This window comes from Pedobacter kyonggii, from assembly GCF_004310665.1.
In the GTDB taxonomy this organism is placed as follows: domain Bacteria; phylum Bacteroidota; class Bacteroidia; order Sphingobacteriales; family Sphingobacteriaceae; genus Pedobacter; species Pedobacter kyonggii.
Genome location: NZ_SIXF01000003.1, coordinates 114821 through 172491 on the forward strand (window position 1 = coordinate 114821; position 57671 = coordinate 172491).

A 57671-nucleotide genomic window follows, 5' to 3' on the forward strand; every position below is an offset into this window, starting at 1 on the left:
AGGAATAAACAAGGGAATTGCAAAACTGGAAATGCGGTAATTACCACGGCAGGCAATTTACCGGCAAAATATGTGATCCATACGGTTGGACCTGTATGGAATGGTGATAGCGAAGAAAAAAATGCTTTGCTTGCAGATTGTTACCGTAACAGTTTAACCTTAGCAGTTGAAAATGATGTTAAGATTATTGCTTTTCCAAACATCAGCACAGGAATTTATCATTTCCCTAAAGATAAAGCAGCAGATATTGCCATTGCCACGGTAAATAATTTTGCTGAAAAAGAAAAGATAGAAAAGCTAATTTTCATTTGTTTCGACGATGATAATTACCGGCTCTATGAAGAAAAACTTAATCGCATTAAACAATGAGATGAGTTGTTAACAGAATTACAAAATGAAAATAACAGTAAAAAAATATAAAGAACAAGTAATAGAATGGCCAAAGTCAGGATGTCATATTATGGGCCAATATGATGATGAAAAAATAATTGTTTATCAAGCTTACCGAAAAGAAATCGGAGAATTTGCAGTCGAGAATCAGTTTTTTGGAGGTGAATTCAGCTTAAACCGAATGACGTGGATTAAGCCTAATTTTTTATGGATGATGTACAGAAGCGGCTGGGGAACAAAAGAAGGACAGGAAATTACTTTAGCCATACACCTTAAAATATCTGCATTCCGTAAGTACCTTGAAAATGCGGTTTATACATCATATGATCAAACTGAGGGTATTTCGCATGACGAATGGAGAGATGAACTGGAAAATTCCAATATCAGGTTGCAATGGGATCCGGATCACGACCCTTATGGGGCAAAACAAGAAAGAAGAGCAATCCAGATTGGGTTAAGGGATAATTTCATCCATTCTTTCGCTAAAAATGATATTTTGTTAATTGAAGATATCAGCGCATTTGTGAAGGAACAACATGAGTTTGTTCAACATCATCAACTGGAAAACTTAATCATACCTGCTGAAAAACCTTTCCTTTTTAACGATGAAACATTGAACAAAAAACTGAAAATCATAAATCAATACGCTCATGGACAATAAAATAACAAAAGGCATAAGTAAGCTGCTAAGTTATATTTTGAGACATTCGCCAGAAACCATAGGCTTAGAACTTGACGAGAACGGATGGGCAGATGTAAATGAATTAATTGCCAAGTTTGACCTTTACGACAGAAGAATAGATTTTGAACAGCTTGACTACATTGTTGAAAATAACGACAAAAAGAGATTTGCCTTCAACGATGATAAAACTAAAATAAGGGCAAGCCAGGGGCATTCTATTGCTGTTGAATTAAACTTAAATCAAGTCGAACCATTAGCATACCTGTATCATGGTACAGTTGAAAAGTTCCTGTCGGATATTAAATTGCAGGGACTGCAAAAAATGGGCAGACAGCATGTGCATTTAAGTGCCGATAGAGAAACGGCCAATAAAGTAGGTGGCAGGAGGGGGAAACCAGTTATCCTTACCATTAATAGTGGAGAGATGCACAGAGCAGGCTATAAATTTTATTTATCAGCTAACAATGTGTGGCTTACAGATGTTGTGCCCGCCGAATATATAACGTTTTAACATGGGCAGAACATTAGTAATAGGTGATATCCACGGGGGATTAAAAGGTTTAGTTCAGTTATTCGAGCGTGCAGAAGTAACAAAAGATGACAAACTTATTTTCCTTGGCGATTATGTGGATGGATGGAGTGAATCGGCACAGGTGATTAATTACCTGATGCAATTGGAAGAAAACCAGCAATGTATTTTTATCAAAGGAAATCACGACGCCTGGTGTATCGATTGGTTAGAAAAAGGCATTGTAGATGATGTTTGGTTTGTACATGGTGGGAAATTAACAATCGAAAGTTATAAAAACATGCCTGATCCAGTGAAGCAAAAACATCTAAATTTCTTTGAGCGCATGAAAGATTACTACGTGGATGAGCATAACAACCTCTTTATTCACGCCGGTTTTTCTTCCATGCACGGTCCTGCAAAAGAACGTTATTCTTCCAACTATTCGTGGGATAGAACGCTTTGGGAAATGGCCCTAGCTATGGATCAAAGGATCAAAAAAGATTCGGTACTTTATCCTAAACGTTTATTGCTCTATCATGAAATCTACATTGGCCATACCCCAACGCTCTATTATAACATGAACGTGCCCATGCACGGTTGTAATGTTTGGAATATCGATACTGGTGCTGCATTTACCGGAAAATTAACCTGTTTGAATATCGAAACAAAAGAATTTTGGCAAAGCGATATTTTACAAAGCCTATATCCAAGCGAAAAAGGAAGAAATAACATTTAACTAGAAATATAAAAACGATGAACCCTTTACTATTAACCGACGGATACAAAGTAGATCACCGCAGGCAATACCCAGAAAATACCACATTGGTTTATTCTAACTGGACGCCAAGAAAAAGCAGGTTAGAAAACGTAAATCATGTGGTGCTTTTTGGCTTGCAGTATTTTATCAAAAAATACATCATTGAAGATTTTAACCAGAATTTCTTTAACCAGCCAAAAGAAGAAATTTTAAAGAAATATACACGCAGGATCAATAATTACCTGGGAGAAAATTTGGTAGGCATACAGCATATAGCTGACTTACACGATCTAGGTTATATTCCAATGGTTTTTAAATCATTACCAGAAGGTGCCGAAGTGCCTTTGCGTGTACCCATGTTTACCATGTACAATACAAAGTCTGAATTTTTCTGGTTGACCAATTATTTCGAAACCTTATTATCAGCAGTGGTGTGGCTGCCTTGCAATTCTGCTACCATAGCGAAACAATACCGCGCCATTTTGGATCAGTATGCCGCAGAAACCTCTTCAGTTCCAGAATTTGTAGATTGGCAGGGGCACGATTTCTCTATGCGGGGCATGGGTGGAATAGAAGCTGCGGTAACTTCGGCAGCCGGACATTTATTAAGTTTTACTGGAACAGATACCATTCCAGCCATCGATTTCTTAGAAGAATATTATAACGCAGATTCAGATAAAGAGTTAATCGGTGGATCAGTAGCTGCTACAGAACACTCTGTAATGTGTATGGGAACCAGTACCGGAGAACTCGAAACCTTTAAACGTTTGATTTTAGAAGTTTACCCCAAAGGAATTGTATCTATCGTTTCTGATACCTGGGATTTATGGAAAGTGCTGACGGAGTATCTACCTGTTTTAAAAGATCATATTATCGCCCGTCCAGGTAAAGTGGTAATCAGGCCAGATTCGGGAGATCCGGTTGATATTATCAGCGGAAATCCAAAGGGCAAAAACGAAAATGAGAAAAAGGGTGTAATCGAGCTGCTTTGGGAGGTTTTCGGTGGAAAAACCAACGACAAGGGATTTAAAGAACTGGTACCGCAGATTGGTGCTATTTATGGAGATAGCATCACTACCGAAAGAGCTACACAGATCTGCGAGCGGCTAAAAGCTAAAGGTTTTGCCTCTACCAATGTTGTTTTTGGCATCGGTTCATTCACCTATCAATTTAATACACGCGATACTTTTGGTTTTGCGATGAAAGCCACTTATGGAGAAGTAGACGGCATCGGCCGCGAGATATTTAAAGATCCGATTACTGACGATGGCACAAAGAAATCGGCAAAAGGTTTATTGAAGATTTTTAAAAATGCAGAAGGCGACTACGAACTGAAAGATCAATGCAGCTGGGAAGAAGAAGCACAGGGCGAATTGAAAGAAGTTTTCAGAGATGGAAAGTTATTGATCGATTATTCTCTTGCTGAAATTAGAGAAAGGCTAAAGAATAGTTAACTTCGCCAAGTTTTTAATCGACTGGCTTTTGGCTGGTCGATTAACTTTTTGAAAGATACAATGCAGAACAACCCCACATTTAACCATCAGGCTGATATCGTAAATAGTGCCATTAGATTTATAAACGCCTGGTTTAAACAATCGAAGGCTATTACCAACGAACTGAATGATTTTTTCATTCTCCCAGGTAATAAAATTATTGGTAAGGATGTTATTATTAGTCGGTTAAAAGGTATTTTCGGACGGTCTGATGAATATGTTGGCGGCAGATACGATATTATTGATGTTAATTTTGAATTAATGGAAGACGGTAAGGGGATGGGCTTTGTTGAGGGGGTTGCAGGTTATAGAGATGTTATTCAAAAACAATCAAAAATTGTAAGCGGACCTTTTAAATTGTATTTTGCATTGCATAACGGTGGCTGGAAAATTGTAAATATCGAATTTCCTGGCTTTAGTTATTAAAACGACTTTATTACAATAGTAATTCGCCACTTTCCATAATTTTTCTATCTTTGGTTTTTAATGAATTTCCTTTATCCGGGCTTTCTTTTTGCACTAATATCGGTTGCCATCCCGGTTATCATCCATTTATTCAATTTCAGGAAATTTAAAAAGGTTTATTTCTCTAATGTTCAGCTTTTAAAAGAAGTAGAACAACAAAATTCTTCCAAAGAAAAACTTAAAAACCTGCTTATTCTGTTGTCACGGATTTTGGCAATCATCTTTTTGGTCCTGGCATTTGCCCAGCCTTATATTCCAGCGCACAATCAAAAAACTACTGCTTTAAACAACGTAGTAAGCATTTATATCGATAATTCTTACAGCATGGAAGCCATTAATAAAGATGGCAACCTGCTCGATGAAGCCAAGCGGAGGGCAAAAGAACTGGTAAAAGGTTTTGGAATAAACGATCGTTTTCAACTCCTGACCAATAATTTTGAAGGAAAACACCAACGATTGTTAAACGAAGAAGCATTTTTAAAGGCATTGGATGATGTTAAAATCTCGGCAGCAAACCGTAATCTCCAACAGATATTAAACCGACAGGGGAATGTTTTAACAGGTTCTGCAAATAAGTATAGCTTTCTGATTTCCGATTTTCAAAAAAATATCTCTACCACCAATAAACTCGATACAAAAGCAGATATTCAATATTCATTTTTGAAACTGAATGCCAATACGCTTCCGAATGTTGCAATAGATAGCGTTTGGGCACTTTCGCCAAATCATCAGCCGGGAGTAAATGAGCGTTTGGTTGTACAGTTGAAAAATTACTCCGAAGAGGAAGCAAAAAATATCCCTTTAAAACTCAGTATCAATAACCAGCAAAAAGGATTGGGTGCAGTAAGCATCCCTGCAGGTAAAACAGTTAAAGATACCCTGAATTTCTCCGGACTGAACGCAGGATGGCAAAAAGGTTTAATCAGCATTAAAGATTTTCCGGTAACCTTTGATGATACACTTTCCTTCAGTTTTAAGGTAGATGAGAGTTTTCCTGTTCTGAGTATTAACGGAGCCAATGCAGGCAATTACATTAAAGCACTGTTTGCTGCCGATCGTTATTATAAACTCACCGAGAATGCCGAAAGCAATGTGAATTATAGCAATTTTGCCAGTTACGGCCTGATTGTGTTGAACGGTTTGAAAAATCCATCAACGGGATTGGCACAACAGCTAAAAACCTATCTGAATGCAGGCGGTACGGTGGTGCTTTTTCCTGATTTAGATGCCAATATTCAAACTTATAACTCATTTTTAAGTGGATTATCGCTTCCTAACATTCAAACGTTAAATACTACCGCTACTAAAGTTGACCAGATTGATCTGCAAAACCCCATTTTTAAGACTGTTTTTGAGGAAATTCCCAAAAATCTTGATCTTCCAACAGTTTCCCGTTATTATTCTTTTGCAGAAAAAAATACTTCTAACAAGGAAGATATCATGTTATTGCCTGGCAGAAAACCGTTTTTCTCTAAGTATGGCATAGGTAACGGGCAGGTGTATTTATCTGCTTCAGGGCTTAATACAAGTGATGGGAATTTAGCACGCCATCCGGTTTTTGTACCGCTGATTTATCGTTTGGCATTGAGTGGAGGAAATGAAATGCACTTATACTACAACCTCGGCAACGATAATACATTGGCGGGTAAAAAGATTACCATGGGTAAAAACCAAAGCTTAAAAATTACTGCGGATGGTTTCGAAGCGATTCCTGAAATTCGTCAGGCAGATGGCAAAACGCTGATTTACATTGCCGATCAGATAAAAAATGCAGGCTTTTATAACCTGAAACTTGCAGATTCGCTACTTGCTGTTTATAGTTTCAATAATGGCAGAACAGAATCTGATATGCATTATTTAGACAAAGCAGAACTCAATCAGTTGGCTGATAAAGGCAATCTGAAAATATTCGATACCGATAAAGATGCCGTTAAATTAATTGCCGGTGCCAATAAAATCGGGCAGACTTTATGGAAACTTTGTCTAATTTTGTCGCTGATTTTTATTGCAGCAGAAATTTTGCTCATCCGATTTTTTAACAACACAAAAAAAACAATATGAATCTCCTGGTTAAAAATGTAACCGTTGCCGATCCGCAAAGTAAATTCAATAATCAACAATGCGATGTTCGGGTAGAAAATGGTAAAATTAAAAACATAGGTAAATTAACTGCCGATAAAAACGAGACTGTTTTTGATGCTCAGGGTGCTTTCTTAACGCCAGGTTTTTTCGATCTAAACTGTGTAGCAGGCGATCCGGGTTTCGAAACCAAGGAAGATATTCAAACATTAACCGCAACTGCAAAAGCTGGAGGTTTTACTGGCTTGGCTTTATTGCCGCAAACCAGTCCGGTTGTGCAGTCAAAATCTCAGGTAGAATACATTGTCAATAAGGCAAAAAACAACTTGGTTGATGTTTTACCTGTTGGTGCCATAAGTCAAAATCGTGAAGCAAAAGAGCTTGCCGAACTGTTCGATATGCAACAGGCGGGTGCGGTAGCTTTTTCAGATGGCGATAAGGCCTTGCAAGATGATGGGTTTATGAGCCGTGCATTACAATATGCAAAAGGTTTCAATGCATTATTAATGGTTTATCCCGAAAATAAATCCATAGCTGGCAAATCGCAGATTAACGAGAGCAAAAACTCTGTGCTGTTGGGCATGAAAGGTTTACCCGCATTGGCTGAAGAAATGCATATTGCCCGCGATATTTTTCTGGCATCTTATAATGAAACTAAAATCCACATTAGCAATATTTCAACTGCCGGGGCCGTGGCTTTGATTCGTAAGGCAAAGAAAGATGGCGTTCGGGTTTCGTGCGATGTAACCGCGCATCACTTGGTGTTTACAGAAGAACTTTTAAGCGATTTTGATAGCAACTACAAGGTTAAACCACCACTTCGCGGAAAAGCAGATGTGAAGGCGCTAATTGCCGGTTTAAAAGACGGAACCATTGATGCTATTACTTCTCAGCACCGTCCGGAAGAGATCGAATTTAAAAATGTAGAGTTCGAAATTGCCCATTATGGCATTATTGCTTTGCAAACCGTACTGCCATTGTTATTAAAGGCCGGATTGGATATCACTTTAATTGCAGAGAAATTGGCCATTAATCCACGTAAATTATTAAATTTAGCTATTCCGGTAATTGAAGAAAATGCTGATGCCAACTTTACTGTTTTCAATACAACAGAAAAGTGGTTGTATAATGCCACAAGCAATTATTCAAAATCGACAAACAGTCCGTTATTGGGTGCCGAACTTACCGGGAAGGTAACTTTGGTTTATAATAATAATCAGTACTGGGAGAATTAAGGTTGAAGGTTAGAAGGTTGAGGGCATGAGGTTCTTAACCATGTCTCAAAAGATATTAGTTCAAAAAAAATATTGATAAATTAACAGGTTATAGGAACTTAAAGACTAAAGCAAGAAATTACGATTTTGTTGTTCAGGTCATACAATCTTATCATCCTAAAATCCTAAAAATCTTAATCATGGATAATAGAGTAAAAAAAGCACTAAGTGCAGCCATTAACAAGTATGCTGAGGTTTCAGCTACCAATGTAGACGGTTTTGAAACAGAGTTATTAGCTGCTTTTGAGCTTGATGTTAACTTTTTAGATAAAGCTACCGCTTTTGATGCGGTTTTCGATTCTCACCCTAAATTTGAAGAATTACGCGAAGTATTTTTCGATTTATTAATGGTGAATTTCTTCAGCAGTGATGTACAGAAACTGGAAGACGACTATTTAGAAAGTGATGAGTGGGCAAATATCGAAGAAGAAACCATTGACAGAGGAACCGAACTCTTAAATCTTTTGCTTTACATTAAAGAGTGTAAGGATGAAGATTTGGATCCAGAATTGGGCGATTTCTTAAAAGAATTTTTGTTGGTAGAAGACGATGAATTTCAGGATGAATTCGAAATTTATGAAGAATTGATCAGCAACCAGCAGTTGGCAGAAACGAGCGTAGAAGAAATCTGCAAAACAGCAGCCAAGCTAAATATCAGTGAAGAAATGCAAGAATTATTTGTACCTTTTATGGTATTTTTCCTTGACGTTGAGGGAAGTGCCGAAACAACGAAAGAAATAATTCAGTTTAGCAGTAACAAATCGTTCGATTCTGCTACTTATATATTAATCACAACAATTAATAATTAAACTAAAATTTAAAATTATGGACAAAAGTGCTCTTATTTCCAAATTAGCTATTAAAAATGGATTAATGCTTGCTGCGGTTTCGATAATTATATCGTTAACCTTGCATTTTATAGACCCGGTATTAATTTACACCAGTTTTGCGACCCAGATAGGTATATTTGTTTTATTCATCGTACTGTTAGTAGTGGTGGGAATAAACATCCGTAAAGAAATAGGTGGGTTTTGGACATTTGGAGAGGCCTTTAAAGCTTATTTAATCATCTCCCTTATTTTAGCCTTAACTGCAACTCTTTATAATGTGATACTAGTGAAATTTATTGATCCAGATCTTCCACAAAGAGCTGCTGCTGCTATCGAGGAGGCACAGAGAGCTATGATGGAAAAATTCGGAATGGCTAGCGAGCAAATTGATGAGGCGATAGCTAAAGGTGGCAATATGCAAGAGAAGCTTGAACCTACTTTTAAAAACATCTTTACAAGCTTTGGAGTTTCACTTGCACTGTATGGGGTACTTTCTTTAATCCTTTCAGCTATCTTAAAGAAAAAACAACCAGTTACATTCGATTCGTTTCCAAAGGAAGGTTAATTTCTTTTATAAAATTTTGAACGTGCAGGTTTTATCATTTAATTTGATGAAATTTGCACGTTTTTAATAATGCGTCATTGCGAAAGAAGCGTTGGAAATACGTAGGGGTGTGGCAATCTTTCAAATAGATTGCTTCGTCGTTCCTTCTCGCAATGACGATAATACTCAAAAATGGATATATCAGTTGTAGTGCCCTTATTTAATGAAGACGAATCTTTGCCAGAATTAACGGCATGGATTGATAAAGTGATGATCGATAATAACTTCAGCTATGAAATTATTTTGGTTGATGATGGTAGTACCGATAGATCGTGGGAGGTGATTGAAGAATTAAGATTTCAAAACCCTGCCATTAAAGGCATTAAGTTTAGAAGAAACTACGGTAAATCTGCAGCCTTAAATGTTGGTTTCGAAGCTACTCAGGGCGATGTGGTCATTACCATGGATGCCGATCTGCAGGATAGTCCTGACGAAATTCCTGAATTATACCGCCGCATTAAAGAAGAAAAACTCGATATTATTTCGGGCTGGAAGAAGAAACGTTACGATCCGATTACTAAAACTATCCCTACAAAATTATTCAATGCCGCTACCCGTAAAATGAGCGGTATAGAGCTGAACGATTTTAACTGTGGCTTAAAAGCTTACCGTAGCGATGTGATCAAAACCATCGAAGTTTACGGCGAAATGCACCGTTATATCCCGGTAATTGCCAAATGGGCCGGATTTAGTAAAATAGCCGAGCAGGTGGTAGAACACCGTGCCCGTAAATATGGAACGACAAAATTTGGTTTCAGCAGGTTTATAAACGGCTTTTTAGATTTACTCTCTATTTTCTTTGTGGGTAAATTCGGTAAACGCCCAATGCACTTTTTTGGTTCGTTAGGTGTTTTAAGCTTCTTTATTGGTATAATCATGGCACTCTACATATTATTCGAAAAGAAATATTTGATATGGCAGGGCTTAGCCTATCGCGATGTAACCGATCAACCATTGTTTTATTTATCACTGGTTGCCATTGTTGTTGGTTCTCAGATGTTCCTGGCAGGTTTTATTGCAGAACTCTTATCGCGTAACGCACCAGAAAGAAACCAATATTTGATAGAAAAGGAATTAAGGTAGAAGGTTAGAAGGCGGAAGGTTTTATCCGCCTAATCCCTCAACCTTTAACCCCCTCAACCCTCAACCTCAAAAAATGTTTTTCTCCATCATCATTCCACTTTACAATCGTCCTCAAGAAATTGACGAACTTTTAAACACCCTAACCAAGCAGACTTATTTGCAGTTTGAAGTTTTGGTTATTGAAGATGGTTCGAAAAACGATGCAAAGGCAATTGTTGCTTCTTATGCAGATAAACTGGACATTAAATATTACTTTAAAGAAAATGCCGGACAGGGTTTTGCCCGTAATTTTGGTTTCGAAAAGGCCACAGGCGATTACTTTGTTGTTTTCGATTCAGATTGTTTAATTCCTGCAAACTACCTCGAAACGGTTAAAAACTATTTGTATGAGCATCATTTAGATGCCTATGGCGGTCCGGATGCCGCACATGATAGTTTCACGCCTGTGCAAAAAGCAATTAGTTATGCCATGACATCGCCTTTCACCACTGGTGGCATCCGCGGAAACAAGCAGCACGTAGGCCAATTTCACCCACGCAGTTTTAACATGGGTGTTTCCCGTCAGGCCTGGGAGAAGGTAGGTGGTTTTATCCTGACCCGATTGGGCGAAGATATCGAATATAGTATCCGTATCCACGAAAACGGTTTTAAAATCGGATTGATTCCAGATGCAAAGGTTTACCATAAACGCCGGACGAGCTTTGGTCAGTTTTACAAACAGTTACACTTTTTTGGCAGGGCAAGGATTAATATTTACAAACATTTCCCAAAAGAATTAAAACTTGTACATTTTTTTCCAGCGTTGTTTACATTGGGTTTTGGTTTCACCATTTTGTGTAACTTTATATATCCTCCATTGGCATATGTTTGTAACTTCTTCTTATTGATTTACTTTATGTTGATATTTTTTCATTCATGGTCTGTAAATAAATCGTTAAAAGTTGCATTTTTGAGCATTATATCTTCATTTATCCAATTAACTGCTTATGGTTTAGGATTTATACAGGATTTATTTAAACGAGTGGTATTCAAACAACAATGATAAATTATCTAAAAGAAAGTACGTTCGCCGTTAATGATGTAATTCAAAAGGCATGGAGCATTACCAAGAAACACTATTTCTCGATTGCTACGCTATGTTTTTTGATGTTTATCACCGCAAGCGCATCAAGCTTAATGGCCTTTTTTATTAAAGATGTAAGCAAGGCCTTGAGTGTAATCATGGTGATTATTTTTGTGCTGCTTTATTTTACCATTAATCTTTCGCTGTTTAAATACATTTTTCATTTAATGGACGATGAAGAAAACGATGTGAAAATTGTAGATACCCTTCCAACCAGGCAACAGATTATCCGGTTCTTGGTAGCTACCCTTTATTTTGTGGGTTGTATTCTTGGTGTTTATCTGGTCGTAATTTTGGTTGCCTTTCCTTTTATTTATACTGGGATTAATGTGACAATTGTTAAAAATGTGGCCATTTCAGTTGGCATTATTGCTATTTTTATCACTTGGTTAAGAATTTCGTTTTTCCCGTTTTTTATTATTGATAAAGGTGTAACGCCATTTGATTCGATTAAATTGAGTTTAGCTACCACTAAAGGAAATTTCACTAAGATTTTATTGTTATTGGTGGTTTTAGGAGGTGGGTACCTAATCTACCTGTTGCTAAACTACCTGCAATGGCCATTGGTGGCTTTTATTGTAAATATTTTAAGTTCATTTATCATCGTTCCACTTTCGAGTGTAGCACTAACTGTTGCATACCGCAAAATTTCAAGCGAGTATAAAGGCGATGAGCATCCAGATATTTTGCATAATATCGTTTAACCCCCCAGCCCCTGAAGGGGAGTTAAAAATCAGATTAAAATTTATGGAAAAAGAAAAGAACGGTAGAAAGGAAAAGTCCCCTTCAGGGGGTTGGGGGCTTAAAGCAGCATTAAGTAAACCATTTGCGGCATTTGCAGTTTGGCAGATTAACAAATGGAAAAATAATGCCGTAAATGCTCAGCATAATATCCTGAAAAAGCTGATTGATGAGGCTAAAAATACTGCATTTGGAAAAGATCATCATTTCGCTGAGATTAAAACCTATGCTGATTTTAAAAAACATGTTCCCGTTCAGGATTACGAAGGATTAAAACCCTATATAGATCGTGTAGTAGCAGGTGAAGCCGATGTACTTTGGAAAGGTAAACCACTTTATTTCGCCAAAACATCGGGTACCACTTCAGGCGTAAAATATATTCCACTATCGAAAGAATCGATGCCTGAGCACATCAAAGCTGCCCGTAATGCCATTTTAACTTATATTAATGAAACAGGCAAAGCTGATTTTGTAAATGGAAAAATGATCTTTTTACAGGGGAGTCCAGTTTTAAGTGTAAAACATGGAATCAATGTAGGCCGTTTATCAGGTATTGTGGCGCACCATGTTCCTGCTTACCTGCAAAAGAACCGATTGCCTTCTTACGAAACCAATATTATAGAAGATTGGGAAGAAAAAGTTGATGCCATTGTTGAGGAAACCATTAATGAAAATATGACCTTGATTTCTGGTATTCCACCTTGGGTACAAATGTATTTCGATAAACTTTCCGAGAAATCGGGAGGTATGAAAATCGCTGAAATATTCAGGAATTTTAGCTTGTTTATTTATGGCGGTGTAAATTTTGAGCCTTATCGGGCAAAAATTGAACAAAGCATCGGGAAGAAAATTGATGCTATAGAAACTTACCCAGCTTCGGAGGGGTTTATTGCCTATCAGGATTCGCAGAAAGATAAAGGACTATTGTTACTGGCCGATGCAGGGATTTTTTACGAATTTGTTCCAGCTGATGAATATTACAACGATAATCCAACAAGGTTGTCGCTTGGGGAGGTTGAATTAGATACCAACTATGCGTTAATTTTGAATACCAATGCAGGTTTATGGGGTTACAGCATTGGCGATACGGTGAAGTTTGTTACCAAGAATCCTTACAAAATTGTAGTAACAGGACGAATAAAACATTTCATTTCTGCTTTTGGCGAACATGTAATAGGAGAAGAGGTAGAACAGGCAATTTTGAGTGTAGCCAATGAAGAACAGGTAGAAATTACAGAATTTACAGTTGCACCCCAGGTTAATCCGGAAGCTGGCCAATTGCCTTATCACGAGTGGTTTGTAGAATTTTCGTCTGCACCAAAAGATATGGCAGCTTTTAGCAAAAAGGTTGATGAGGCTTTGCAAAAGAAAAATATTTATTACTTTGACCTGATTGAAGGAAACATCCTTCAGCCATTGATTATACGTATTTTGCAAAAAGATGCTTTTGTAAACTACATGAAAAGTGAAGGAAAGCTAGGTGGACAGAATAAAGTGCCACGCTTGAGCAATGATAGGAAGCTAGCAGATGGGTTGGAGAGGTATATTGTCAGTTAATCTTCCTCGGTTCGTGTCCTCACGAAACGAAATGAGAAAAAGTAGTTCGTGGAGATACGAACCACAGCATTGAGACATAGGCAATTTTATTAAACAAATAGATTGCTTCAGCCTATGCAAGCCCAGCTTCGCAATGACGAAATATTGAAGAGAAGTAAGTGGACAACAAAATAATTAGATAAAATGCTTAATTAAACCTTAAGCGTTACGATATTAAAACGATTTGAAAAGAATAACCATATTAGGTTCTACAGGAAGTATAGGTACACAAGCACTAGAAGTGGTAAGGGATCATCCCTCAACATTTAAAGTAGCTGTATTATCTGCCTTAAAGAATTCAGCATTACTTATTCAGCAGGCAATAGAATTTAAGCCGGATGTAGTTGTAATCTGTGATGAGGGCAAGTACATTGAAGTGAAAAATGCTTTGTCGGCTTTGAATATTAAAGTTTTAGCAGGCGAAGCCGCATTGTCAGAAGTTGCGGCCTATGATGATAGTGATGTGGTATTAACGGCATTAATGGGCTCGGTAGGATTAAAACCTACTATTGCTGCCATTAAGGCTGGAAAAAATATTGCTTTGGCCAACAAAGAAACCTTGGTGGTAGCCGGCGAACTGATTACGCAACTGGCGACTGAGCACCAAGTTAAAATCTTACCAGTCGATTCGGAGCATTCTGCAATATTCCAATGTTTGGTAGGTGAGGAGCAGCATTCAATCGAAAAGATTTATTTAACAGCTTCGGGCGGACCATTCTTAGGCAAAACAAAAGATTTTTTATCTACAGTAAAAAAAGAGCAGGCTTTAAAACACCCCAACTGGGTGATGGGCGCAAAAATCACTATCGATTCTGCATCCCTAATGAATAAAGGCCTGGAGGTAATTGAGGCAAAATGGTTGTTTAATCTTGATGTAGATCAGATTGATGTAATTGTTCACCCTCAGTCTATCATCCATTCAATTGTTCAGTTTACCGATGGATCTATGAAGGCACAAATGGGTGTTCCTGATATGAAATTGCCTATTCAGTATGCTTTAAATTATCCCAATAGGCTAAAAAACAATTTTAAGCGTTTTAATTTCTTAGATTATCCAAACTTTAGCTTTCAAAAGGCCGACGTGGAAACATTCAGGAATTTAGACCTGGCATTTACTTCTTTACGAAAAGGCGGGAATATGCCTTGTATTTTAAATGCTGCGAATGAAATTGTTGTAGCGGCATTTTTGAAGGATAAAATTGGTTTCCTACAGATGAGCGAGGTTATTGAACAGTGTATGGAAGAAATCAGTTTTGTTGAAAAACCACAATTGAGCGATTATTTAGAAACTGACAAACATAGCCGTATCTTAGCCGGCGAATTAGTAACAAAAAGTATAGTTTAACATCTAACATAAAAATTTTATAAGAAAATATGAATGGATTGATTATGGCGGGGCAGCTGCTGCTCGGATTGTCTTTATTGGTAATATTACACGAATTAGGGCATTTCTTGGCAGCCAGAGCATTTGGTATTAAAGTAGAAAAGTTTTATTTATTTTTTGATGCCTGGGGTTTCAAGCTTTTTAGTTTCAAAAGAGGCGATGTTGAATATGGCGTGGGATGGTTGCCACTTGGCGGTTATGTAAAAATTGCCGGAATGATTGATGAGAGTATGGATACTGAGCAAATGGCCCAACCTGCACAACCTTGGGAGTTCCGTTCTAAACCAGCCTGGCAACGTTTAATTGTAATGCTTGGTGGTATTATTGTAAATGTGATTGTAGGTATTTTTATCTTCTGGATGTTAACCTTCAACGTCGGGCAAAATTATACCGTTAACAGTAAATTGAATGATGGTATTTCTGTAGGTGCAATTGGTAAAGAAATCGGTTTGAAAAACGGAGATAAGATTTTGGCCATCAACGGCAACAAGTTAATCCGTTTTGAAGATGCTATATCAAGCAAAGTATTGTTTGATGGTGCGCAACTAACCATATTAAGAGAGAATAAAACCCTTTATATCTCTGTTCCGGATACCATTTTAAACAAAATATCGAAAAACGATAAAGAGAATTTTATCTCGCCCCGATATGTCATGGAGCGTGTAGATAAGGTAAGCGCGCCTGATGAAAAAGCAGATAAACCATCATTTTTTGATGGGCTATTTGGCAGAAAGTTCGAGAAACCAGTATATCCTGCCTACGCTGCCGGTATTAAACCAGGCGATAGCATTTTATCGGTTAATGGAAAACAGATTACTTTTTTCGATCAGTTTAAAGAAGAAGTTTCTACCAATAAGTTAAAACCCATTACCATTAAGGCTTTGCGCATGGGAAAAGAGATAACATTCGATCTTAAAGTAGGTAAAGAGGGAACAATTGGAATTATTCCTAACCTAAAAATGCCTGAAACTGCGCATGTAGATTTTGGCTTTATAGAATCGTTACCGGTTGGTGCAACCATGGCATGGAGCACTTTTGTAGATAACGCAAAAGGCATTGGTAAAATGATTACCGGAAAGCTAAGTGCACGTAATATCAGCAGCCCGATTGGGATTGCCAAGGTATATGGCAGTACTTTCGACTGGGTTAAATTCTGGACTTTAACAGGATTAATCTCGATGGCATTGGCATTTATGAATTTATTGCCTATTCCAGGCTTAGACGGAGGCCATGTAGTGTTTCTTCTAATTGAGATGGTACAACGTAAGCCGGTAAGCGAAAAAGTGCTGGAGAAGGCGCAAATTGTAGGTTTTGTAATCTTGATCTGTTTAATGGTGTTTGCTTTTGGTAATGATATTCTAAAATCCTTCGGTAAGTAAAACCAAATTTATATAATTGCCGCAGATGCGCAGATTTGACGAAATCTGAACATCTGCGGCTTTTTAATTTTTATACATCATGAGCGAAGCGAAACCAGCGACCAATTATTTCGATTTTTACGGGTTACCGATCCAGTTTAACCCAGATCAAAGTGCTGTTAAAACAAAATTTTATGCATTTAGCAAGCAGTTTCATCCTGATTTTTATGCCAATGAAAGCGAAGATAAGCAGCAAGAGGTACTCGACCTGTCTACTTTGAACAATAAGGCTTACCAGACACTGAGTAATGCTAAAAAACGCTTAAAATACGTGCTCGAATTAAAAGGGATTGTAGAAACGGATGAAGGTTACCAACTGCCACAATCTTTTTTAATGGAAATGATGGATGTAAATGAGGCTTTAATGGATTTGGAATTTGAGCCGGATCCCGAAAAGCTTGCGCAGGTAAAACGAGATGTTGATGCTATAGAAAAAGACCTGGCTAACGAATTGAATGATTTAATAGGCCATTTTGATAGCAACCCAACAGCATCCGATGAACTACTGCCATCGATTAAGGATAATTTTTACCGACAGAAGTACGTCGATCGGATCAGGGAGCGATTGGTGAAATAGGTGCGGATGGAAGAGCTCTGATGGAAAATGAATGAGGGCGTTACTCCGTAAAGTCAGGTGTCAGAGGTCCGAAGACAAAAGTTCAAGGTTGTCAGTCTGATCGGAGTCGAAGGCTAACTTCGTGTGCTTTGCGCCTTCACTCTGTGCTCTTTGCGGTTAAGCTCGAAACGTTCCGCCTTCGACCTTTATAAAACACCCGATTGTAAAATCATTTTTTAGTTTTTGATAGGCAAAAGCTTTGTTTTACTTTCGGAGCAAACAATCAGATCAATGAATAGTTCCCTTTCTATTTTCCGCAAAGTGGCCGTGGCAGAAGGCATATCCTATCTGCTTTTATTATTTGTAGCCATGCCGTTAAAGTATTTTGCAGATCTTCCTTTGTATGTAAAATATACAGGATGGGCCCACGGGTTATTATTTGTATTATATGCTGCTACATTAATTTTGGCCTGGCAAGAACAAAAATGGAAGTTTGGTAAAGCTGTTTTAATTTTTCTTGCTTCTTTACTTCCTTTCGCACCTTTCATAGTAGATCGAAAACTAAAAGATGAAAGAGCGCTAAACTAATTGCCTGTTACGCAAATTACTTACCTTAGTGTTATATGTGCTCTAACAAATGATCGCCAGAGGTAGGTTAGATATTCGTTTTACCGAACTTTTTAAAGCGGCATTATACTGTATTGGTAGCGCTTGCAGTTTTAAAAAAGAACAGCCCCAGTTTCCTGAAGGGCAGTTGCCCTGTCTTTCTGTTCGTACAGGTTTATATCTCGTATTAGAAGCACTAAATCTTGAACCTGGTGACGAAATACTGGTTGCAGATATTAATATCCCTGATATGTTTGCAATCATCGCTGCCTGTCATTTAAAAGTTGTACCATTACCTATAGATAAAAATACACTAGGTATATCCGCCGGGCAGATAGAGGCCACTATTACGCCTAAAACAAAGCTGTTGCTCATTACCCATTTATTTGGTGCCGTAATGGATACCGAAGCACTGCTTAACATGGCTAAATTGCATAATCTGATCGTAATAGAAGATTGTGCACAAGCTTATGATGGAGTTTATGAAGGTAATTTAAAATCGGACGTGGTATTGTTCAGTTTTGGACTGATTAAGACAAATACAGCGTTAAGCGGTGCGATACTTCATATCAGACACGAGCAGTTACTGGCTGCGGTAAAAATATTGAATAATAGGTTGCCGGTGCAAAAAGGTGATCGGTATTTCAAAAAAATAATTAATGCTACCCTGATTAAGATACTTACCGCAAGATGGCCATTTACTATAGCTTATTGGCTTTGCAAGCAATCTGGTAAAGACTTTGATGCGCTTATTACTGGTTTTACAAGAGGTTTTCCTGGTACAGATGTAATGGAGAAAATCAAATACAGACCATGTTATGCCAATTTGTGCATGTTGCAACATAAATTGAGTGATTTTAATCAATCTCATATTCATAAAAGGAAGATACTGGTAAACGAATTATTATTGAATGTTGATCTGCTAAATATTGTTGGTGCTGCAAACTTAAGGCATACAAACTGGGTAATTCCGATAGTAGCGGCTAATCCATCACTGTTAATCGATAAATTAAGAGAAAAAGGATTCGATGCCACTTCAAAAGCTTCCAGTTTAGTTAAGATAGGATTTCCCAGTTTGTCGTTAAAAACCTCAAATGAGTTAACCCTTCAAAATTTAGTTTATCTGCCAATGGATATGAAAATGAGTAAAAAAGAAGTTAAACAATTGAATCAGTTGTTATTAGATAATCTGTTAAGTGGTGGAGGTTTTAGTAAATCAGATCAGACATAAAAAGAAGTAAATAAAATTTGCGAGTTATGTGCTTAATTTATACATTTGCATCCCGCTGAATAAGCAAATGCCCAGCTGGCGGAATTGGTAGACGCGCTGGTCTCAAACACCTGTGGGAAACCGTGCCGGTTCGACTCCGGCGCTGGGTACAGCCCCTTTTTACGCAAGTAAAGAGGGGTTTTTTTAGTTTTACACCTGCCCATTGTGTCAAAAACGAGGATTTTGACGGTTCGATTTCCGGTTAGGATATATGAAACAATCCAGCCGTACTAAGGTCGAACCGCAGTGCTAGATTGGCAAGGCGCTAACAATATCCTAGCGCCTTTTAAACATTAGTGTTTATCTATTTTATAGAATTCGATCTTTTTCATCAATGGCCAGATCATTGATGCTTGCGAACCGTTTCTCCATTAGCCCGTATTTATCAAATTCCCAAAGCTCATTCCCAAAGCTGCGGAACCATTGACCTTGATGGTCATGCCATTCATATTCAAAGCGAACCGCTATACGGTTGTCAGTAAATGCCCAAAGTTCTTTTTTCAGCTTGTAGTCAAGTTCATTCTCCCATTTGTTTGCTAAAAATACTTTGACTTCTTCACGGCCCGAGATAAATTCCGACCGATTGCGCCATTCTGTATTAAGGGTATAAGCCATGCATACTACTTCAGGATTGCGGCTATTCCATGCGCGCTCTGCAAGCATAACTTTCTTCACCGCGGAGTCGTAGCTAAACGGTGGTACTGGATTTTTAATTTCCATCAATTATTTGATTTATTTGTTATTTGCAAAAGCTCGGCTTATGCCGGGCTTGCTTTGATCAGTGTATTTCCGATTTCTAAAGACGCTCTACCGCCCTGATAAATTACACATAACCATCCTCTTCAATCTGCCAACTCTAGGTACAATCCTTCATATTTAGGCAGTATTACATCCAAAAATCTTATTTTGGAAGGGTGGAGAGAAACTTCAGTATTTCATTTCCTATCTCCTGTCCATGGGTTTCTAACGCAAAGTGGCCAGTATCATAAAATTTTACTATTGCGTTAGGAATATCTTTTTTATAGGCCTCAGCTCCGGCTGGAAGAAAAAATGGATCTTTATTTCCCCACACAGCAAGCAATTTTGGTTTATTGGTTCTAAAATACTTTTGAAACGATGGATACAGATCAACATTTGTTTTATAGTCTTTCAACAGGTCAAGCTGAATTTCTGCAGATTCTGGCCTATCTAGAAAATACTGATCCAAAATGTAAGCTTCGGGGGCTACAAGCGATGAATCGGTAACACCAGTAAAATACTGGAATTTCGTTCCCTCCTTGGTAGAAAAAGCCCTTAGCGCATCTCTATTTTCTTGGGTGGTATTTTCCCAATATTTCTGAATTGGATTCCACCCCGTACTCAATCCTTCTACATAGGCATTGCCATTCTGCGAAATAATCCCCGTAATTTTCTCTGGATTTGCAAGTGCCAGACGAAATCCGGTTGGCGCACCATAATCGAATACATAAATTGCAAACCTTTTTAAACCTAATTCATCTATAAAACCCTGCATTGTTTTGGCCAGATTTTCAAAAGTATAGGTATAAGTTGTACGATCTGCCAAATCAGTATTTCCAAATCCAGGAAGATCAGGGGCTATAATGTGAAATTTTTTGTTTAACACCGGTATCAGATTGCGGAACATATGTGATGATGTTGGGTAACCATGCAATAATAATATTGTGGGTGCTCCTGCTGGGCCTGACTCTCTATAAAATACGCCAAGTCCGTTTACATTTACCTTGCGGTGATAAACAACCCCAACTTCTAAAGCAGGACTTGTTTTAACTGTGGTTGATTGTGCCATAATTTCTGTTTTCACAAATAAGCCAGTCAGGATGATCGTGAAGGCTATTTTTAGTTTTTTCATTTTTTTTATTCAAAAGTAAACCTGATATTTAATCTTTCAAAATGATTTATAAAGATACTATGTATCTCAATTTAAGATTTATGAACACGAATGACCTTAATTTATTTGAAGCTGTTGCGCATTATGGCAGTTTTACAAAGGCTGCCGAAGCAATGTTTACAGTTCAATCAAATGTAACTACCCGTATAAAAAATTTGGAAGAGGAGTTTGGTGCACTGCTTTTTACCAGAAACAACCGCAAGGTGGAATTAACTCTGGAAGGCGAAAAACTTATTCGCTATACCAAGCAAATCAACCATATTTTGGATGAGGCAAAAAGGTCGATTGGTAAAAGTGATATCGTAAAGGGCCAGATTAAAATTGGATTTTTGGAAACCATGATGACCCTGAAAGGGCCTGAACTTGTTAATGAACTTGCCTCTAAATTCCCTTTTGTTGACCTGGATTTTAGATCCGCGATGAGAGCCAGCTTAATCAGTGATGTGTTGAATTATAAACTAGATGCAGCATTTATCCCTGCTCCACTTGACATTCCTGAACTTGAACAAATTACAATAAAGGACGAACAGGTTGTAATTGTTGCTCCAGCAGATTGTGAAAACCTGGACATTCTACTTAAAAAAAATCCGCTTAAAACAATAGTTTTCGATCAAGGCTGCGTCTTTAGAGCTAAACTTGACTCTTGGCTTGTAAGCAAAGGTATTGCCCAATATCATAAAACAGTAATGAATTCCATTGAAGGCGTTGTAAATTTCATTGAATCCGGGATTGGATTTTCTGTTATGCCAGAAGAAATCATAAGTACGTTTTATGGTAATAGAAATATAAAAACATTCCATCTGCCAAAGGAGTTGGGCCTTATGACAACGATTTTGGTCTACAGAAAAGACGTGCCACTTTCCCCTGCTTTAAAAGCCTTTATCAGCATCAGTCGTGGAACAAAAAGTAACAATGTCGATAAATAAAGATTTCACATTCAAGTCTCAAACTGTTTTAAATAAAATACTTGATCTTATGGAAGCAGAGGAAAAACTTAAGCAACATTTTTTAGCAAATACAACAATTACAAATGAACAATTTGAATATGTATTTGCGTACTTTGAATTGAAGACTTTCAAAAAAGGCCCATCTCTAATTCGGACTGGTGATGTTGTAGATTGTGAGTTTTTGTCATCCAAGGTTGCTTAAAACCTTTTTCATAAATGACAATCAAAAATTGCTTAATCTTCAATTCGTGATGTCGAATCGGTGGGCATCTGATTACTATGCATTTCATTTAAAATAACTAAGCACTTTAAATGGGATTTGAAAGAGGGTTTTTAACAAAATCGCCTTCTTGCATAGCAATCTGGTTACCCCATGCTGTAATCGCTTCTAAAATGGGCGTGAACGTTTTTCCAAAATCGGTTAGGCAATAAATCACTTTTATTGGCGGTTTATCTCCGTAAACTTTTCTTGACACCAGACCATCTTTTTCTAATTGCTTTAATTGCAGACTCAATGTCATTTCGGTAACAGATGGTATGTCTTTGCGGAGCTCATTGTACCTTTTTGATTTATCCTTTAAATGATAAAGAATAACAGCCTTCCATTTGCCGCCCACCAAGCTCATCGCAAGGCTAACCGTACAAGGATAAATTTCCTCCTTTAGTTTTACGTAATCGCTAATACATTCTGTTTTCATCCTACTATTTTAACCTATCCTTTTGGATAGTTATTGCAAATTTATATTACTATAGATAGTTTTGCAACTATAATTTTTATAGTTAATAAAATAATATAAATGGGACTAGATTTTAAAGCAAATAAGTTAATCGAAAAAGAAAAGCCATTGATTACAATCGTTGGGGTTTTGGGCAAACAGGGACGTAGTGCAGCACTTACGCTGTTACAGAGCGGGCGTTATCGTGTACGGGGCATTACACGCCGTGTAGATTCACCAGAGGCACTTAATTTGACAGAAATGGGAGCTGAGCTCTTGAGTTTGCCGCTTGATTTGGGGTATAAGAAAGATTTCGTTGAAGCATTCCGGGGATCGGAAGGCGTTTTCATCATGACACCAAGTATTGTGCCGCCGGATACCCACGAAATGGAGCTGGGTAAACAATTAGCGGATGCAGCGGTTGAGGCAGGAGTTAAGCATATTATCTTTAGTAGTTTGGAAAATGTGGAAAAAATTACAAACGGGAAAAAGTTTGCTCCTCATTTTACCGATAAAGCAATGATTGAAGCATATATCCGCACGCTTCCCATCACCAGCTCGTTTATTTACATGGCCTTCTTCTACACCAATCTAATGGAGTTTTATCCCCCGAAATTGGTTGGAGATACCCTTGTATTTCCGATTTATTTACCTGAGGATTTTCGTGCCCCATTTGTTGATCCCCTTACTGCTACGGGGCCAGCGGTTTTAGAGATATTTTCCAATCCAGATGAGTATGCAGGTAAATCTTTGCCTGTTGTCGGCGACATTATTTCTCCCCGGGAAATGATAGATACATTTATTCGGGTCACAGGTAAAAAGGCCATCTATAGTTCCGCATTTACACAAGAAGCACTGCTTCACCATTTCCCTGAATTCGGTACAAATGAACTTTTGGTAAAGGAAATTTTAGGAATGGCAGAATATGCAGTCGATTATGGTTATTTCGGCAAGGAACGTGATTTGTTATGGAGCCGCCAGGTTAACCAGAGCAGTCTAAGTTGGGAACAATTTCTGCGCAGTACCGGATGGCAAGGCCAAAAGCTGACTTACTGATTTCTTTCAATCGCCTACTTCGTGGAGGGTAGACTATGAAAATAGGTTGATAATGATTATTTTAATTTTATTTAGTTCGGATATGGTATTTTTTTAGCTTATTGCAGGTTAAAATAATACGATAAAAGGATTAACACTGCTGTTAATTTGAGTTAAATAAATAATAATTAAATATAAAACGGAATGAGTACATGTTTGTGATGTGTATAGATCTTCTAACCAGGATCTCCGTGTAAAATTGTTTCCAGGATAGCCACAAGAATAGTCTAGCTGATATTTTTGAGCTTTTTGCCGATAAAACACCGTCAATGTGCCGTATCAATAAATTTCCTTATGAAAAGAGTTATGTTACTTTCAGTTTTTGCCTTTTCTACCATCATTACCCTTGCACAAAACGTAAACTGGGTTGAGCGGAACGGTGCCTTAAAAGTTGTTGGTGGAAAAATCTTAAACCGAAAAAATATTGAACCTCAGCTCCGTGGTATAAGTTTGTCGTGGAGCATATGGGGAGGCAAAAAGTATTATAACCAAGATGTTGTAAACTGGCTTAAATCTGATTTTAATATCAATTTATTGCGTGTGTCTATGGCAGTGCAGCCAGATAATGGTTATCTGCAGGATCCCATTGGACAGGAAAAGCTCATAACCGAGACGATCGATGCTGCCATTAAAAGAAATCTGTATGTACTGATTGACTGGCACGACCACCATGCAGATGAACATCTGGATCAATCAAAAATGTTCTTTGCAAAAATGGCCAAAAGGTACGCCGGGAAACCGAATATTATTTATGAGATATTTAATGAGCCAGAAAAAATAGCATGGCAAACCGTTAAGGATTATGCTGTGCAGGTAATTGCCGAGATCAGGAAATATGATGCTGAAAATGTAATTGTTGTTGGTAGCCCGCATTGGGATCAGGATATAGATGTGGTTGCCAAAGATCCAATCAAAGGATTCAGCAACATTGCTTATTCTTTTCATTTTTATGCGTCTGAACCAAGCCATCAAGAAGTTTTAATGAGGCGGGCCGATAATGCAATTTCTGCTGGTCTACCCATTTTTGTAACAGAGTGGGGTGTTGGCGAGGCTAATGGCGATGGTGTATTCGATACCAGTAAAACCAATAAATGGTTTTCTTGGATGGAGAAAAATAAACTGAGCTGGGCAAACTGGAATATTACCGATAAAAAAGAAACAACTGCGCTGTTAATGCCTGGTGCATCTCTAAAAGGAAGATGGAAGCCCGAAATGCTTAGTCCGGCAGGGAAATACATTAGGACGAAGCTCCGGAACCTGAACAAATAATATCAGGTTTCGTGGCTTAAATAGATAATCCCTTCCTGAAAAATTCAACGCAAACAGAAATTATTGCATCAGATAAGCTGCAATTTCTCCTTGCGATTGTGAGCATTTCCCTGGTCATATTGATACCCCCTAAACCGAAGTAACATTATGCAAGCAGTTCATAAAAAAACTGCGTGATACCCCATCCTTTTATGTTATGGACATGGCTTCAGGTGGAATGAACTTTATAATCCGCTCAAAAAAAGTTTCATTATAAAAAGATGCTTGTTATGTTTTTTATATTTAATAAATCGATTTAGATGAATGAAAAATAATATATTAGTGTCTTAAAACCAAAGATCCTTAAATCTCCAGATAATATGAAAAATATAGGTTTACCAATTCTATTCCTGATAATACTGTTGCAGGTATATGGTGAGAATGTTTGCGCCCAGACTGCAAAACTCCCTACCAAATGGACTGAGCAGGCGATGGCGGCCCAAAATCCTTTTCCCGATTATCCCCGGCCCCAAATGGTACGTGGAGAATGGAAGTCGTTAAATGGTAAATGGGATTATATCGGTGGAAAAGATAAACTTAATGCATTCAATCCGAAAATACCGATTGCATTTGCTGGAAAATCTGAACAGATACTTGTTCCATACTGCCCTGAATCGGTGATCTCGGGTATTGAGCGCAATCAGGAAGTTAACATGTGGTACCGGAGGCGTTTCGAAATCCCACAGAACTGGAAGGGTAAAAATATTTTAATCAATTTTGAGGCTGTTGATCATGATGCAACTATTTTCGTTAACGGAAAAAAGGCAGGGTCTCATGCGGGCGGCTATGATGCCTTTTCGCTGGATATTACCCCATTGCTAAAACCAGGGAGTAATGAGTTAATCGTTGCCGCTTACGATTCCAATGACGGCAGAATGCCTTCGGGCAAAAATGGACCTCGGGGTGATTATACCTTCAGCTCGGGCATCTGGCAGAGCGTATGGCTTGAACCGTTGGGTGCAGGTCACATCAAAAATATCAAGCTATTGCCCGATCTGGAAAATAACAGGCTTAAGGTAACTGTCGATGCAAATTCCTCCGTCATATCTGCGGTAGCACTTGAGGGCAATAAGATCGTATCCCAAGGGCAGGGAAGTAACGGAAAGGCTTTTTATTTGCCAATTTCAAATCCAAAATTATGGTCTCCTGATGAACCTTTTCTTTATGATCTTAAAATCACGCTCAAAGATCGTAACGGTGAAACCGTTGATGAGGTAAAGAGCTATTTCGGTATGCGCGATATCAGGTTGGGTAAGGTGTCTGGTGTGATGCGTCCGCTGTTGAACGGAAAGTTCATCATGCAGGTTGGTCTTCTCGATCAGGGCTATTGGCCAGATGGAATTCTGACCGCTCCCACCGAGGAGGCGCTGAAATCTGATCTAGAATTTACAAAAAAGGCTGGCTTCAACCTCATCCGCAAACATATGAAAACTGAGCCGAAACGTTTTTACTATTGGGCAGATAAACTGGGCATGCTGCTTTGGCAGGACATGCCCGCAATCTGGTACCAGAATGAGGATACCGCAAAAGTACGCCCTGCTTTTCGTAAGGAGCTCAAGGCGGTAATGGATGAACATTACAACTCACCCTCAATTATTGCCTGGGTACCCTTTAATGAGAACTGGGGCGCTTTCGATGTACCGGCGATTACTGACTGGGTAAAAAATTACGATCCCTCAAGATTGGTAAATGGAAATTCGGGATTTAACAACAATCCCGGTTATCAGAAGGCGGCCGGTGATCCAGGTAATGGAGACTTTGTGGATACTCATATTTATATAGGCCCTTATGATGCCTCTAGACCGGACGATAAAAGGGCGGCATCTCTGGGAGAGTTTGGCGGTGTGGGACTTTTTGTTAGGGAGCACATGTGGCCTGTTGAAAACAATGCATATGCCTATGAACCAACCAGTGCTGCGTTGACGGATAGGTATGTACTGCTGATGAGCCAGGTTGAACAGTTGATGAAGTACAAAGGCCTTAGTGTAGCCGTTTATACCCAGACAACCGATGTGGAACATGAGGTTAACGGATTACTGACCTATGACCGTGCGGTTGAAAAAATGGATATCAAGAGGGTAAATGAAATAAACACGGCGGTAATAGCTGAGGGAAAAAAATTAAATTCACTGGGAGGACACTAGAATAGATGGCAGGATGGATTATTGATAAAGACTTTTCATTTTTTACTGTTGGGAAGATATAGTTGGTAAGGAATAACGATTAATCCAGAACCATCAGTAGGAAACAATATAGGAGACTGCTAAAGGCAAAGAATATTTTTGAAATATTAGCTTGAATTAGCATGATATTTAAATGTAGAAAGGCACCTCAAAAAATGAAGTGCCTTTTTCCTTAAAAGAACAGAACGTTATTTAATACTGACTAATACTTTAATTTTTGATACTGTTGGTTGGTCAAAATCCTGTAAGGCTTTTCCTAAAACCTGTCCAACTTTAACTTTATTTAAATCTGCTTTCATGGCAACCCCGCTCTGTGATGAGGTTACCAGCATATCGCCTCTTTTAATCGGACCACCCTCTAAACAGACCTTGGTTGGGATTACACCGATTACACCCATTGGCACTTTATCTAATAGTTCTGAATCGATGTTTTCTTCAGTTAATAAAACTCCAGGTTTGGTAGCGTAAACTCCAGCCACTAAATTAGAGTAAGCACCATTTGATTTTTCAACAGCTCTATCCTTATCAACGGAGATAATTAAAATATCACCCGGTTCAAAATCTTTTACTTCACCGCTTACATCAAATGCTTCCGCTAAATCGGCGCCGCTGTTAACTGTACCACCATTAAAGAAACCTCGGCCTGCTTTGTTAATTCTGGCCACATTTACGCCGGCACTTTGGCCGATAAAAAGATCTCCTGATGGACCAGTATGGTTGGCTAATATTGTTGTTCCGGTGCCTAGGTTAGATATATGAACTGTAGGTAGACCATTAGCAGCATTAAAATTTGCAAAACGGGCTGCTCTTCCAGTACCAAAATTGGGCGTCCATCCATATACGGCATTACCGGTTCCGTCTGCTGTGGCTTCAATACCATCGCCATTTTTACCTGCATTGGCGGTAATCCCATTTCCATTCCCTTCAGTCAATGCGATAAGTGCTGGCCCGTTACCTGCAGCATTTGATGCATAAAACAATCCAGCATAACCACCAGTTCCTGATGATAATCCATAAACCCCCGCTGTGCCGAAATTGGCAAACTGAGAATTTACTTCCCCTTTTACCGCAGGGGAGATACCTGTTACCAGATCAACTTTAAAGTTACCTGCTATACCATTACCCACAGTTTTTACAGTTAAAACATCTTTTGTATTTGTTGTGTTAAAGTTTTCGAAATGCGCAGCACGGCCTGTGCCAAATGTTGGAACCCAACCATACACTGCATCTCCTGTTCCATCAACATTAGCTTCTACAGCATTTCCATTTTTACCTGCATTGGCGGTAACAGCATTACCATTGCCATCGGTTAGTGCTACAAGTGCTGCACCATTGCCTGAAGGGTTAGAAGCATAGAATAAACCTGCTCTACCTCCAGTACCTGATGATACACCAAAGATAGCTGCTGCACCAAAGTTGCCGAATATGGTGTTCACCTCTCCACGAACAGCAGAACCAACACTATTTGTATTGTCTAATTTAAAAGAAGCGGCATTTCCTAGCGTATTATCTGGAATATTACCATTACCATTCGATAATACCTCGAATGTATTGGCTGCTATATTTGTTGCGTTGGTATTGACAAAACGACCAGCTCTACCTGTACTTCCGTTGTTACCAACTTCACCCTGAACCCCAACGCCGGTATTTGCAGTACTCGTGGCAATAAAACCACGTACCCCAAAACCGCCGCCATCGTTTCTTCCAACAACTGCCCCGGCAATATTACTGGTGGTACGGCCAACAACCGCCTCACCTGCACCATTATTATCTCCAAAAATACCTGCAGAAGACTGACTGCTTGTAATTCCATGTATTGCTAAGCCGTTGCCACTGGTGCTTCTTATACCTTCGCCACTGCCCGATGTTGAAGCGTCAATTACCCTTCCGTTACCCAATGTGTTAACCGTTAATGCGTTGTTTGCGTTGGCATTGTTTGAGATGGCAATATTTGCTGCAGTTCCGCTGGTAGATGTGGCATTTAAACCTATGCCGGTATTGCTATTGGCGTATATACCATAGCCTGCACCGCTCGAATTTCCGTAAACGCCAATACCTGATGGGGTAACACCATAAACACCCCAACCACTTCCGTTATGGCTTCCCCACATTCCAATCCCCAAGCCGCCGGTACCATTGTTGATGCCGCGAACAGCCGAAGAAAAGCCTCCAGGCGCAGTTGAACTTACAATACCTCTCACAGCTGCAATACTGGAGCTTGTTGTATTATTTATTCCTTCAACTGATGTTCCATCACCATTGTTGGTAATCGAAAATAAGGTTGGTGCCGAGTTTTCTGTAGCAGCAAATGGAAGTGTTAACGAACCTCCTGCATCGGAGCCTGGAGCCCAGTTTGTTCCATTATATTTTAAAACCTGACCATTAACTGGTGCGGTAGCTGCAACTGCAATGTTTTGGATGCCTTTTACCAGTGGGTTTGGATAACTTCCATTCAAATCTCCACCTGCTACGCCAGTAAGCTCACCTGCAGGCCCGGCTGGGCCAATAGGTCCGATTGGTCCGGCTGGGCCAGTTGCACCCACGGGCCCCTGACTACCGGGAACTCCAGCTGGGCCTGTAGGTCCAACTGCTCCAGTAGCTCCGGCTGGACCAACTAATCCTTGCGGACCTGCTGGGCCTACTAATCCTTGGGGACCAATTGGCCCTGCCGGACCTGTCAATCCAATTGGTCCTGTTGCTCCGGTAGGACCTACTAATCCTTGGGGACCAATTGGCCCTGCCGGACCTGTCAATCCAATTGGTCCTGTTGCTCCGGTAGGACCTACTAATCCCTGTGGACCGATAGGGCCTGTGGCTCCGGTTAGTCCAATTGGTCCGGTTGCTCCTGCAGGGCCTACTAATCCTTGAGGACCAATTGGCCCGGGTGCGCCAGTTGGTCCTGCGGGTCCTGTTGCACCTGCCGGACCAGGGTTACCGGTTGCTGCATATAGCGCAAATGGCACACTCATTAATTGTGTTGCTCCTAAATCTGTAAAAGCTCCACCGCCAATGGCCAGTTCGACTCTTAAATATTGGTTTGCATTTTGCCATGGAACGCCTGCCAGCGTTCCTGTTGAAGGTGATCCTTTACCGATTTGTAGGGTAAAAAGGCCTAAAGTGTTTGTAGTGAGGTCGTGGCTTTCCTGATATTGAACAGGGCCACTGGCGCTTGTTCCAAGTATCGAGATCCTAACCTTTACATTTTGTTTGGCAAGTACAGTACCATCGTTATTACGGGCCACCGCCTGATAGTTGATGCCTGTAAGGCCACTTTGAGCAGATACTTTTCCGAAAAAGATAAGGATAACCGCAATAATGAGCGTAAACTTTTTCATGTTAAATAATTTTAGGTGTAGAGGTATTAGATGAATATTTTACTGTTTGGTTGTACTTTCCTGTTGCATTGGCGGTAGTTTAACCTCTGTTTTGGGCTCGCTTTTATCTGGTTTATTTTCAGATTCAGAAGCTGTTTTTACATTTTCTGCTCCTTTTCTGCTTGCTGCGGGGATAGCACTTTTTGCACCACTTTGGCTATAATTCTGAAATAACCTTTGCTTGGTAGGCGTAGAAACATCCTTTTTTGGTGCTTCTTCTTTAGCGCTTAATTTTTCAATCTCCGTCGATTTATTAGGGAATAAAGTATTGATGGTTGATTTCTGAGCTTTTGCATTTGCAATACCAACCACTGTCAGTATTAACAAGAAGAATAACTTTTTCATTTTTTATAGATTGTTTGAGGTTTAAAATTTAATCAATAGCATAACTTAAAGTAAATTTGATCCCGTTTCTAAGCACATAACGCCTTGCTGTGGGCGCTACATAACTCATGTCGAACTGAAAAGTTTTTACTTTTAAACCAAGGCCAACCGAAACATGTTGTCTGTTCCCCTTGTCGGGATCTTCGTAAAAATATCCGGTACGGAGAAAAAGCTGGTTCATGTAGGCAAACTCCATCCCGCCGGCAATGTTAAATTCCGATATTTCTTCTCTAAAACCACCTGGAGCATCAAAAAGAGAAGTAAATAGTGCACTAGGAACGCTTCTGGTCGGATCCTTTCCTTTTTCAATTTCATTTGTTGTTATTCCATTTGCATCCAATTTATATCTGGGTGGAGAGGGAACCATTAATTTATTTACGTCTAAAAGAAAGGTAAGGCTATTTGTTTTGTTTTTTAATAAAGTGTACCCTCCTCCAATACGTAAATTCATCGGTAGAAATGATTCAACCGTAGCACCTGAAGAGTATTTTAATTTAGTACCAATGTTGGTTAGGCTCACGCCCCAGGCATAACGCGAATTATTTAATGTTTTTTCTGAGTATACACTAATATCAGCGGCATAGGCATTAACAGGGTTTACCTGCAAACCATTAAATGTTCCATTGCCCAGGTCGCTCCTGATGAAACGACCGGTTAATGCAATGGCAAGATTATCTCCGAATTTTCTGGAGTACGTGCCATCAATAGCAAACTCATTGGCATTGTATTGCTGCAGAAGCCCACCGTTTTCATCGCGGAAATTAATGTTTCCCTGATCAAAATATCTTAGCGAAACACCGATTACTTCTTTGTCATTTAACTGATGGTATGCATTTAAATTACCTAGATGGAGGTTTTTGTCAATTTCCATCATCCAGGGCACATAAGAAACACTTACACCAGTTTTATTTGCGAACGAAAGTTTTGCACCATTAATAAAATTAGAATTTGCATCGCTGATTAATCCGGTTCCCGCCTCGCCAACACCTGAGTTCCGTGCATCGGGACTAATTAATAAAAATGCAGCACCGGTTGTTACCGTACTATATTGATTTTGAAGCTGAGCCTTTGCATGATTGACCAAACAAAGCAAAATCAGTACAGCAGATGCAGTTTTGATAAGCGTTTTCATGGAGGTATTTTAGATGGTTAGCAATAAGTTTATTGGATGATAAGTTTTTCAGAGAATGTACGATAGTTGACATAAAGTACAACATGGTAGCTTCCTGAAGCAAGTCCGTTCAATGGCATTATATATTCGATTTTTCCGGCTAAACTTTTTACTGAGCTGGAGTGTACAATCTGACCGGCGTTGTTAACCAAATTGATGATCACCTTGCCATCGGTTAATAAATCGAAATCTATTTTTGTTTTTCCAATGGCAGGGTTGGGATAAACCCGCATATTACCAACTGCATTGGGAACAAAATTAGAAACGGTAGTTTCTGGCTGTTGGAAACCCTGGGTAAGCATAATACCAGCATTTTGGAGGGTGAGGGTGGCTACTTCGCCAATGGTAAACTGCACCAATGTATTGCCCACCTGAGCACTTCCACCTGTACTGGCCACTACGCTGCGGGTAAGCGCGGCCTGACCATAAGATTTAAATAAGCACAGGGAACAAATTAAAGAGCATAAAAATATCTTTTTCATAGAGCGCAGGAAAGTTATTTAGTTAGGTTTTATAGAATTAGCATCCTATAATTTCAACCATAATTTTCATCGCTCAAAAGGTAGAAAGGATGAGTGTTAATGGATGACCATTACAAATTGACATAAATCAATCAACTATTTCAATACGCTTTTTACGGTATTTTTTTAACGAACAGTGCTTATTGTAAGCCGAGAAATGCCTTATTTTCCAATGCATATTTAACCAATAATGCAGTATTGTTTAAATTGAGTTTATAAAAAATATTTTTACGGTGCGTGTCAACTGTTCTGGTGCTTAAGAAAAGCAGATCAGCAATTTCAGCATTGGTATTGCCCTCAACAATGAGGCTAACAATTTCAAGCTCGCGGGAGGAGAGAATGTGTTTATTCTTTTTACCAGAATATTTCTTATAGCATAAAAATTCTTCGAGGATATCTTCCAAACCGCCTGATACATAGTACGCACCCTGATAAACGTAATCAATTGCCTTAAACAGGTTTTTATCGTCTGTATCTTTAAAAAGAAAGCCTTTGGCGCCTGCTTCGAGCATATTCAGTACATTTCTTTTATCATTAAGCATAGACAATATGATCACCTTGATTTCTGGATAATCTGATCTGATAATTTTAAGGGTTTGATAACCGTTTAAAACCGGCATATTGATGTCCAATAGTATTACATCCGGCCTTTCATTTTTAACAAGATCGATCACTTCAGCGCCATTATTGGCTACTGCAATTACTTTAAAATCTTTTCTTACGGCCAAAATAAGTTTTAGCCCGTTGATTAATACATTATGATCATCTGCGATTAGTAGCTTAATCATTAATTTTTTGTTTTAAAATCCTTTTTAGATTAAGTGTAATGGTAACGGCAACGCCTCTTCCAATTGCTGTATCAGTATTCAATTCTGCCTTTATAGCGTGGATATGTGCTTCAATATTAAATAAGCCATAGCCTCTTTTTGCGGTTTGAAAGTCGTATCCCTTGCCGTCATCTTCGTAAAGCAAAATCAGCTTTTCGTGGCGGTTGATAATTACGATATGGATATTTTTTGCTTCAGCATGTTTTATGGTGTTATAAATTAACTCCTGGCAGATTCTGTAAATGGCATACTCTGGCGTACTTTTAAGAGCAACAGTAAAGCCCGAATAATCGAAGTGGATTTTTATGATGCCTAATTTGTTGATGCTATCGATAAGATCTTCCATTGCAGTAACCAAGCCATTTTCGTCGAGCGTTTTAGGACTTAAATTAATCAAAGTTGTTCTGAGCATGCTAATAGATGAATCAATGTATTCTGTTGATAATTTGCGGAGTTCGCCACCATCGATCATTTTATTAATGTCGCCAGCCAAAAGGTAATGTTTTAACGAAGATAACTTTAACCCTAATTCATCATGGAGATAATTTGCTATTCTTTCTCTGTCTGTTTTTTGAAAGTTGATCATTTGACGTAATTGCAGCACCTGATGATGTTTAACCCATCTTAAATAAATAAAGAGCGTGAGTAACGAAATGATGGTTAAGCTAACAATAAACAGCGTTATAAACCAGTTCTTTTGCCAAAAAGGGGCGCTGATTACTATCGTTAAAATGTTTTTTTTATTGCTGTAAACATCAGTGAGTACAAGTTTGAAGTTTCCGGGTGGCATATTTGGAAACCGGATGCTATTGCTGCCAAAAACGCTAACCTTTTTGTTGTCATAGCCAATCATTTGGTAAACTATTTTTCTGTGCGTAGGGTTAATGAAATCCATTGTACTGAAAGCAATTGTGATGGTGTTTTCATCATGATGCAGCTTTAAGCTTTTGGTTGTAATCGGGTTGCCGATGCCTTGATGGATCTGGTCATTGATCAGAATGTCGGTAATCTGGGGCTTGGAATGACTGGTATAAACTTTTGGTTTATTTGGATCTATCACATTAATTCCATTAATCCCCCCGAAGGCCAATAGCCCATTTTTAAGTGATGCAGCCGCGTTAGGATTAAAAACCATGCTCTGCAGCCCATCACTAATGCTATAACGGGTTTGATTATTGCTTTTTGTATTGTAGAAATACAATCCATTGCTGGTTGCTACCCAAAGGTTTTTATATTGATCTGCTAAAACACTACGGCAGTTTAAATCTGCCAATGCCAATTTTTCTATGGTATTTGTAGCTGAGTTGAATTTTAAAAGCCCTGCGGTTGTAGCCAGATAAATGCTTTTGTCAACTGTAATGTTGCCATTTATACCATAAGGCGATCTGGTAATTTCTTTAATGAAAATAAATTTTCCGGCTGTTAATTGCGCAAGATATATGGATGTATAATAGGTTTGGATGATGACCTGATTATTCTTCGTAGGTATTATCCGCTGTATATTGGGCCATAATACTGCACGGTTAATGCCCCGATCCATTTCAAAATAAAGCTCGTTTTCTGGGCTAATGATAACCTTGGCTACACCATATTCTGTAGCAGCAAATAAATCAGGGCCTATTTTTGAAATCTGATTGATCTGAACTTTTCCGTTTAACTTTTCCGAAAACTTTATTTTTAATGGATTGAATTTTTGCTTTTGGATATCGTAAATAAAAAAAAAGCCATTATAAAGTCCAGTTAAAATATTGCCGTTATCTAATTCAATGAGTTGGGCAATCCCATGGTTTAAAAATTCATGTTTAATTGGTTTTGTTAAATCTGAACGATAGATAAGCAAGCCGGCATTCTTTGTCCCGCACCAATACTGACCATTTTTAGGTTGTAAGATTACACTTACATCATTTTCGGAATTAAGAGAAACATCATCCTTATTAAGATACCTTGAAAAAATTACCTTATTTAAATTGGTATAATCGAGGCCATAACCATTAATGCCCACGAACAGGTTCTGTTTTTGATCGATGTAAATTTTTCGGATATAATTGCCTGATAGGCTAAACGAATTATCAGATTGGTGGTTATACTCAGCAAAAAACTTTTTCGTTCCTAAATCGAACAAAAGTAAGCCATTTCTTCTGGTACCTACAATAAGCCAGGGTTTGTTGGGATATTTTGCAATAGTCGTTACAGAAAGGTTACTGCTCGTTTTACAGCTATTGAAACGCTCATGCTGTTTGGTTTTAATATTTAGTTTTATCAATCCCTTATCACTGGCAAGCCAGAGCAAACTGTCTGATGCAAAGTATACATCTTCAATATGACTGTTAAGGTTTTCATTGGTGCTGTTCATAAAAAACTCCCGATGTTGCTGCCCCTTAACATCATCGGCCTTGTTGATATAAATGCCTTTTACACCTCTGCTAACAAACCAATCCAGCTTATTGTAGAATGGAACCGGACTAAAAAGATATCCATTAGAATAGGTTGTTACATATTGAGTAGTATTGCGTTTATTGCTGTATTTATAAACATTACCAGCAAGATATACCCAAAGATCTTGCTGTTTGTCTATATAAAAGGGGAAAGCGTAGTAGTTTTCATTCAGTTTTATGCCTTTTGCGAAATTGTAATGTTTAAAATTATCCTTTATCCGGTCATATTTCACCAGGTTGCGCTGCGACCCGATAATCAGATCGCCATTTTTTTCTTCGATAATGTTGGTAATGTAGTTTCCCGGAAAAGGGTCTGCGTTATTTTTTCTTTTATAGGTGATACAGGTTTTACCATCAAAACGGTTCAACCCATTTTCGGTGCCAATCCATAAAAACCCGTCTTTATCGGTATGCAATGTCCGTATTGTCGGGTCGCTTAAACCATCTTCTAGGGTAAGGTGCTTAAATAATAAGGTAGGTTCTCTTTGAGCGGAAACAGAAAGATGTAAGAAAATAAAACAGAAGATACAGTATAACCTTCTTATCAAAATAAATCTGAAAAAAGGAATAAGTAAGCGCATGAGATGTTAATGTGAGATGGTTTGAATTTTAAATATATAAAAATATAATTAACTGAATCGATTGACTTTCCATGAACCTGTATTCTGCTCTTTTATTTAAAAAGTAGATAAAAAAATACTATGTTTGCGGCTTTATTTTTAATAAGTCTAAATAGTATTTAATTCTTGTTTCATGAAGATAACCTTTACCCAAGTGGCCTTATGCCTTTTTTTCTTTTTTTTCCTCTCATACAGTGCTTCTGCGCAACAGACCGTAAAATTGCAGGGATATGTACGTGATATTAAGGGTAACCCACTTCCCGGTGTTACCATCAGTGTTGAGCATACAAAATTAACTACCTCAACAAATAACAAAGGTTATTACAGGTTACAGGTGGGCCAGGGCAAGCTAATTTTACATTTCAATTTCATCGGTTTTAGGCAATCAGTTAAAACGATCGAAATCAGTGGGGATACGGATGAAAATGTTGTTCTGACCGAATCAAATTCAGATCTTCAGCAGGTAGAAATTACAGGGCGTAAAGAAAAAGCCTATAAAACCAGAGCGACCTTTATTGGTAAGATTGAAAATGAACTCAAAGATATTCCTCAATCTGTTTCCTATGCCAGTAAGGAATTGATTGCCGATCAGGGCCTCATGCGCGTTGGTGAGGTAGTGAAAAACTTTAGCGGGGTAAATCAGTTCAGTTTTTATGATGACTTAACCATCCGTGGCTTTCGTGTAAATGGACAGAGCAATACCCAGTTGCTGAACGGACTAAGAACAAGTACAGGTTTCTGGAAACAGTCGCTCGCCAATTATCTGGAAAGGGTTGAAGTGCTAAAAGGTCCGTCTTCTGCACTTTTTGGAAACGCAAGTCCGGGTGGTGTGGTAAACCGTGTAACCAAAAAGCCGCTTGATGAAACCAGAAGATCCATCAGTATGACGATGGGAAGTTTCAACACCTTCCGTGGGCTTGCCGATTTTACCGGACCGGCGTCAAAAGACAGCACGTTGCTTTACCGCTTAAACCTTGGCTATGAAAATGCAGAAACTTTCAGGGATTTAATGTTTGACAGGAACTTTGTTATAGCGCCTTCGCTTACCTTCGTCCCATCTGAAAAAACAAGGATAAATTTTGATCTGGTCTATACCGATTCAAAAAGCAGGCTTGACAGGGGACAGCCGATTTTTGGTAGTTTTGATTTAAATTCGACCCCTCAGTCGTTATCCCTGAACACCACAAACGATTACCTGAACGAACTAACCTATAATGCAACGATCTCCATTACCCATAAGATCAGCGATGTATTGAGCCTGAATGCTTCATATCTAAAAACAGGATATTCAGAAGATCTAAATGAGCACCGTACTTCCAATTCTTATGGTGTTGATGGCAATGGCCAGCCCATCAATAATCTTGCAGGAATGAATGTTCAGATCAGAAAACGCAAGCGTTTTATCGATAATTTCTCCGGGTATATCAACTATACACCTACAACCGGGCCGATATCACATAAGGTCGTAGCGGGTTATGATTTTGGGAGTGAAAAAACGCCTGTAGGTGGTTCACAGATGACAGCAGGCGGTTATAGAAATGCAGCGAACAATGGCTTTATTGCAACTTATGTGGCAGCCAAAAAAAGCGATTACCTGCTCGATAAGGGCAATCCGGTTCCCAATGTTCCACACTTTAACCTGAATGATCCGCTGTCATCTCAAAGAATGCAGGATGACAGCAAGCTTTTCTTTGCTCAATCTGTAGTGGCCCCAGCATATTATTATCTTAACTCAGGGTATATTCAGGATCAGTTAAAAATTGGCGGGCTGCAGGTTTTACTTGGAGTGCGATATGAATATTATACTGATTTTGCAAATTATAAAACTCAAACTGAAGCGAAAGCCAATTCTCATGCCTGGCTACCGCGATTGGGTGCCGTGTATACTATTAATTCAAATATTAACTTTTATGGAAGTTATGTTGAGGGATACAATCCTCAGACTTCTGCGACCATATCAAACCCAAATGCAGGTGGGCCATTTGATCCCTTGAAAAGCAATATGATAGAATTTGGGGCAAAAACCAGCTGGCTCAGAGATCAATTAAGCATTACCGCCGCAGTGTATCAGATTAAGCAGACCGGAGCGCTGTATGCAACGCCTGGAGTGATTGATGTATTAAGGCAGATCGGGGATGAACAGTCAAGAGGTTTTGAGCTTGATGTGGTTGGAAAAATTATGCCAAACTGGAATGTAATTGCATCGTACTCATACAACAGCGCAAAAATTATGGAAAGCGGTACGGTAGGAGAGATTGGGCTTCAGAAGCCGAACGCGCCGAAAAATACTGCAAATTTATGGACCCGTTATAACTTTATAGACGGGGTTGCCAAAGGTTTTGGGATAGCATTAGGGCTAAATTACATGGATAAAAGAAACCTGATCTATGATGTGAAACTTTCCCCTGAAAATCAGATTACCATACCATCGTTCACGCTTCTTAATGCCGGGCTGTTCTATAATATCGGAAAACTCCAGCTTCAGTTAAATGCAAATAACATCGGCAATAAAAAACACTGGGTGGGCGGATATGATTATCTACGGTTATTTCCGGGGCAGCCAGAGAACTATATGCTAACAGTTGGATATTCATTTTAATGGCCAAAAGTAAATTTAAAAAGATTACCGGATGGCTCCATCTTTGGATAGGGCTGGTAACGGGAGTTGTGGTACTGATTGTATCCATCACTGGATGCATTTATGTATTCAACGAGGAGATATTTGATACCGTCCACCGGGATATTGTTTATGTTCAGAAAGCTGGCCAGCCAAAGCCAGTTTCTGAATTGCTTGCCATTGCAGAACAAGCAGTTGGCCCTGGCAAAGTCCTCTCAAATGTGAAGATTTCAGCAGACAACAAAAGCTATGTGTTTTCTGGTTTTAAGGTTAATAAAAAGGAAAAGATCAACCTTTGGTACTTTAGCCAATTTGAGTATTTAAATGATGTTTATGTGAATCAGTACACGGGGAAGGTTCTGGGGATAATTGATGTCCGTTACGAATTTTTCAATATCGTTGAACAGCTGCACAGACAGTTGTTATTGGTAAAACCTATCGGAAGTCTTGTAGTAGGTTCCTGCATTCTTCTATTTCTTGTGATGCTCATCAGCGGTTTTGTCCTTTGGTTGCCAAAAAACTACAAGCAGTTTAAAAAAAGTATTAAAATCAAATGGAATGCAAAATGGAAACGGGTAAATTACGATCTGCATAATTCATTGGGATTTTATGTTCTGCCAGTGGCGATGCTTATTGCGATTACAGGTTTGGTATGGTCTTTCAAATGGTGGGAAACAGGGATTTATAAACTTTTGGGAGACAAGGGGAAGGTCGGCTTTGCGAGAACACTGCCTACAATCAATGCCAGTGATTCGACATTAAACAAGATTGACCTCATCCATTATGACCTGTTAAAAAAACTAAAAGGCGACTGGTCGCAGATCGGAATCGGTATCCCAACTGAAGCTAATAAGGTTTCAACCTCGTTTGTCAGTATTGAGAGCAATAGGGATGGCTGGCGGGGTGTTAGTTATTATTTTTATGACGGTAGGACCGGAAAGATAATCGATGTTTTGCCGCATTCACAAAAGACGTTGGGTATGAAATGGAGAAATTCGAATCTTCCAATGCATACAGGTAGAATATATGGTCTGGGTACACAGTTATTGGCTTTTTTTGCTGCTTTGATCTGTGCTTCCCTTCCGGTTTCAGGGTTTATGATCTGGTTGGGGAAAAAGAGGAAAAAGCCTAAATCTTCCCTCAAGTTGGGTTTGAATGCTTAAAAATGAGCCTTAAATTTGATCTTGAACCATGATATTTTTATCTAATATTTCAGATAGAAAAGATCGAGCTTTTTGACTTATGAGATCAGAGATGCCATTTCTTTTCGCAATGTCTGATCCGAGAGATCTCGCTATTGTGGTTGCATCGTTTAGAAATATCAAATCGAGTTCCCTTAAGAACTGGATGAGTATCTCCTTAAACATATGGGGGCTATTGTCATCTTTCGCAAACACAGATTTTGAAACCAAATTTACATTTTCAATCACACATAACCTTCTTGATAAATCCAGATTGTCTAAAAAACCTATCTTTCTTAAGTAATCCGGGGAATGGTATAGCCGGCTATATTTTTCAAATGTTAAACGCTTTATTTCAACCAATTCATCGATAAAATTTGACAGCGACTCATATCGTATACACTGCTTTTCGATCAAAATACGTTCTTCATTCGTTATTTTTTCTAAAACACAGATCACCAGTTCATCTTTGTTTTTAAAATACCAATAAAGAGATGGAATACTCACCCTTAACGATTTGGCTATATCTTTAAGGGGAGTTTTTTTAATTCCAAAATGTAAAAAAAGCTGTATAGCGGCATCTATTATTGTACTTCGATTTAACATGTCATATAAATTTCATAAGGATATCCGACAACACTTAACTGAACTATTTTCATTTCTGACTTGCCAGCCCCTTTTTAATCTTCATCATAATACCATCAGGAACAAAACTGGGGAGTTTGGAGTTAAACCAGTTTTGAAAACCAACTACTTTTTTTCCATTTCCTTCTAACAGATGCTTTACACCCTGCACAGCCACTTCTTTGGGAGCCATCGGCTTGGTTTTATGAAGGTTGGTAGCTTGCATCTCAGGTGTGGTAAATCCAGTATCCACAGTGCCAGGATAAAGAGACGAAACGATGACTCCGGTACCTTCCAATTCGGCGGCGAGTGTTTCACTAAATACCTTTACGAAAGCCTTGGTGGCAGAATACACAGAAAAATAAGGCATCGGTAAAAATGCTACCAACGATGCTATGTTCATAATTCGGCCAGATTTGCGGGTGACCATATCTTGTGCAAAAAGTTTAGTCAATACAACCAAACTGGAAATATTTAATTGAATCATACTCAATTCTTCTTCCAGTGGCGTTTCAGTAAAATTGCCATAATTGCCAACACCAGCATTATTTACCAGATGGGTCACTAATAGGTTTTCATCTTTCACCTTTTGGTAAAGGTTTTTAGCAGCATCCACATCAGAAAGATCTGTAGCGAAATATTGAACCAGAATGCCATACTTGTTTATTAGCTCTGATTGGATTTGCTGTAATTTAGCTTCGGTACGGGCAACCAATATCAGGTTCAGCCCTTTAGCTGCCAATTCATTCGCCATTTCGTAGCCAATTCCAGAGGAAGTACCGGTAATTAATATGTATTCTTTCATTTTTAGTAAAATTTATATGAGTAATTTTAATTTTTAAGTATGCGGTTAATCAGGTTAATCAAGAACAGTCTCAATTCCAGAAATAAGTCTTCCCGTCTATTTTGACATATCATATCTTCTCGTGCAATTGTGGAGGTATGAGCTTGTACATTACGGGGGTAACGATCCTTGATAATATAGTAGAGCTGATCAGCCCCCCAATGAGTACAATGGCAAGTGGCGCTATCTGCGGATTGGGATTCATTGCAATCGGGATCAGACCACAAATGGCCGTAATAGAAGTAAGTACAACAGGAAGAAACCTGGTTTCTCCTGCAATGTGGATCGACTCATCTATGCTTTTTCCATCTTCCCGCAATTGGTTGGTAAAATCAACCAATAACAGCGAATTTTTTACCTGTATGCCCGATAAACCAATGAAACCGATGATAGATACCAGCGACATCGGGTTTCCTGTCATTAGTAGAAATATCACACCGCCCAAAACGCCCAATGGAATAATTGATAAAACGATAATGATTCCCTTAAATGTCTTAAACTGTAGCAACAGCACAGCGATAAACAGGAACGTACTTAAGATGATCACCGAAAGGAAATTTCCGCCCAGCGCATCACCTTCCGATTCAGCCTCCCCAGACAATTTATAATAATAGCCCTTAGGCATTTTTAATTTGTTGAGTTCAGGCACAATATCTTTGAGGATATCGTTTGCCAAAACATTATCCTTGGTAAGCGAGGTAACCTTTGCAAACCGTGATTTATTGAAATGGTTAATTGCAGTTGGAGAAGTTTCCAGTCCAATGGTTGCAATCTGATCGATCTGAATTGGTGCACCCTGGATATTGTTCACATAAAGGTTCTTTAATGCATTTAGATTTGAAAACTTATCCCGTGGAATGGTGATTACCACATTCCTCGAATCACCCCTGTCATCAATGTAATCCCCAACAGTCATTCCGGCAACAGCCAACCTGATCACCTTGTCAATGTCGCTGGTCAGTACGCCCAATGTCCGTGCCTTTGCCTTATCAATCTTGATCTTTACATCTGATTTATAGGTATTTAGTTCATTGTTGATGAAAAAAGTGCCTGGATGTTTACGTAACAGTTCCTCCACTTTGAACGAGAGCGATCGCAGGGTATCTTGATTCTCTCCAAAAATCCTGACCACGATATTCGCTTCTATCGGAGTGCCCTGTTCAAAATCCTTCACCTCTATTTTTGCATAGGGGAAATCAGTGAATTTGCTTCTAAGCGTTTTGATCAGTTCAGTTTTGTCATTTGGGCTGGTCTCTTCTTCCAATTGCACAAAAATCTGCGCAAAATCCGGTTTTATATCCTGCTGATGCACGTTGTAATAGATCTGTGGATTACCTTTCCCTACATTAGAGGTGTAGTAAACGATTTCCTTATGTTTTTTCAGTTCCATTTCTACCAGCTTTGTGGCGTTATCGCTTTCTGGGATATTTGCCTGTAGCGGCATTTTAATATTGATCAGAAACATCGGCTTTTCTGAGGTAGGGAAAAGTTTAAACCCTGCAAGTGGGAAGAGTAAAAAGGCCAATACACTCAATGCTATGGACATACTAATGGTTACCTTTGGCCACTTTAGCGCTAAGGGCATAATGCCACGATACGACCAGGTTAAAAAGCCCTGCAGTTTTTTTAAGAAATAATTTCCCTCCCCATGGGTATGGGTTTTAAGGATCTTGCTGCCAATAAAAGGTACGAGTGTAAGCGCTACAATCATAGAGGCCAATACACTGGTAATAATGGCCATAGGTAGGCTTCGAATAAATTCCCCGGCCATATCAGGCAGAAAAGCCAATGGTAGAAATGCAATCACAAGCGTTGCGGTACAGCCTACAACGGCTGCTCCAATCTGCTTGGTACCCTTTAAAATGGCATCCTTTCTGGAATGGCCTTCCCTTAACCACCTTTCTATATTCTCTACAACAACGATACTATCATCAACCAATAGCCCTAATGCTACCACAAGCCCAACAATACTGAGCTGGTTGAGTGAGAAGCCTAAAAGGTTCATTGCAATAAGACCAAGGGCAAGTGAGAGTGGAATCGAAATCATAACGATCAGTGATGGTCTGAAGCCCAAAGGCAACAAGGTAACTACCACTAATAGTATGGCCAATCCAAAATCAAAGCCTAAGTGTCCCAGCCGCTTTGATACCATATCTGCCTGGTCAAAATTTTTAACCATTTTAATGTTCTGTGGTAAGGTTTGAGAAAATTGTTCCAATACAGGAGTGTACTCTTTCTTAACCTGACTGATATCCACATTGTTCTTCATTGAAGAGGTAACCAATATACAGCGTTGTCCATTGATCCTGGTAATGTGGTTAATGGTCCCGTCCATATAGCTAACATGGGCCACGTCCTTCAGGTATATGATTTTTCCATTGGAATTGTAGATTATCGTATTGGCCACATCTTCAACATTTTTAAACTTGCCGCTGGTTTTTACATTAAAGACCTTACTGTCTATATTGATACTTCCTCCTGGAATGTCGGCCGCCTCACTTTGCAGACTGCCTATAACCAGGTTTAACGGTATTTTCAGCTGGGCCAGTTTATCGAGTTGCATGTCGATACGGATTTCCTGTTCTGGCATTCCGGTGTACTTTACCTCTCTCAGATTGGTGATCTTTTCCAGTTGGGTTTTCAATTTGTCTGCATTGTCGCGCAATATTTTGGACGAAGCGGTGTTTGAAATCAGTGCAACCTGAATAATCTTTACATCTGACGAGGCAATTTTTTCGGTCTTGATCTGATAAATGTCCTTTGGAAGTTCACCGTTTTTCAACGCATTGATTTCCGTTGATATTTCCTGGTACTTGTTATCCACATCTACCCCATACTTGAACTTGATCTGTATCGCTGCTACGCCATCTTCAACCGTGGTTAGGATCTTATCGATGTTCTCCAGGCCATAGACCTTATTTTCTATGGGCTTTACCACCTGTTCTTCCATATCCTTCGGACTGGTGCCGGGGTAGATTACCGTTACCAGATATTGCGGAGGGTGGGTAGTAGGATCTTCCGAGCGGGGCATGGTAAAGAGTGTAAGCAGTCCCACCACTGCCACAAGCACAAATATGATCAGGGTAAACTGGTAGTTCTTTACAGCAAAATTTGTAATTTTCATCTCGTGGTTTTTATTTGATAATTTTTACGGTGGACTGTTCGTTGAGGTAGGCGCTATTAGAAATAACTATGCGATCTATTCCTTCCAGTTTATCTTTTAGGTAAACATTTTTATTGTCAAACTTCAGGATGGTTACAGGCACTTTTCTAACGCTGTTTGTACCCTTAGGGGTAAAGATGTAACCCGTTTCTCCATCTGCCTCAACAAGGGCACTAAATGGGATCACGATTTTGTTTTCTGAAGCACTGGTTTCGATTGCCGCTTTCCCGAACATGCCAATTGCAGGTTTCAGATTGCCCATCTGAAGCTTTAGTTCTACCTGAAAAGATCCGATAGAGGCATCAGCCGATTGAAGTTTACGCAGTACCGTTGCCTGGAATGGCTGTTCGGGATAACCATCAAGATAAACAATCGCCCGTTGCCCTGCACTGATCCCTGCCCACTCCAGGTCGGTTACCCCAACCTTTAACAGGTAGCTGTCAGTTTTTTGGGTTGAGCCCGTCATCAGCACTGGCATTCCGCCACCAATCACTTCGCCTACACTGGCAACCTTTTTGGTTACAAAACCATCAGAGGCGGCATAGATCCTGGCATAACGCTGATTGAAGGCGGTTGCCTCACTTGTTTTTTTTGCAACATCCAATGCCGTTTTGGTATTCTGCAGCTGTTCCAACGTAAATACGCTGTCTTTGTAAAGGTTTACTGCCCTGGCATAGTCACGAGCGGCCTTATCTACACCAAGGTTTGCTTGGGCCAGACCGGCTGCAATCTCGGTGGTGTTCAAGGTGGCCAGCAATTGCCCCTTTTTAAAAAATTGTCCTTCATCTACCAGGATGCTGCTGATTACCCCACCAATTTTGAAGGAATAATTCGCTTCATTTTCGGTGCCTACCAGTCCAGTAGCCTGTATGGAATTTGTTACCCCAAAAGAGGAAATGGGCGCAACTTTTACAGAGATAATATCTGGCTGGCCAAGGGGATTTGTATTTTTTGGTTTTTCTTTGCAGGCAAACAATAGTGATGTAAGTGCAATAAGTGTGAGTTGTGTCTTGTTCATGATATTTATTGTATGTTGAAACTAGCGTTGGCACGTTCGATAGCGGTAAGCGATATCCAGGTGTCGAATAGGGCAATATTTGATTGAAGCTGGGCATCTACCCATTGGTTCTGGGCATCAAGTAGTTCTATATAAATGGCCATTCCCTCTTTATAGAGCTTGGTCATGTCATTATAATAGGTCTGACTGGTTTTTAGTTGTGATTGGGCCGCCCGGTACTGCGCTGAAGCACTTTGGAGATTTGCCCTACGCACATTCAGTTCGGTAAGTAGTTGCTGGGTTACATGATTGGTCTGCGCCGATACAGCCTGTTCACTGGCAATAGCCTGTTTTATTTTATAACTGTTCCGTCCCGAGGAGAACAGGTTCCATTCCAATGAAATGCCCAACAGATAATATCTGCTTTTTTGGTTAAACTTCCAGTCAAAGGACTGCGAACCCAGATCGAGCGAAGTACCAACTTTAGGCATGAGATAAGATTTGGCAAGGCCGGTAAGGTTTTTATTTATTCCTTTGGCAATCTCAAGCTTAGCCAGTTCCTCGCGGCCATTCACATCATTAAGCAATAGATTATCCTGGGCAGGCAGTAATGGAACATCGTCGGTAAGAATGGGATCCGTTAATGGCCTGTTCAAAAGAAAATTGAAATAATAACGGGCAGATTCCTCTGTTTTTTGAGCTGCCGTAAGCGATGCGTTTATTTTCGATACCTCGTTCTGGCTACGGATCACCGCCGTACGGTTGATCTTGTTGTTCTCAAAGAGTTTCCGGTTTACCCTTTCACCTTCTTCGAGCAGTTTCAGAAAGGATTGATAGATTCTTATTGCATTGGTGGCTTTAAGATAGTTGTAATATGCCGTCTTGATTTCTTTAACCAGTTCACGTTTATACATCAATATTTCCGCTTTCTGTAAGTCTACCTGTTGTGCTTTGATCCGCTTATTATATACCAGTTCGGCATTTAGGATGGGAAGACTGGTGCGGAACTTGGCATCGTAGAAGTTGTCGGGATTGAGCAGTATGCTCTGGTTCTCAAGTTGGGGAAAGGAATTGCTTCCGGTGAGCTGGTTCAATGTAGCATAGGCGGCATTAAAAAGATCCCCTGTAGGAAAATCAATTGTTCTGCCTCCGTCGGCTTTCGTGTAAGTTGTAGAAAAGGTTACGCTGGGCAGGAACATGCTTTTTGCCTCTTGAAGGGCATAGATGTTCTTTTGCAAAAAGAAGTTCTGTTCCTTGATGCTCTGATTTGACGCTAACCCCTGAGCGATATAGTCGTTCAAACGATTTTGGGCATTAAGTCCTGATGGAAAGAAGATGATCAGTAACATTACTGCTGACCAGTAAAAGACGGGTAGCTTTTTGATAAAATTAATCATTGTAATAAATTTAAACAGTGTTCAGTATAGTGTTAAAAAAAGGGTTAACCCTTCTCAAGTAGTGAAACAAAACATGCATAGCCATTATCCATAAGTTCCTTGTTGGTCTTGTGTTCAAAACTCATCGTTCTGTCCTTGCAGAAAAGAGCGCAGATGCCATGGGTAGCAGATAGGATCATAAATGTAAGATACTCTGGATCCATGTCTTTAAAGCGGCCAGCCTGTTGGCATTCTAAGACCAAGTCATGTAGGTACTTTATTGCTTCTTTTGCAATCTGGAAACCGCTTTCTTCTGAATTTTTTAATGGCTCTTCTACCAGGAACATGAGGTTATAATAATCTTTATTCTCCTGCGCAAACTGGATGAATGCACGTCCAGAGGCTTTCAGGCGTTCAAACGGATCTATAACCGAATCCAGCACCCGAAGTTGTTTAAGAAGCAGGTTAAAGCCTTCTTTATGGAGTTCCTGGAAGATTTCACCTTTATCCTTAAAATGGAAATAGATCACTCCGGCACTATAGCTGATCTCGGCTGCAATGTTACGCATACTCGTTTGCTCATAGCCATTTTGAAGAAATATTTTTCTCGCACCATCTAATATACGTTGGCGCATTTCTTGCTTCTCTTTTTGCTTTCTTTCTGTAATGCCCATGGATAAAATAATTTGTAAAGATATAACCAGATTTAGGAAATAACTTTTTCATTTGAAACTTCTCATTTTAATTGACGGTACAAATGTATTGAACAGTGTTCAATAAAACAAATATTTTTTTTAAATGATTGTATATTTTACTTAACCTTGATGATTTTGGTGAAAAGCTAATCATTTAAGATTCAGTATCTCTAACAACGTTTAGAGTCTCTTGTTGCAAGTCCCTCAACCGAGACTTTTTCAAGGGGAATTAATTATAACTTTAAGAAGGCTAGCTTACCAACGTTGCTATTAATTTAGGAAGTGGTCTTTGAATTGCGTGGGTGATTTTCCCACTTCTTTTTTAAACAGCCGGGAAAAGTAGGTCGTGTTTTCAAAACCCAGTAAATGCGAAATCTCTGATATATTCAATTCGCCTTCTGCCAATAGATTTTTAGCTTTAGCAATCAGGAAAAGATGGATTAGCTCTAATGTCGTTTTTCCTGTCTCTTCCTTTAGCAGATCGGTTAAATAGCGCGGAGATATATGCAGCTTTTCTGCCATTTGAGAAACAGTAGGAAGTCCAATCTCTTTCGTTTTCCGCTCTTCAAAATTAGCTGCAAGTAATTCGTTGAACTTTGTTACTGTTGAGCCGGATAATTGTGTACGGTTGATAAACTGTCTTTTATAAAAGCGCTGTGCATATTTGAGCATGGCGTCAAGATGACTAACAATGATGGCCTTGCTAAGTTCATCGGTATTATTGTGATATTCTTTATCAATGCTGAAATACAAATTCCAGATGATTTCCTCCTCTGCAGGAGAGAGATGCAAGGCCTCATTCACCTCATAATCGAAATAGCCATATTTCTTAATTTCGTGGTAAAGGATGGTTCCGGGTAAGAAGTCCTGATGGATAATAATCAGAAAACCTTTCTCTTCCAGTTCGATGTTTTTAAAGGCTACTTTCTGGTCGGGTTTTACAAAAGACATCGAGCCACGGTCGTGGTCATATTTTGTTTTCCCATATTGCATGCTGCCCGATTTCAGCTTCTTAAATCCTATGATGTAAAATTCCGAAGAAAATTCGAGTATACTATTTCCGTCGCAGGTGCCACGCTCACCGTATGCCACACTAAAAAGTGGATGCTCTGGAGGGTTAACGCCAAGCGCTTCATGCAGCTCGCTTATTTTTTTAAAATGATCCATTTTTCAGCAGTGATAAAAACAGAACCCAGCAAATCCGGATCCTGTAAAGTTAACTTCCATTAGCCATGTGCTGCCACAGCAACCTCCTGCCATGATTCCCATGTTTTCAGGCGCTCTTCGTAAGTATATTTTACCCAAGGGTAAGCGGTCTTGCCCAGTAGCAACCTCAACGGGGGATTTTCTGTATCCACCAATTTTAGAACCGCTCCGATAGTTGCAATAGGATTGCCGGATTCTTGCTCTCCGGCATGCTCATAAAAATCTTTTCTCATATCATCGTAAGCATTTACAGTTGCACTTAAGGCAAGCGAATTGGTGCCGAAAAAATCTGTGGAGAAACCAGCCGGTTCCAGTATGGTCACCTTAATGCCAAAACCACTCACTTCGCCGGCCAATGTTTCAGTAAGGCCTTCGACCGCGAATTTCGATGCACTATAAAGACCCATCAATGATACCGTATTTAGTCCCAGCGCACTTGAAAGCTGAATGATGTGCCCCGATTTCTGCTCGCGCATAATAGGGAGGACCGCCTGTACAGTCCATAAGGAACCCAGTACATTCGTTTCAAACTGCGATCTCACGTCCTGCTCGTTCAACTCTTCAACAGCTCCAACATGCCCGAAACCTGCGTTGTTAATTAACACATCGATACGGCCAAAGTGTTTTTTTGCAATTTCGATCGATTCAAAACTCAACTCTCTATCGGTTACATCAAGTTCTAAGACCAATAGATTTGATGGGAATTCTTTTGCAAGTTCGGATAATGTTTGTGGGTTGCGCACAGCGGCAACAACATTATCGCCACGTTGTAAAAATGCTTCTGTCCAGATCCTGCCGAATCCGCGTGATGCGCCTGTTATAAAAATTGTTTTTGCCATTATATTATTCTTTAATATTTGATGATGACAAAGTTCAATCAATTATTAACAGCTATTGTGATACAAAAGTAGGCAATAATGAAACGTTTCTACGTTTGATCTATATTATGCTCTTTTACCGCTATGCTACGTGAAAGAAAAGTACAGTTCTTACAGACCGATTGCAAAAGTCTGTTTTGCCACATATGCTGTACGGGAAAGGAGCAGCGCTACGGAATCGTGGCTGAAGTTATTTTGATATGAATTTACTTAACTGCTGCGAATAACAGTTAAACGCATTATTCTTTTGTGACTACTTTCCTGTGGTTGATTCCCCAATCTTTTAAGGAATATATTATCGGTGTTAAAGTATCTGCATAAGGTTCAAGGGTGTACAGGATTTTAACGGGGTAGCCGTCCAAAATGGTACGCTTTAATAGTTTATGCTGTTCCAGGTCCTTGAGTTCTTTAGCCAGAACTTTAGGGGTTATCCCTGGAATGCTTTCCTGTATGTCTGTAAAACGATCATTACCAACACCCACCGAAATAATGATGGGCAGTTTCCATTTGCCGCTGATTACATCAAGCGCGTCCCTTACCGGCTTCACGGTATTCAAACAGTCACAGTGTTCTTTCTTCTTGGCCATAGTCTCATCCTTTAAACAATATCACTTTCCTTTGGGAAAGTACTATACAAAGGAAAGTAAAATGTGATAACTTTGCAATAATTATTTGAAATAGGCTGGTTGATAAGGACTAATGAAACAATTGAATTTTTTATCTACTAATCAATATGATATGGGAAGACTTCAAGGAAAGGTTACCATAGTCTAATAGCATATTTATAAAAACAAATATTAAAGATACTGAATATGAAAATAGGAATAATAGGTACAGGTGCCATTGGAGGTACAATCGCAAGAAAAATGGTTGCAGTAGGACATCAGGTTTTCGTAACCAATTCGGCTGAATTTGCTGAACTGGAAAAGCGGGCATATGAATTAGGTGCATTGCCTTCGTCCTTAGAGGATCTTGTTAAAGGTAAAGATGTGGTCATACTATCAGTGCCGACCATAGCTATTCACGGCATGTCAAAAACTTTATTTGACCTGATGCCTCAAGATACCATTATAGTGGATACGTCCAACTACTATCCATTCCGCGATGCTGATATCGAGGAAATCAAAAACGGTAAAGCGGAGAGCATGTGGGTTGCTGAACAAATAGGGCGGCCTGTTATTAAAGCATTCAATAATCTGCTGGCAGAAAGCCTTGCGTCTGGGGGGACACCTAAAGGTGCACCAGGGCGTATAGCAATGGCTATATCAGGAGATGATCCAAAAGCAAAAGAAATTATATCCGGACTTATCAATCAAGCAGGCTTTGATGTGGTTGATGCTGGAGATTTGGAAAGTTCATGGAGACACCAGCCAGGAACTCCGGCCTATTGTACAGAATTAAATGTATCGGACCTGAAACAGGCACTCAATGATGGCGTGAGGGAAGTTGCTGCTCAAATTAGGGATTCTGCTGTGATTAAACTATTCGCTGAACGCACTACTCAACCCTCACATGAGGAGATAGTGGAATTTAACCGCTCCCTATTTCCTAAAAATCCAAAATCGGAGTAATTGGAGGTACAGTCATAGCTGAAATTAATTTGCCACCGTAAACCTAAATTATATTGTTAATTGATAGGCCGGCGAAGCAATCTTGCAACGATCGCTATAGCGTGCGCTTTAAGATTAGCTTCGCTGAGCACTGTGTGGTTCCCGCCTGCGCGGGAAAGACGATCGCCCTACTGGAATCTGTCAATGATAGCGTAGTCGAAGACCTGTTTTTCGATATATTAAAAGCAATCGACTCTGCTACCATTGATGTCTTTCCATAATAGTCTAATTTTCAATCAATTGTAGATTAAGTTCGTTTGCTTTCTTTTGAAGGAAAATGATCTGTTGTTCTTTTAATTTTTCTTGATATCTCTTTACTCCCTGTTCAACATAATCCATCCCTTTATCAAATATTCTATAATAAAGTTCCGCTAATTTTCTTGCGGTAGCTTTTATAGCTATGCCGGAACCCTTTTTTGCTTTAAGTCTTCTGGCAAATGCTCCCAGTCCTGGCTGTTTGCTTAACAGTATAGATTGGGCTGCCTGTTTAAATATTTGCCCCGCTCTGGTTAAAGGTTTTTTCTTACTTCTTTTATTCATCTTTCCTGACTGATGCTTACCTGGCGCCAGTCCCAACCAGGAAACAAAGTTTTTTATTGAAGGCCACTGCTTAATATTGTTGCCAAGTTCAGCCGTAAGCCTCATTAAACTGTAATCTGTTAAACCTGGTAAGGTGGTCGGGTTTGCTCCATGAATTCCTAATAATAATTGGTGTAGTTGATCAATATTTGGCTTATTATGGCGGATTGGTTTGACCGGATGCCCGTCTTTGTAATCTTTATTGGAAGAATTATTATAATCCTGAAGGACTTTTCCTGTTTCTATATCACATTTGGAAACCTGATCAATATAAAACATATATCCATCATAGGCCTGCTGAAGTTCGAAAAGGTATTCTTCTTTGTAATTGCCTTCAAGAGCGAGCAAAATATCTTTTCCCTTGTTCTTGATTAAGGATGTGGTACAGCATGCCAAAAGTTTTTCAGGGTTCCGTTCTCCTTCAAGAATAGCCTGTATCATTGCCATTCCACTGGCACTATGGGTTTGTGAAAGCACTTCCGGCAGCCTTATGTTCATCAGGGTTAGGGCTTTCTGCATATGCTGAACGTGGGAGGAGGCCATCTGTAGCTTATCTTCCCGCATCCGGGTATAAACCCTCAGTTTTCTTACAATATCTTCAGGAACAAAACTTTTGCGGAGTAACCCGTAGCTAAAGAGCTGCTGAATCCACTGACAGTCCTGGACATCGGTCTTTCTGCCCGGAAGGTTTTTGCTGTCGGCTGGGTTTACCAGCGTAACCTCAAACCCATCAGCCTCTAAAACATCATAAAGGGTAATCCAATAAACGCCCATAGCTTCCATGGCAACATGGGTTATTGAACATTCTTTTAGATAGGCACTCAATTCCTTATAACAGGAAGTAAAAGTGCGGAAGTTCCTCACTGATTGGTTTTCGACAGAAACATAAATCTTTTCACTCCCAATATCAATGCCTGCACTATTGGGATAAATTTTGCTTAAAACATTCATATCCAATAACATATTTTTTTTAGGAAGATAAGCTCAACGTATTTCAGATAAGGATATTACTACCATGCGGGATATCAAACGATTCACCAATATTGATTACTATTATACGCTAAAACAAAGCTCAGGGACAGGTTAATGCACTATTAATGCGACTGTTATGCTGCTTATCCTCCTTAACTCTCTATAAAGTTAACGTCATTTATATTGATTTTTATAAAATAAATTACCCTCAGGGTGACATCTTTTTGCGATTTATCCCTTAACTTAATGACATTGGGGCAACGCTGCAACCGAGGCTAAATGGTAAAACAGTTTTTTATTTTCGGGATCGTAGCGTGCACAAACCCTTGTTACTAAAACCGCATTGGAACGGATGCCGATTTTCCTTCAAAATTGGCAGGAGGGAAAGGAGCGGGAATGAAACTGCCAAAAACTGCTGCACTTTCATTTTCTAATTATAAAAATTACCATTAAAATGTGTTTAATTTCGGTTGGTGAGACACCAAACTGATAGATTATCAGCTGATTTCCGTATGGAGCGCAAGACCTGTACAAAACAATAAATTTCTTCCCTTTTTACGCTTTTACGCTTCGCTTCCTCGTACCTCGTTGTTGCAGGGTAACGCTCAATGCCATTAAATTAGGCCATACGGCACATGCAAAAATAATTTAACCACAGATAGAAAGGATGCACACAGATATGAAAATCCGTGTTTATCTGTGTGCATCTGTGGTTAAAAGCTCTTAACTTAATGACATTGGGCGTGCGCTAGCCTTGGTGAATTGACCAACTGTCTGCCCGGAACTGAAGCTAAATTTATAACTAAAAGCCGAAGTTTAGAACTACTGTCCGGCAGAATTACGTCCGCCGAAACCAGAGCCTGGATATACACTGTTGATGATTGCTTCAACGTCATGTTACAATTGCACAAACCCTTTTGTTGGTGGCAGTATTATTTTTTGGCTGCGATAATTGCAATGTCATTTACCACCTCATTTATTCCATTTAGTTTATCTGTCGGTATAAACATTCCATTTGCTAAAAGAATTATGGTCAAATTTTTATTGGTGAATTTTCTAAAAGCTGTTGATACACCACCTGAAAAACCATAAGAAATGTCATCGTTAAGTTTTATCAAATCTAATCCGTAGGTAAAATCTCTCTTTATTTCATAATTAAACGGAGTTAATAATTGAGTTTTCGTTTTCTCAGATATAAATTCGTTATTATCAAATTTCTTATTCCACTCAATAAATGAATTTAATGTCATATTCAGCGCTGCAGCACCATATTCATATTCAGGAAAATTCCAATTTCTTTTTAAAAATTGATTACTGTTGACTGTATTTACATAGCCATAACTTAAATTTTCAATTACTTTCAAATTATTACCTTCAAAGATGACTGATTTTAATGACGATGGAAATTGTACTTCAATTATATATTCACTTAATTTTTTTCCAACTACTTTTTGAAAAATTCGGTTTAAAAGCCAAAAGTTGGTTTGATTATAGTCGAATTGTTTTCCTGCAATAAACTTCAGGGTATCCCCATATACTTTTTGCTTTGCGTCTTCCTCTTTATCGTTTGTATAATTCACTATATCGGGTAACCCTGATGAATGAGTTAATAAATTTTTTATTTGTACTTTTCTCCAACTATTAGGCAAGTCGTCTAAAAAATCCGAAATGTTATTATCCAAGGATAGTTTACTTTGCTCAATTAATTGATAAACTGCTATAACGGACATTACTTTTGTGGTGGAAAATAATGGAAACAAAGTTTTGTCTGTTACAGGAACTGCCATTTCAATATTTGCAAGTCCATAATTTTTTTTGTGAATTACTTCCCCATTCCTAATTACAGCCAATGCTAAACCTGGAATATTATATTGTTTTTGAACTTTTACTATACAGTTGTCAATTTCTTTATTGATAGTTTGTGCTTTTCCGTTTATTGCCAAAAACGAACATAAAATTGATGTTAAAAAGAATAGATATTTCATTGAATGTAGTGATTGTCATTATTTAATTTTAAGAATATTGGTTGAAATTTTATCTACAATGTACCATTCGTCATTAAGTTTCATCATATTAAAATAGTCGGTAAAGATACGTTCTGGAATTTCTATCTCACATTTAGCAGAGGCAGTTCTTCCCGTAACGTTGATAGAAATAAGCCTTCCAAATGAGTTCTCTAATTTTGGACGAAGTTTAAATCTGCTCAAATAGCTTTTTCTATCAATTACAACCACTTCATTTTCTTTAATTGTTTTCAAGTTACAAGTGCTGTGCATTACTTTTCCAATTTTTGAGGTGTCTCCTGTCATCCAACCATCAAAATAGATTTCAATGGTTTGTTTGATTAATTCTTTGTCTTGTTGTTGAGCACTTAGCTTACAAGAAAGAAGACTCAAAAGTACGATGGTCAAAATTTTCATTTTATTCATTTTGTTTGTTTGAAGTTTAGGGTTTTCCAAATATTGCTGCCAAATAGCGTAAAAGCTGTGTTAACTGCTGATAAATTTTATCCTAATTATTTTTCTCGATCAATTCGATAATTTTTAAGGCAACACCATTTGATGATTGGAAATTTTGTCCCGTAACAATTCGACCATCTTGTTCGATGTAAGATACATTTCTCTTTGAAAATTTAAAAGTTCCCCCTCTTTCTTCTATTGTCTTCTGAATTAAGAATGGAAAGTGTTTAAAATATTCACCATCTTGTTTTTCAAAAGAATCAGGATAACCACTTATTTTTTTTCCTTCAACTAAGAATTTACCACTTTTAGTTTTCAAGTTAATAATACCAGCTGTTCCGTGACAAACAGAAGAAATAATGCCGTTATTATCTTCATATACCTGCATAGCAATGTGTTGAATAGCTGAATTTTCAGGAACATCATACATTGCACTTCCACCTCCAATATAATGTACTGCTTTGTAAATTTTGTAATCAATTTCTTTAGGGCTCATAGTATGTTCTACGGCGTACATAAAATCTTGATTATATAAATATTGCTTTTGCAAACTATCAGAGGTATTGATATAGTCCAAAGGAATATCACCTCCCTTTGGACTCACAAAATCAACGGTATAACCTGAATTTACAAAAGTATCATAAGCGTTTACAATTTCGGCAAAGCTATTTCCTGTTGAAATTGTAGAATTTCCGTAATAATGTGCATTGGAAACAATGAATAATATTTTTTTTCCGGATTTATTGCTTGCTTTGCTACTTGCTGATTTGCTAATTATTTTCCATTCACCCTGAATCTTTTTTAGCAAGAACATATCCATAAATTCTTGTTTTTTTTCAGGTATTAGAATTTCGGCTTTTGCAATAGCAATATCATTATAATATTCTATAGAAATAATTTTGCCCAAACGACCGTTAAATACTCCTTTATTGCCTTTTTGAAACCCTTTGACATATTCTGAAACTGGAACTACCCATAAAGGTTTTTCTTTGTGGCTTAGAAAAAGATTGGCTTCAGAATAAAAAGCCTTACTAATACTGTCAGGCTTATTATAAGATGTGCCATCAATATAGTTTTGAATACACTTCTCAATCAGAGACTGTTCGGATTGTGCAAAAGACAGATTTGATAGTAGTACAAATAAGATTGCGAAAAAGATTTTTTTCATAAACTTTGGATTTTAATGTTTTAAAAAATGTTTCGCAAAATTATATTGACCAAGTTTTAAATCATTCCAAGTTTATCATAATGGAGTACGGATGTATATTTTAGGAGTAAAAATTATTTTTTTGGTAATTAGAAGGCGTAGTACCTGTAATTTTTTTAAAGGAACTATAAAATGTACTGCTCGAATTAAATCCAGATTCAAAACCAACAGCATCTATCTTGAACTGAGTACCCACTCTTAATAGCCGTTTCGCTTCATCAATTCGGTATTCATTGATGAATTGAGTAAAGCTTTTATTCAAATTGTCATTAATGAATTGCGATAGTAATTGAGGGCGAATATTTAATTCTTTTGCTAAAATTGATAAAGTGAGGTCAGGATTAGTATAAATTTTTTTTGTTTCAAAAAGGATATTGATTTTTTCTTGAATTTCTTTTACTAACTTTTCATCTATTTTGTTTATATATTTTTCTTTATCAATCACCGGAATTGATGTTTTGTTTTTTGCATAATAAATAAGAAGCAAGGAAATGTAAAAACTGAAGGAAAAAGTCAAAGCCCCTGAAATATATGAAGTATATTTAGCTAAGGAATACGAAAGCCAGATTAAAAAAACACCACAAATAACTGACAATATCCAAGTTTCATGATAGCTGATTTGGTTGCGATTAGTTACTAACTTCTTGAAAATTTGTTTAGCTTCATAGATAGATAATATAATAAAAATAAACCATTGGATATTTATAAAGTAATAAATTACAGCTTTCCAAAGGGCAGGATTTTCCTTGTATGGAAAAAGAAAACCAAAAACACTTATAGCTATAATTATTAAAGTGAGACTATATTTTGCAAAAGAATAATTAAGATTTTGCAGTATTGATTTAACAAAAAAATATAATAGAGGACCAACTAAAAAACAAGCTGACAAACCTATTTGTAAATACGTTTTT

The 57671-nt window shown here is 38.6% G+C and carries 50 protein-coding genes and 1 tRNA gene (2 of these 51 running past the window's edge); 28 read left to right on the forward strand and 23 right to left on the reverse strand.

The window, feature by feature from the left end; translation table 11 throughout:
- From EYS08_RS04885 to EYS08_RS04980, 20 genes are all read left to right on the forward strand, one after another.
- Positions 1-369: the 3' portion of an O-acetyl-ADP-ribose deacetylase gene (locus EYS08_RS04885; RefSeq protein ID WP_131028733.1), read on the forward strand. The gene continues 153 nt to the left of window position 1, outside the view; only the last 369 of its 522 coding nucleotides appear in the window; its start codon lies beyond the left edge, outside the window; its stop codon occupies positions 367-369.
- A gap of 25 nt (positions 370-394) precedes the next feature.
- Positions 395-1051, forward strand: a complete 657-nt coding sequence (locus tag EYS08_RS04890) for a DUF4291 domain-containing protein (RefSeq protein ID WP_131028735.1) — start codon at positions 395-397, stop codon at positions 1049-1051.
- Complete coding sequence (locus EYS08_RS04895) at positions 1041-1583, forward strand: RNA 2'-phosphotransferase (protein ID WP_131028737.1); 543 nt, start codon at positions 1041-1043, stop codon at positions 1581-1583. Before EYS08_RS04890 ends, EYS08_RS04895 begins: the two co-directional genes overlap by 11 nt.
- A 1-nt stretch (position 1584) precedes the next feature.
- Positions 1585-2319, forward strand: a complete 735-nt coding sequence (locus tag EYS08_RS04900; RefSeq protein ID WP_131028739.1) for a metallophosphoesterase family protein — start codon at positions 1585-1587, stop codon at positions 2317-2319.
- A 17-nt stretch (positions 2320-2336) separates the two neighbouring features.
- Complete coding sequence (locus EYS08_RS04905) at positions 2337-3794, forward strand: nicotinate phosphoribosyltransferase (RefSeq protein WP_131028741.1); 1458 nt, start codon at positions 2337-2339, stop codon at positions 3792-3794.
- Between the two features lie 60 nt (positions 3795-3854).
- On the forward strand, positions 3855-4259 hold the full coding sequence (locus EYS08_RS04910) for a hypothetical protein (protein ID WP_131028743.1): 405 nt from the start codon (positions 3855-3857) through the stop codon (positions 4257-4259).
- Between the two features lie 60 nt (positions 4260-4319).
- Positions 4320-6359: a BatA domain-containing protein gene (locus EYS08_RS04915; RefSeq protein ID WP_131028744.1), complete on the forward strand. Its 2040-nt coding sequence runs from the start codon at positions 4320-4322 to the stop codon at positions 6357-6359.
- The gene (locus EYS08_RS04920) at positions 6356-7612 is read left to right on the forward strand and encodes a dihydroorotase (RefSeq protein WP_131028746.1); all 1257 of its coding nucleotides are present in this window, start codon (positions 6356-6358) and stop codon (positions 7610-7612) included. Before EYS08_RS04915 ends, EYS08_RS04920 begins: the two co-directional genes overlap by 4 nt.
- A 179-nt stretch (positions 7613-7791) precedes the next feature.
- On the forward strand, positions 7792-8460 hold the full coding sequence (locus EYS08_RS04925) for a hypothetical protein (RefSeq protein WP_131028748.1): 669 nt from the start codon (positions 7792-7794) through the stop codon (positions 8458-8460).
- Positions 8461-8476: 16 nt separating this feature from the next.
- Positions 8477-9046: a DUF4199 domain-containing protein gene (locus EYS08_RS04930; RefSeq protein WP_131028750.1), complete on the forward strand. Its 570-nt coding sequence runs from the start codon at positions 8477-8479 to the stop codon at positions 9044-9046.
- Positions 9047-9217: 171 nt separating this feature from the next.
- Entirely contained in the window at positions 9218-10168 is a 951-nt protein-coding gene (locus tag EYS08_RS04935) for a glycosyltransferase family 2 protein (protein ID WP_131028752.1), read from the forward strand.
- Positions 10169-10241: 73 nt separating this feature from the next.
- Positions 10242-11210, forward strand: a complete 969-nt coding sequence (locus EYS08_RS04940; RefSeq protein WP_131028754.1) for a glycosyltransferase — start codon at positions 10242-10244, stop codon at positions 11208-11210.
- Positions 11207-11995: a hypothetical protein gene (locus EYS08_RS04945; RefSeq protein ID WP_131028756.1), complete on the forward strand. Its 789-nt coding sequence runs from the start codon at positions 11207-11209 to the stop codon at positions 11993-11995. Before EYS08_RS04940 ends, EYS08_RS04945 begins: the two co-directional genes overlap by 4 nt.
- A gap of 43 nt (positions 11996-12038) precedes the next feature.
- A complete protein-coding gene (locus EYS08_RS04950) occupies positions 12039-13589 on the forward strand; it encodes a GH3 auxin-responsive promoter family protein (RefSeq protein WP_131028758.1) in 1551 nt (516 codons plus the stop codon).
- A gap of 223 nt (positions 13590-13812) precedes the next feature.
- Positions 13813-14973 carry a 1-deoxy-D-xylulose-5-phosphate reductoisomerase gene (locus tag EYS08_RS04955; RefSeq protein WP_131028760.1) on the forward strand — a complete coding sequence of 387 codons (1161 nt, stop codon included), beginning with the start codon at positions 13813-13815 and terminating at the stop codon, positions 14971-14973.
- 29 nt (positions 14974-15002) lie between these two features.
- On the forward strand, positions 15003-16391 hold the full coding sequence (locus EYS08_RS04960; RefSeq protein WP_131028762.1) for a site-2 protease family protein: 1389 nt from the start codon (positions 15003-15005) through the stop codon (positions 16389-16391).
- Between the two features lie 79 nt (positions 16392-16470).
- Positions 16471-17007 (forward strand): Fe-S protein assembly co-chaperone HscB, encoded by a 537-nt coding sequence (gene hscB, locus EYS08_RS04965; RefSeq protein ID WP_131028764.1) that lies wholly within the window; start codon positions 16471-16473, stop codon positions 17005-17007.
- Positions 17008-17277: 270 nt separating this feature from the next.
- Positions 17278-17574, forward strand: a complete 297-nt coding sequence (locus tag EYS08_RS04970; protein WP_131028766.1) for a DUF3817 domain-containing protein — start codon at positions 17278-17280, stop codon at positions 17572-17574.
- Positions 17575-17623: 49 nt separating this feature from the next.
- A complete protein-coding gene (locus EYS08_RS04975) occupies positions 17624-18823 on the forward strand; it encodes an aminotransferase class V-fold PLP-dependent enzyme (RefSeq protein WP_131028767.1) in 1200 nt (399 codons plus the stop codon).
- Positions 18824-18892: 69 nt separating this feature from the next.
- Positions 18893-18972: transfer RNA gene (locus EYS08_RS04980), tRNA-Leu, on the forward strand.
- A 199-nt stretch (positions 18973-19171) separates the two neighbouring features.
- On the opposite strand, the gene EYS08_RS04985 is transcribed toward EYS08_RS04980, so the two are convergent.
- Both EYS08_RS04985 and EYS08_RS04990 read right to left on the reverse strand, forming a co-directional pair.
- Positions 19172-19582 (reverse strand): nuclear transport factor 2 family protein, encoded by a 411-nt coding sequence (locus tag EYS08_RS04985; protein WP_131028769.1) that lies wholly within the window; start codon positions 19580-19582, stop codon positions 19172-19174.
- Positions 19583-19763: 181 nt separating this feature from the next.
- The gene (locus EYS08_RS04990) at positions 19764-20732 is read right to left on the reverse strand and encodes an alpha/beta fold hydrolase (protein WP_131028770.1); all 969 of its coding nucleotides are present in this window, start codon (positions 20730-20732) and stop codon (positions 19764-19766) included.
- Between the two features lie 41 nt (positions 20733-20773).
- Here EYS08_RS04990 and EYS08_RS04995 point away from each other — a divergent pair, with 41 nt between their 5' ends.
- A complete protein-coding gene (locus EYS08_RS04995) occupies positions 20774-21697 on the forward strand; it encodes a LysR family transcriptional regulator (protein WP_244215856.1) in 924 nt (307 codons plus the stop codon).
- A gap of 49 nt (positions 21698-21746) precedes the next feature.
- A complete protein-coding gene (locus EYS08_RS25660) occupies positions 21747-21920 on the forward strand; it encodes a hypothetical protein (RefSeq protein ID WP_165456376.1) in 174 nt (57 codons plus the stop codon).
- A gap of 106 nt (positions 21921-22026) precedes the next feature.
- Here EYS08_RS25660 and EYS08_RS05000 read toward each other — a convergent pair whose 3' ends face one another.
- Positions 22027-22416 carry a winged helix-turn-helix transcriptional regulator gene (locus tag EYS08_RS05000; protein ID WP_131028772.1) on the reverse strand — a complete coding sequence of 130 codons (390 nt, stop codon included), beginning with the start codon at positions 22414-22416 and terminating at the stop codon, positions 22027-22029.
- A gap of 99 nt (positions 22417-22515) precedes the next feature.
- On the opposite strand from EYS08_RS05000, the gene EYS08_RS05005 reads away from it, so the two are divergent.
- The 3 genes from EYS08_RS05005 to EYS08_RS05015 all read left to right on the forward strand — a co-directional run bounded on the left by EYS08_RS05005 (position 22516) and on the right by EYS08_RS05015 (position 26981).
- Positions 22516-23490, forward strand: coding sequence for an NmrA/HSCARG family protein (locus EYS08_RS05005; protein ID WP_131028774.1), 975 nt, complete (start codon positions 22516-22518; stop codon positions 23488-23490).
- 333 nt (positions 23491-23823) lie between these two features.
- A complete protein-coding gene (locus EYS08_RS05010) occupies positions 23824-24798 on the forward strand; it encodes a glycoside hydrolase family 5 protein (RefSeq protein WP_131028776.1) in 975 nt (324 codons plus the stop codon).
- A gap of 359 nt (positions 24799-25157) precedes the next feature.
- Positions 25158-26981, forward strand: a complete 1824-nt coding sequence (locus EYS08_RS05015) for a glycoside hydrolase family 2 protein (RefSeq protein ID WP_131028778.1) — start codon at positions 25158-25160, stop codon at positions 26979-26981.
- A gap of 227 nt (positions 26982-27208) precedes the next feature.
- On the opposite strand, the gene EYS08_RS26525 is transcribed toward EYS08_RS05015, so the two are convergent.
- The 6 genes from EYS08_RS26525 to EYS08_RS05045 all read right to left on the reverse strand — a co-directional run bounded on the left by EYS08_RS26525 (position 27209) and on the right by EYS08_RS05045 (position 36280).
- Complete coding sequence (locus EYS08_RS26525; RefSeq protein ID WP_317130079.1) at positions 27209-30355, reverse strand: collagen-like protein; 3147 nt, start codon at positions 30353-30355, stop codon at positions 27209-27211.
- Between the two features lie 39 nt (positions 30356-30394).
- Positions 30395-30739 (reverse strand): hypothetical protein, encoded by a 345-nt coding sequence (locus tag EYS08_RS05025; protein WP_131028780.1) that lies wholly within the window; start codon positions 30737-30739, stop codon positions 30395-30397.
- A 28-nt stretch (positions 30740-30767) separates the two neighbouring features.
- Entirely contained in the window at positions 30768-31910 is a 1143-nt protein-coding gene (porV, locus tag EYS08_RS05030) for a type IX secretion system outer membrane channel protein PorV (protein ID WP_131028781.1), read from the reverse strand.
- 29 nt (positions 31911-31939) lie between these two features.
- Positions 31940-32431, reverse strand: coding sequence for a T9SS type A sorting domain-containing protein (locus EYS08_RS05035; RefSeq protein ID WP_131028783.1), 492 nt, complete (start codon positions 32429-32431; stop codon positions 31940-31942).
- A gap of 179 nt (positions 32432-32610) precedes the next feature.
- Positions 32611-33258: a response regulator gene (locus tag EYS08_RS05040; RefSeq protein WP_131028785.1), complete on the reverse strand. Its 648-nt coding sequence runs from the start codon at positions 33256-33258 to the stop codon at positions 32611-32613.
- Positions 33251-36280 carry a ligand-binding sensor domain-containing protein gene (locus tag EYS08_RS05045; RefSeq protein WP_165456377.1) on the reverse strand — a complete coding sequence of 1010 codons (3030 nt, stop codon included), beginning with the start codon at positions 36278-36280 and terminating at the stop codon, positions 33251-33253. The genes EYS08_RS05040 and EYS08_RS05045 overlap by 8 nt, the downstream gene beginning before the upstream one ends.
- Positions 36281-36485: 205 nt before the next feature.
- Here EYS08_RS05045 and EYS08_RS05050 point away from each other — a divergent pair, with 205 nt between their 5' ends.
- Together EYS08_RS05050 and EYS08_RS05055 are read left to right on the forward strand one after the other, a co-directional pair.
- A complete protein-coding gene (locus EYS08_RS05050; protein WP_131028789.1) occupies positions 36486-38951 on the forward strand; it encodes a TonB-dependent receptor in 2466 nt (821 codons plus the stop codon).
- Positions 38951-40132: a PepSY-associated TM helix domain-containing protein gene (locus EYS08_RS05055; protein ID WP_131028792.1), complete on the forward strand. Its 1182-nt coding sequence runs from the start codon at positions 38951-38953 to the stop codon at positions 40130-40132. The genes EYS08_RS05050 and EYS08_RS05055 overlap by 1 nt, the downstream gene beginning before the upstream one ends.
- 9 nt (positions 40133-40141) lie before the next feature.
- Here EYS08_RS05055 and EYS08_RS05060 read toward each other — a convergent pair whose 3' ends face one another.
- The 9 genes from EYS08_RS05060 to EYS08_RS05100 all read right to left on the reverse strand — a co-directional run bounded on the left by EYS08_RS05060 (position 40142) and on the right by EYS08_RS05100 (position 50520).
- A complete protein-coding gene (locus tag EYS08_RS05060) occupies positions 40142-40756 on the reverse strand; it encodes a TetR/AcrR family transcriptional regulator (protein ID WP_131028794.1) in 615 nt (204 codons plus the stop codon).
- A gap of 49 nt (positions 40757-40805) precedes the next feature.
- Positions 40806-41579, reverse strand: a complete 774-nt coding sequence (locus EYS08_RS05065) for an SDR family NAD(P)-dependent oxidoreductase (RefSeq protein ID WP_131028796.1) — start codon at positions 41577-41579, stop codon at positions 40806-40808.
- A 109-nt stretch (positions 41580-41688) separates the two neighbouring features.
- Positions 41689-44742: an efflux RND transporter permease subunit gene (locus EYS08_RS05070; protein WP_131028798.1), complete on the reverse strand. Its 3054-nt coding sequence runs from the start codon at positions 44740-44742 to the stop codon at positions 41689-41691.
- 10 nt (positions 44743-44752) lie between these two features.
- Positions 44753-45799, reverse strand: coding sequence for an efflux RND transporter periplasmic adaptor subunit (locus EYS08_RS05075; protein ID WP_131028800.1), 1047 nt, complete (start codon positions 45797-45799; stop codon positions 44753-44755).
- Positions 45800-45804: 5 nt separating this feature from the next.
- Positions 45805-47175: a TolC family protein gene (locus EYS08_RS05080; RefSeq protein WP_131028802.1), complete on the reverse strand. Its 1371-nt coding sequence runs from the start codon at positions 47173-47175 to the stop codon at positions 45805-45807.
- Positions 47176-47219: 44 nt separating this feature from the next.
- Entirely contained in the window at positions 47220-47828 is a 609-nt protein-coding gene (locus tag EYS08_RS05085) for a TetR/AcrR family transcriptional regulator (RefSeq protein WP_131028804.1), read from the reverse strand.
- A gap of 291 nt (positions 47829-48119) precedes the next feature.
- The gene (locus EYS08_RS05090) at positions 48120-49016 is read right to left on the reverse strand and encodes a helix-turn-helix domain-containing protein (RefSeq protein ID WP_131028806.1); all 897 of its coding nucleotides are present in this window, start codon (positions 49014-49016) and stop codon (positions 48120-48122) included.
- A gap of 59 nt (positions 49017-49075) precedes the next feature.
- A complete protein-coding gene (locus EYS08_RS05095; protein ID WP_131028808.1) occupies positions 49076-49894 on the reverse strand; it encodes an SDR family NAD(P)-dependent oxidoreductase in 819 nt (272 codons plus the stop codon).
- Between the two features lie 278 nt (positions 49895-50172).
- Positions 50173-50520, reverse strand: a complete 348-nt coding sequence (locus tag EYS08_RS05100; protein ID WP_131028810.1) for a winged helix-turn-helix transcriptional regulator — start codon at positions 50518-50520, stop codon at positions 50173-50175.
- Positions 50521-50745: 225 nt separating this feature from the next.
- Here EYS08_RS05100 and EYS08_RS05105 point away from each other — a divergent pair, with 225 nt between their 5' ends.
- Positions 50746-51504: an NADPH-dependent F420 reductase gene (locus EYS08_RS05105; RefSeq protein ID WP_131028811.1), complete on the forward strand. Its 759-nt coding sequence runs from the start codon at positions 50746-50748 to the stop codon at positions 51502-51504.
- Between the two features lie 264 nt (positions 51505-51768).
- Here EYS08_RS05105 and EYS08_RS05110 read toward each other — a convergent pair whose 3' ends face one another.
- The 5 genes from EYS08_RS05110 to EYS08_RS05130 form a co-directional block, all read right to left on the reverse strand.
- Positions 51769-53073 carry an IS110 family RNA-guided transposase gene (locus EYS08_RS05110; RefSeq protein WP_165456378.1) on the reverse strand — a complete coding sequence of 435 codons (1305 nt, stop codon included), beginning with the start codon at positions 53071-53073 and terminating at the stop codon, positions 51769-51771.
- A gap of 953 nt (positions 53074-54026) precedes the next feature.
- Positions 54027-55079: a serine hydrolase domain-containing protein gene (locus tag EYS08_RS05115; protein ID WP_131028815.1), complete on the reverse strand. Its 1053-nt coding sequence runs from the start codon at positions 55077-55079 to the stop codon at positions 54027-54029.
- Positions 55080-55097: 18 nt separating this feature from the next.
- Positions 55098-55523 (reverse strand): nuclear transport factor 2 family protein, encoded by a 426-nt coding sequence (locus EYS08_RS05120; RefSeq protein ID WP_131028817.1) that lies wholly within the window; start codon positions 55521-55523, stop codon positions 55098-55100.
- 82 nt (positions 55524-55605) lie between these two features.
- On the reverse strand, positions 55606-56721 hold the full coding sequence (locus tag EYS08_RS05125; RefSeq protein WP_131028818.1) for a nuclear transport factor 2 family protein: 1116 nt from the start codon (positions 56719-56721) through the stop codon (positions 55606-55608).
- Between the two features lie 100 nt (positions 56722-56821).
- Positions 56822-57671, reverse strand: the 3' portion of a protein-coding gene (locus EYS08_RS05130; protein WP_131028820.1) for a helix-turn-helix domain-containing protein. It continues 185 nt past the right edge of the window; the window shows 850 of its 1035 coding nt (coding positions 186-1035); its start codon lies beyond the right edge, outside the window; it ends in the stop codon at positions 56822-56824.

Excerpts from the sequence above, each read along its gene's own strand:
- EYS08_RS04890 (WP_131028735.1), top strand. The coding sequence starts at position 395 with ATGAAAATAACAGTAAAAAAATATAAAGAACAAGTAATAGAATGGCCA.
- EYS08_RS04895 (WP_131028737.1), top strand. The coding sequence starts at position 1,041 with ATGGACAATAAAATAACAAAAGGCATAAGTAAGCTGCTAAGTTATATT.
- EYS08_RS04900 (WP_131028739.1), top strand. The coding sequence starts at position 1,585 with ATGGGCAGAACATTAGTAATAGGTGATATCCACGGGGGATTAAAAGGT.
- EYS08_RS04905 (WP_131028741.1), top strand. The coding sequence starts at position 2,337 with ATGAACCCTTTACTATTAACCGACGGATACAAAGTAGATCACCGCAGG.
- EYS08_RS04910 (WP_131028743.1), top strand. The coding sequence starts at position 3,855 with ATGCAGAACAACCCCACATTTAACCATCAGGCTGATATCGTAAATAGT.
- EYS08_RS04915 (WP_131028744.1), top strand. The coding sequence starts at position 4,320 with ATGAATTTCCTTTATCCGGGCTTTCTTTTTGCACTAATATCGGTTGCC.
- EYS08_RS04920 (WP_131028746.1), top strand. The coding sequence starts at position 6,356 with ATGAATCTCCTGGTTAAAAATGTAACCGTTGCCGATCCGCAAAGTAAA.
- EYS08_RS04925 (WP_131028748.1), top strand. The coding sequence starts at position 7,792 with ATGGATAATAGAGTAAAAAAAGCACTAAGTGCAGCCATTAACAAGTAT.
- EYS08_RS04930 (WP_131028750.1), top strand. The coding sequence starts at position 8,477 with ATGGACAAAAGTGCTCTTATTTCCAAATTAGCTATTAAAAATGGATTA.
- EYS08_RS04935 (WP_131028752.1), top strand. The coding sequence starts at position 9,218 with ATGGATATATCAGTTGTAGTGCCCTTATTTAATGAAGACGAATCTTTG.
- EYS08_RS04940 (WP_131028754.1), top strand. The coding sequence starts at position 10,242 with ATGTTTTTCTCCATCATCATTCCACTTTACAATCGTCCTCAAGAAATT.
- EYS08_RS04945 (WP_131028756.1), top strand. The coding sequence starts at position 11,207 with ATGATAAATTATCTAAAAGAAAGTACGTTCGCCGTTAATGATGTAATT.
- EYS08_RS04950 (WP_131028758.1), top strand. The coding sequence starts at position 12,039 with ATGGAAAAAGAAAAGAACGGTAGAAAGGAAAAGTCCCCTTCAGGGGGT.
- EYS08_RS04960 (WP_131028762.1), top strand. The coding sequence starts at position 15,003 with ATGAATGGATTGATTATGGCGGGGCAGCTGCTGCTCGGATTGTCTTTA.
- hscB (WP_131028764.1), top strand. The coding sequence starts at position 16,471 with ATGAGCGAAGCGAAACCAGCGACCAATTATTTCGATTTTTACGGGTTA.
- EYS08_RS04970 (WP_131028766.1), top strand. The coding sequence starts at position 17,278 with ATGAATAGTTCCCTTTCTATTTTCCGCAAAGTGGCCGTGGCAGAAGGC.
- EYS08_RS04975 (WP_131028767.1), top strand. The coding sequence starts at position 17,624 with ATGATCGCCAGAGGTAGGTTAGATATTCGTTTTACCGAACTTTTTAAA.
- EYS08_RS04985 (WP_131028769.1), bottom strand. The coding sequence starts at position 19,582 with ATGGAAATTAAAAATCCAGTACCACCGTTTAGCTACGACTCCGCGGTG.
- EYS08_RS04990 (WP_131028770.1), bottom strand. The coding sequence starts at position 20,732 with ATGAAAAAACTAAAAATAGCCTTCACGATCATCCTGACTGGCTTATTT.
- EYS08_RS04995 (WP_244215856.1), top strand. The coding sequence starts at position 20,774 with ATGATTTATAAAGATACTATGTATCTCAATTTAAGATTTATGAACACG.
- EYS08_RS25660 (WP_165456376.1), top strand. The coding sequence starts at position 21,747 with ATGGAAGCAGAGGAAAAACTTAAGCAACATTTTTTAGCAAATACAACA.
- EYS08_RS05000 (WP_131028772.1), bottom strand. The coding sequence starts at position 22,416 with ATGAAAACAGAATGTATTAGCGATTACGTAAAACTAAAGGAGGAAATT.
- EYS08_RS05005 (WP_131028774.1), top strand. The coding sequence starts at position 22,516 with ATGGGACTAGATTTTAAAGCAAATAAGTTAATCGAAAAAGAAAAGCCA.
- EYS08_RS05010 (WP_131028776.1), top strand. The coding sequence starts at position 23,824 with ATGAAAAGAGTTATGTTACTTTCAGTTTTTGCCTTTTCTACCATCATT.
- EYS08_RS05015 (WP_131028778.1), top strand. The coding sequence starts at position 25,158 with ATGAAAAATATAGGTTTACCAATTCTATTCCTGATAATACTGTTGCAG.
- EYS08_RS26525 (WP_317130079.1), bottom strand. The coding sequence starts at position 30,355 with ATGAAAAAGTTTACGCTCATTATTGCGGTTATCCTTATCTTTTTCGGA.
- EYS08_RS05025 (WP_131028780.1), bottom strand. The coding sequence starts at position 30,739 with ATGAAAAAGTTATTCTTCTTGTTAATACTGACAGTGGTTGGTATTGCA.
- porV (WP_131028781.1), bottom strand. The coding sequence starts at position 31,910 with ATGAAAACGCTTATCAAAACTGCATCTGCTGTACTGATTTTGCTTTGT.
- EYS08_RS05035 (WP_131028783.1), bottom strand. The coding sequence starts at position 32,431 with ATGAAAAAGATATTTTTATGCTCTTTAATTTGTTCCCTGTGCTTATTT.
- EYS08_RS05040 (WP_131028785.1), bottom strand. The coding sequence starts at position 33,258 with ATGATTAAGCTACTAATCGCAGATGATCATAATGTATTAATCAACGGG.
- EYS08_RS05050 (WP_131028789.1), top strand. The coding sequence starts at position 36,486 with ATGAAGATAACCTTTACCCAAGTGGCCTTATGCCTTTTTTTCTTTTTT.
- EYS08_RS05055 (WP_131028792.1), top strand. The coding sequence starts at position 38,951 with ATGGCCAAAAGTAAATTTAAAAAGATTACCGGATGGCTCCATCTTTGG.
- EYS08_RS05060 (WP_131028794.1), bottom strand. The coding sequence starts at position 40,756 with ATGTTAAATCGAAGTACAATAATAGATGCCGCTATACAGCTTTTTTTA.
- EYS08_RS05065 (WP_131028796.1), bottom strand. The coding sequence starts at position 41,579 with ATGAAAGAATACATATTAATTACCGGTACTTCCTCTGGAATTGGCTAC.
- EYS08_RS05070 (WP_131028798.1), bottom strand. The coding sequence starts at position 44,742 with ATGAAAATTACAAATTTTGCTGTAAAGAACTACCAGTTTACCCTGATC.
- EYS08_RS05075 (WP_131028800.1), bottom strand. The coding sequence starts at position 45,799 with ATGAACAAGACACAACTCACACTTATTGCACTTACATCACTATTGTTT.
- EYS08_RS05080 (WP_131028802.1), bottom strand. The coding sequence starts at position 47,175 with ATGATTAATTTTATCAAAAAGCTACCCGTCTTTTACTGGTCAGCAGTA.
- EYS08_RS05085 (WP_131028804.1), bottom strand. The coding sequence starts at position 47,828 with ATGGGCATTACAGAAAGAAAGCAAAAAGAGAAGCAAGAAATGCGCCAA.
- EYS08_RS05090 (WP_131028806.1), bottom strand. The coding sequence starts at position 49,016 with ATGGATCATTTTAAAAAAATAAGCGAGCTGCATGAAGCGCTTGGCGTT.
- EYS08_RS05095 (WP_131028808.1), bottom strand. The coding sequence starts at position 49,894 with ATGGCAAAAACAATTTTTATAACAGGCGCATCACGCGGATTCGGCAGG.
- EYS08_RS05100 (WP_131028810.1), bottom strand. The coding sequence starts at position 50,520 with ATGGCCAAGAAGAAAGAACACTGTGACTGTTTGAATACCGTGAAGCCG.
- EYS08_RS05105 (WP_131028811.1), top strand. The coding sequence starts at position 50,746 with ATGAAAATAGGAATAATAGGTACAGGTGCCATTGGAGGTACAATCGCA.
- EYS08_RS05110 (WP_165456378.1), bottom strand. The coding sequence starts at position 53,073 with ATGAATGTTTTAAGCAAAATTTATCCCAATAGTGCAGGCATTGATATT.
- EYS08_RS05115 (WP_131028815.1), bottom strand. The coding sequence starts at position 55,079 with ATGAAATATCTATTCTTTTTAACATCAATTTTATGTTCGTTTTTGGCA.
- EYS08_RS05120 (WP_131028817.1), bottom strand. The coding sequence starts at position 55,523 with ATGAATAAAATGAAAATTTTGACCATCGTACTTTTGAGTCTTCTTTCT.
- EYS08_RS05125 (WP_131028818.1), bottom strand. The coding sequence starts at position 56,721 with ATGAAAAAAATCTTTTTCGCAATCTTATTTGTACTACTATCAAATCTG.